Origin of the sequence: Klebsiella michiganensis (assembly GCA_000963575.1) — a bacterium.
Lineage (GTDB): Bacteria > Pseudomonadota > Gammaproteobacteria > Enterobacterales > Enterobacteriaceae > Cedecea > Cedecea michiganensis_A.
In genome coordinates this window covers 230,687-286,551 of sequence record CP011077.1, presented here as the reverse complement: position 1 = coordinate 286,551, position 55,865 = coordinate 230,687, and the positions used below count along the sequence as shown (strand labels likewise).

General features: G+C 55.7%; 59 protein-coding genes, 1 tRNA gene and 1 pseudogene (2 of these 61 running past the window's edge). 41 read left to right on the top strand and 20 right to left on the bottom strand.

Going from position 1 to position 55,865, the window contains the following annotated elements; genetic code table 11:
* Window positions 1–207 carry the 3' portion of a membrane protein gene (locus VW41_01330; GenBank protein ID AJZ87781.1) on the top strand. It extends 327 nt beyond the left edge of the window, so 207 of the gene's 534 nt are visible here — the last part of the coding sequence; its start codon lies beyond the left edge, outside the window; the stop codon is at window positions 205–207.
* Here VW41_01330 and VW41_01325 read toward each other — a convergent pair.
* Window positions 204–521, bottom strand: coding sequence for a multidrug transporter (locus VW41_01325; protein ID AJZ87780.1), 318 nt, complete (start codon window positions 519–521; stop codon window positions 204–206). The genes VW41_01330 and VW41_01325 overlap by 4 nt on opposite strands.
* A 288-nt stretch (window positions 522–809) precedes the next feature.
* Between VW41_01325 and VW41_01320 the strand changes: the two genes are divergently transcribed.
* A complete protein-coding gene (locus VW41_01320; GenBank protein ID AJZ87779.1) occupies window positions 810–1,418 on the top strand; it encodes a transcriptional regulator in 609 nt (202 codons plus the stop codon).
* A gap of 31 nt (window positions 1,419–1,449) precedes the next feature.
* Here VW41_01320 and VW41_01315 read toward each other — a convergent pair whose 3' ends face one another.
* From VW41_01315 to VW41_01305, 3 genes are all read right to left on the bottom strand, one after another.
* The gene (locus VW41_01315) at window positions 1,450–1,596 is read right to left on the bottom strand and encodes an entericidin B membrane lipoprotein (protein AJZ87778.1); all 147 of its coding nucleotides are present in this window, start codon (window positions 1,594–1,596) and stop codon (window positions 1,450–1,452) included.
* 104 nt (window positions 1,597–1,700) lie between these two features.
* Window positions 1,701–1,826, bottom strand: a complete 126-nt coding sequence (locus tag VW41_01310; protein ID AJZ91816.1) for an entericidin A — start codon at window positions 1,824–1,826, stop codon at window positions 1,701–1,703.
* A 73-nt stretch (window positions 1,827–1,899) separates the two neighbouring features.
* Entirely contained in the window at window positions 1,900–2,466 is a 567-nt protein-coding gene (locus VW41_01305) for an elongation factor P (protein ID AJZ87777.1), read from the bottom strand.
* A gap of 41 nt (window positions 2,467–2,507) precedes the next feature.
* On the opposite strand from VW41_01305, the gene VW41_01300 reads away from it, so the two are divergent.
* Window positions 2,508–3,536 (top strand): lysine 2,3-aminomutase, encoded by a 1,029-nt coding sequence (locus VW41_01300; protein AJZ87776.1) that lies wholly within the window; start codon window positions 2,508–2,510, stop codon window positions 3,534–3,536.
* A 205-nt stretch (window positions 3,537–3,741) separates the two neighbouring features.
* On the opposite strand, the gene VW41_01295 is transcribed toward VW41_01300, so the two are convergent.
* The 4 genes from VW41_01295 to fxsA form a co-directional block, all read right to left on the bottom strand.
* Window positions 3,742–4,095, bottom strand: coding sequence for a membrane protein (locus VW41_01295; protein ID AJZ87775.1), 354 nt, complete (start codon window positions 4,093–4,095; stop codon window positions 3,742–3,744).
* Between the two features lie 129 nt (window positions 4,096–4,224).
* Window positions 4,225–5,880: a molecular chaperone GroEL gene (groEL, locus tag VW41_01290; protein AJZ87774.1), complete on the bottom strand. Its 1,656-nt coding sequence runs from the start codon at window positions 5,878–5,880 to the stop codon at window positions 4,225–4,227.
* 40 nt (window positions 5,881–5,920) lie between these two features.
* Window positions 5,921–6,214: a molecular chaperone GroES gene (gene groES, locus VW41_01285; protein AJZ87773.1), complete on the bottom strand. Its 294-nt coding sequence runs from the start codon at window positions 6,212–6,214 to the stop codon at window positions 5,921–5,923.
* A gap of 134 nt (window positions 6,215–6,348) precedes the next feature.
* A complete protein-coding gene (fxsA, locus tag VW41_01280) occupies window positions 6,349–6,825 on the bottom strand; it encodes a phage T7 F exclusion suppressor FxsA (GenBank protein ID AJZ87772.1) in 477 nt (158 codons plus the stop codon).
* Window positions 6,826–7,169: 344 nt separating this feature from the next.
* On the opposite strand from fxsA, the gene aspA reads away from it, so the two are divergent.
* The 8 genes from aspA (at window position 7,170) to VW41_01240 (ending at window position 14,488) form a co-directional block, all read left to right on the top strand.
* Entirely contained in the window at window positions 7,170–8,606 is a 1,437-nt protein-coding gene (aspA, locus tag VW41_01275) for an aspartate ammonia-lyase (protein ID AJZ87771.1), read from the top strand.
* Window positions 8,607–8,721: 115 nt separating this feature from the next.
* Window positions 8,722–10,023 carry a C4-dicarboxylate transporter gene (locus VW41_01270; protein ID AJZ87770.1) on the top strand — a complete coding sequence of 434 codons (1,302 nt, stop codon included), beginning with the start codon at window positions 8,722–8,724 and terminating at the stop codon, window positions 10,021–10,023.
* Window positions 10,024–10,110: 87 nt separating this feature from the next.
* Window positions 10,111–10,434, top strand: a complete 324-nt coding sequence (locus VW41_01265) for a cation tolerance protein CutA (protein ID AJZ87769.1) — start codon at window positions 10,111–10,113, stop codon at window positions 10,432–10,434.
* Window positions 10,410–12,131 (top strand): thiol:disulfide interchange protein precursor, encoded by a 1,722-nt coding sequence (gene dipZ / locus VW41_01260; GenBank protein ID AJZ87768.1) that lies wholly within the window; start codon window positions 10,410–10,412, stop codon window positions 12,129–12,131. Before VW41_01265 ends, dipZ begins: the two co-directional genes overlap by 25 nt.
* Window positions 12,132–12,170: 39 nt before the next feature.
* Entirely contained in the window at window positions 12,171–12,746 is a 576-nt protein-coding gene (locus VW41_01255) for a transcriptional regulator (protein ID AJZ87767.1), read from the top strand.
* A gap of 114 nt (window positions 12,747–12,860) precedes the next feature.
* A tRNA-Phe gene (locus VW41_01250) sits at window positions 12,861–12,936 on the top strand.
* 654 nt (window positions 12,937–13,590) lie between these two features.
* Window positions 13,591–13,950: a hypothetical protein gene (locus tag VW41_01245; protein AJZ91815.1), complete on the top strand. Its 360-nt coding sequence runs from the start codon at window positions 13,591–13,593 to the stop codon at window positions 13,948–13,950.
* 244 nt (window positions 13,951–14,194) lie between these two features.
* The gene (locus VW41_01240; protein AJZ87766.1) at window positions 14,195–14,488 is read left to right on the top strand and encodes a hypothetical protein; all 294 of its coding nucleotides are present in this window, start codon (window positions 14,195–14,197) and stop codon (window positions 14,486–14,488) included.
* Between the two features lie 29 nt (window positions 14,489–14,517).
* Here the strand turns inward: VW41_01240 and VW41_01235 are convergent, their stop codons facing one another.
* Entirely contained in the window at window positions 14,518–16,197 is a 1,680-nt protein-coding gene (locus VW41_01235; GenBank protein AJZ87765.1) for a membrane protein, read from the bottom strand.
* A gap of 290 nt (window positions 16,198–16,487) precedes the next feature.
* On the opposite strand from VW41_01235, the gene VW41_01230 reads away from it, so the two are divergent.
* The 3 genes from VW41_01230 to VW41_01220 all read left to right on the top strand — a co-directional run bounded on the left by VW41_01230 (window position 16,488) and on the right by VW41_01220 (window position 19,610).
* Window positions 16,488–17,393, top strand: coding sequence for a transcriptional regulator (locus tag VW41_01230; GenBank protein AJZ87764.1), 906 nt, complete (start codon window positions 16,488–16,490; stop codon window positions 17,391–17,393).
* A gap of 123 nt (window positions 17,394–17,516) precedes the next feature.
* Complete coding sequence (locus VW41_01225) at window positions 17,517–18,956, top strand: aldehyde dehydrogenase (protein AJZ87763.1); 1,440 nt, start codon at window positions 17,517–17,519, stop codon at window positions 18,954–18,956.
* A gap of 51 nt (window positions 18,957–19,007) precedes the next feature.
* Window positions 19,008–19,610: a glutathione S-transferase gene (locus VW41_01220; protein ID AJZ87762.1), complete on the top strand. Its 603-nt coding sequence runs from the start codon at window positions 19,008–19,010 to the stop codon at window positions 19,608–19,610.
* Here VW41_01220 and VW41_01215 read toward each other — a convergent pair.
* Entirely contained in the window at window positions 19,605–20,192 is a 588-nt protein-coding gene (locus VW41_01215) for a TetR family transcriptional regulator (protein ID AJZ87761.1), read from the bottom strand. The two genes, VW41_01220 and VW41_01215, sit on opposite strands and share 6 nt — an antisense overlap.
* Before the next feature lie 145 nt (window positions 20,193–20,337).
* Here VW41_01215 and VW41_01210 point away from each other — a divergent pair.
* The 12 genes and pseudogenes from VW41_01210 to VW41_01155 all read left to right on the top strand — a co-directional run bounded on the left by VW41_01210 (window position 20,338) and on the right by VW41_01155 (window position 33,216).
* A pseudogene (locus VW41_01210) lies at window positions 20,338–21,572 on the top strand (epoxide hydrolase).
* A 285-nt stretch (window positions 21,573–21,857) separates the two neighbouring features.
* A complete protein-coding gene (locus VW41_01205; GenBank protein ID AJZ87760.1) occupies window positions 21,858–24,002 on the top strand; it encodes a ligand-gated channel in 2,145 nt (714 codons plus the stop codon).
* Entirely contained in the window at window positions 24,002–24,844 is an 843-nt protein-coding gene (locus VW41_01200) for an ABC transporter substrate-binding protein (GenBank protein ID AJZ87759.1), read from the top strand. The genes VW41_01205 and VW41_01200 overlap by 1 nt, the downstream gene beginning before the upstream one ends.
* Before the next feature lie 29 nt (window positions 24,845–24,873).
* Window positions 24,874–26,220 carry a coproporphyrinogen III oxidase gene (locus tag VW41_01195; GenBank protein AJZ91814.1) on the top strand — a complete coding sequence of 449 codons (1,347 nt, stop codon included), beginning with the start codon at window positions 24,874–24,876 and terminating at the stop codon, window positions 26,218–26,220.
* Window positions 26,217–26,714 carry a ShuX gene (locus VW41_01190; protein AJZ87758.1) on the top strand — a complete coding sequence of 166 codons (498 nt, stop codon included), beginning with the start codon at window positions 26,217–26,219 and terminating at the stop codon, window positions 26,712–26,714. The genes VW41_01195 and VW41_01190 overlap by 4 nt, the downstream gene beginning before the upstream one ends.
* The gene (locus VW41_01185; GenBank protein AJZ87757.1) at window positions 26,711–27,334 is read left to right on the top strand and encodes a hypothetical protein; all 624 of its coding nucleotides are present in this window, start codon (window positions 26,711–26,713) and stop codon (window positions 27,332–27,334) included. Before VW41_01190 ends, VW41_01185 begins: the two co-directional genes overlap by 4 nt.
* Window positions 27,335–27,448: 114 nt before the next feature.
* Window positions 27,449–28,294: an S-transferase gene (locus tag VW41_01180; protein AJZ87756.1), complete on the top strand. Its 846-nt coding sequence runs from the start codon at window positions 27,449–27,451 to the stop codon at window positions 28,292–28,294.
* Between the two features lie 548 nt (window positions 28,295–28,842).
* Window positions 28,843–29,757 carry an iron ABC transporter substrate-binding protein gene (locus VW41_01175; GenBank protein ID AJZ87755.1) on the top strand — a complete coding sequence of 305 codons (915 nt, stop codon included), beginning with the start codon at window positions 28,843–28,845 and terminating at the stop codon, window positions 29,755–29,757.
* Window positions 29,754–30,572 (top strand): manganese/iron transporter ATP-binding protein, encoded by an 819-nt coding sequence (locus VW41_01170; GenBank protein AJZ87754.1) that lies wholly within the window; start codon window positions 29,754–29,756, stop codon window positions 30,570–30,572. Before VW41_01175 ends, VW41_01170 begins: the two co-directional genes overlap by 4 nt.
* Window positions 30,572–31,429 (top strand): membrane protein, encoded by an 858-nt coding sequence (locus tag VW41_01165; protein ID AJZ87753.1) that lies wholly within the window; start codon window positions 30,572–30,574, stop codon window positions 31,427–31,429. The genes VW41_01170 and VW41_01165 overlap by 1 nt, the downstream gene beginning before the upstream one ends.
* On the top strand, window positions 31,426–32,274 hold the full coding sequence (locus VW41_01160; GenBank protein ID AJZ87752.1) for a membrane protein: 849 nt from the start codon (window positions 31,426–31,428) through the stop codon (window positions 32,272–32,274). The genes VW41_01165 and VW41_01160 overlap by 4 nt, the downstream gene beginning before the upstream one ends.
* A 78-nt stretch (window positions 32,275–32,352) precedes the next feature.
* Window positions 32,353–33,216 carry a transcriptional regulator gene (locus tag VW41_01155; protein AJZ87751.1) on the top strand — a complete coding sequence of 288 codons (864 nt, stop codon included), beginning with the start codon at window positions 32,353–32,355 and terminating at the stop codon, window positions 33,214–33,216.
* Here the strand turns inward: VW41_01155 and VW41_01150 are convergent.
* The 5 genes from VW41_01150 to VW41_01130 all read right to left on the bottom strand — a co-directional run bounded on the left by VW41_01150 (window position 33,213) and on the right by VW41_01130 (window position 38,228).
* The gene (locus VW41_01150; GenBank protein ID AJZ87750.1) at window positions 33,213–33,824 is read right to left on the bottom strand and encodes a 2-dehydro-3-deoxy-6-phosphogalactonate aldolase; all 612 of its coding nucleotides are present in this window, start codon (window positions 33,822–33,824) and stop codon (window positions 33,213–33,215) included. The genes VW41_01155 and VW41_01150 overlap by 4 nt on opposite strands.
* Window positions 33,811–34,677, bottom strand: a complete 867-nt coding sequence (locus tag VW41_01145) for a 2-oxo-3-deoxygalactonate kinase (protein ID AJZ87749.1) — start codon at window positions 34,675–34,677, stop codon at window positions 33,811–33,813. The genes VW41_01150 and VW41_01145 overlap by 14 nt, the downstream gene beginning before the upstream one ends.
* Entirely contained in the window at window positions 34,674–36,149 is a 1,476-nt protein-coding gene (locus VW41_01140; GenBank protein ID AJZ87748.1) for a sodium:proline symporter, read from the bottom strand. Before VW41_01140 ends, VW41_01145 begins: the two co-directional genes overlap by 4 nt.
* A 174-nt stretch (window positions 36,150–36,323) precedes the next feature.
* Window positions 36,324–36,716: an endoribonuclease L-PSP gene (locus VW41_01135; protein ID AJZ87747.1), complete on the bottom strand. Its 393-nt coding sequence runs from the start codon at window positions 36,714–36,716 to the stop codon at window positions 36,324–36,326.
* A 75-nt stretch (window positions 36,717–36,791) separates the two neighbouring features.
* Window positions 36,792–38,228: a D-aminoacylase gene (locus VW41_01130; protein AJZ91813.1), complete on the bottom strand. Its 1,437-nt coding sequence runs from the start codon at window positions 38,226–38,228 to the stop codon at window positions 36,792–36,794.
* Window positions 38,229–38,430: 202 nt separating this feature from the next.
* Between VW41_01130 and VW41_01125 the strand changes: the two genes are divergently transcribed.
* A complete protein-coding gene (locus VW41_01125; GenBank protein ID AJZ87746.1) occupies window positions 38,431–39,651 on the top strand; it encodes an aldolase in 1,221 nt (406 codons plus the stop codon).
* A 246-nt stretch (window positions 39,652–39,897) separates the two neighbouring features.
* Here VW41_01125 and VW41_01120 read toward each other — a convergent pair whose 3' ends face one another.
* The 3 genes from VW41_01120 to VW41_01110 all read right to left on the bottom strand — a co-directional run bounded on the left by VW41_01120 (window position 39,898) and on the right by VW41_01110 (window position 43,957).
* On the bottom strand, window positions 39,898–40,773 hold the full coding sequence (locus VW41_01120) for a hypothetical protein (GenBank protein AJZ87745.1): 876 nt from the start codon (window positions 40,771–40,773) through the stop codon (window positions 39,898–39,900).
* Entirely contained in the window at window positions 40,773–43,136 is a 2,364-nt protein-coding gene (locus VW41_01115) for a hypothetical protein (GenBank protein ID AJZ87744.1), read from the bottom strand. The genes VW41_01120 and VW41_01115 overlap by 1 nt, the downstream gene beginning before the upstream one ends.
* A 104-nt stretch (window positions 43,137–43,240) precedes the next feature.
* Window positions 43,241–43,957, bottom strand: coding sequence for a transcriptional regulator (locus VW41_01110; protein ID AJZ87743.1), 717 nt, complete (start codon window positions 43,955–43,957; stop codon window positions 43,241–43,243).
* 361 nt (window positions 43,958–44,318) lie between these two features.
* Here VW41_01110 and VW41_01105 point away from each other — a divergent pair, with 361 nt between their 5' ends.
* The 13 genes from VW41_01105 to phnP all read left to right on the top strand — a co-directional run bounded on the left by VW41_01105 (window position 44,319) and on the right by phnP (window position 53,824).
* Complete coding sequence (locus tag VW41_01105; GenBank protein ID AJZ87742.1) at window positions 44,319–44,654, top strand: hypothetical protein; 336 nt, start codon at window positions 44,319–44,321, stop codon at window positions 44,652–44,654.
* 98 nt (window positions 44,655–44,752) lie between these two features.
* A complete protein-coding gene (locus tag VW41_01100; GenBank protein ID AJZ87741.1) occupies window positions 44,753–45,181 on the top strand; it encodes a hypothetical protein in 429 nt (142 codons plus the stop codon).
* Between the two features lie 600 nt (window positions 45,182–45,781).
* Window positions 45,782–46,507: a phosphonate metabolism transcriptional regulator PhnF gene (locus tag VW41_01095; GenBank protein AJZ87740.1), complete on the top strand. Its 726-nt coding sequence runs from the start codon at window positions 45,782–45,784 to the stop codon at window positions 46,505–46,507.
* A complete protein-coding gene (locus VW41_01090) occupies window positions 46,508–46,969 on the top strand; it encodes a phosphonate C-P lyase (protein ID AJZ87739.1) in 462 nt (153 codons plus the stop codon).
* Window positions 46,966–47,550, top strand: coding sequence for a carbon-phosphorus lyase complex subunit (gene phnH / locus VW41_01085; GenBank protein AJZ87738.1), 585 nt, complete (start codon window positions 46,966–46,968; stop codon window positions 47,548–47,550). Before VW41_01090 ends, phnH begins: the two co-directional genes overlap by 4 nt.
* Window positions 47,550–48,614 carry a carbon-phosphorus lyase complex subunit PhnI gene (locus VW41_01080; protein ID AJZ87737.1) on the top strand — a complete coding sequence of 355 codons (1,065 nt, stop codon included), beginning with the start codon at window positions 47,550–47,552 and terminating at the stop codon, window positions 48,612–48,614. Before phnH ends, VW41_01080 begins: the two co-directional genes overlap by 1 nt.
* The gene (locus VW41_01075; protein AJZ87736.1) at window positions 48,607–49,452 is read left to right on the top strand and encodes a carbon-phosphorus lyase complex subunit PhnJ; all 846 of its coding nucleotides are present in this window, start codon (window positions 48,607–48,609) and stop codon (window positions 49,450–49,452) included. The genes VW41_01080 and VW41_01075 overlap by 8 nt, the downstream gene beginning before the upstream one ends.
* Window positions 49,449–50,207, top strand: a complete 759-nt coding sequence (phnK, locus tag VW41_01070) for a phosphonate C-P lyase system protein PhnK (protein AJZ87735.1) — start codon at window positions 49,449–49,451, stop codon at window positions 50,205–50,207. Before VW41_01075 ends, phnK begins: the two co-directional genes overlap by 4 nt.
* A 9-nt stretch (window positions 50,208–50,216) precedes the next feature.
* A complete protein-coding gene (locus tag VW41_01065; GenBank protein ID AJZ87734.1) occupies window positions 50,217–50,921 on the top strand; it encodes a phosphonate ABC transporter ATP-binding protein in 705 nt (234 codons plus the stop codon).
* Window positions 50,908–52,044: a phosphonate metabolism protein PhnM gene (locus VW41_01060; protein AJZ87733.1), complete on the top strand. Its 1,137-nt coding sequence runs from the start codon at window positions 50,908–50,910 to the stop codon at window positions 52,042–52,044. Before VW41_01065 ends, VW41_01060 begins: the two co-directional genes overlap by 14 nt.
* Window positions 52,044–52,628 carry a ribose-phosphate pyrophosphokinase gene (locus VW41_01055; protein AJZ87732.1) on the top strand — a complete coding sequence of 195 codons (585 nt, stop codon included), beginning with the start codon at window positions 52,044–52,046 and terminating at the stop codon, window positions 52,626–52,628. The genes VW41_01060 and VW41_01055 overlap by 1 nt, the downstream gene beginning before the upstream one ends.
* Window positions 52,621–53,088, top strand: a complete 468-nt coding sequence (locus VW41_01050) for an aminoalkylphosphonic acid N-acetyltransferase (protein AJZ87731.1) — start codon at window positions 52,621–52,623, stop codon at window positions 53,086–53,088. Before VW41_01055 ends, VW41_01050 begins: the two co-directional genes overlap by 8 nt.
* Window positions 53,066–53,824, top strand: coding sequence for a carbon-phosphorus lyase complex accessory protein (gene phnP, locus VW41_01045; GenBank protein AJZ87730.1), 759 nt, complete (start codon window positions 53,066–53,068; stop codon window positions 53,822–53,824). Before VW41_01050 ends, phnP begins: the two co-directional genes overlap by 23 nt.
* On the opposite strand, the gene VW41_01040 is transcribed toward phnP, so the two are convergent.
* Window positions 53,821–54,141, bottom strand: coding sequence for a membrane protein (locus VW41_01040; protein ID AJZ87729.1), 321 nt, complete (start codon window positions 54,139–54,141; stop codon window positions 53,821–53,823). The genes phnP and VW41_01040 overlap by 4 nt on opposite strands.
* Before the next feature lie 68 nt (window positions 54,142–54,209).
* Window positions 54,210–54,659: a ribose 5-phosphate isomerase gene (locus VW41_01035; protein AJZ87728.1), complete on the bottom strand. Its 450-nt coding sequence runs from the start codon at window positions 54,657–54,659 to the stop codon at window positions 54,210–54,212.
* Window positions 54,660–55,013: 354 nt separating this feature from the next.
* On the opposite strand from VW41_01035, the gene VW41_01030 reads away from it, so the two are divergent.
* On the top strand, window positions 55,014–55,865 hold the 5' portion of the coding sequence (locus VW41_01030) for a transcriptional regulator (protein ID AJZ87727.1). Its footprint extends 39 nt past the window's final position; the window shows 852 of its 891 coding nt (coding positions 1–852); it begins with the start codon at window positions 55,014–55,016; its stop codon lies off the right edge, out of view.

Sequence of the window (55,865 nt, the reverse complement as noted above, 5' to 3'; positions counted from 1 at the left end):
GGCCCGTTCTACGGTGGCTATAACGTTATTGCACTGGATAAAGACTACCGCCATGCGCTGGTGTGCGGACCAGACCTCAGCTATCTGTGGATCCTGTCCCGCACGCCAACCATCAGCCCCGATCTTAAGCAACAGTTATTAGCCACCGCCGCACGTCAGGGCTTTGCGGTGGATAAATTGATTTGGGTGAAACAACCAGGCAGTTAGTGCGTGGAAAGTTTCAGGCCAACGATCCCAACCACAATCAGAGCCAGGCTAGCCAGACGCATCGGGTTAGCCGACTCTCCCAGCAGCAGAATCCCGGTAATAGCCGCGCCAACGGCACCTATCCCGGTCCACACCGCATAGGCGGTGCCGGTGGGCAGCGTTTTCATTGCCCAGGCGAGCAAAGCCATGCTGACAACCATCGCGACGATGGTGATAACGCTAGGCCACAGACGGCTAAAGCCGTGGGTATATTTAAGCCCTACTGCCCAAACAACTTCCAGTAATCCAGCAACAAACAGAACGATCCAGGCCATAACAGCTCCAGTAGAAATGGGGCCGTCCCCGTTGTGAGATGCGCTTGCGGGTCGTCCCGTAAGGCTTAGGTGAGAAGGCGATTTTAGCACCCAAACGGCTACCTGAAAATCCGTATCCAGATGCCATTCAGTGAAATAATCGTTTCACTTACCGGGCTTTGCTAAGCCTGGAATTGACAGCGAATTCGCGCGCATTTCCGTGATTCATTTTGCCAAATTTATTCATATGATAAAACGTGGTTTGCCAGCCTGCAAACGCCGCAGTAATGATTAACGTGAAGCGTGAAAATGTATAAAATATTATTGGTTGATAGGTGTTACTTCAGCCGTCAGGGACTGACGCACTTGCTCAATCAGAAAAATAATCTGGCTACGGCAGTGAGTATTTCAGAGACCGACAGTTTGCTTCTCGCTCGGGAAAAAATTATTAAATGGCAGCCTAATATGGTGATAGCCGATTTCAACAGCTTCTCAACCGCATTGCATAATATCCAGCAGCTTTCGACTATTTATTCTGCCTGTGGCGATACAACACGCCTGTTGCTCCTGCAAAGCGGACAACACCCTACCATTGCCGAGTACTGCGCGACACAAGGCACCACCGATATTTGGGATAAGTCATTATCATTGTCGGCGCTAACAGCATTAATTCAGCAGACTATTGCGACTCGCCCACCATTCCGTGAAGTGAAGCGTCATATTACGCCGTTACTGACATTACGCGAAGAAAGAATATTAAAACTCTGGAAGGAGGAAGCGAATAATGAATATATCGCCAGAGTAATGAATATAAGCGTGAAAACAGTTTACACCTATAAGCGCAACATTAGGTTGAAATTAGGGGCTGACAATAGACTCTCGCTTTTCTTAAATATCCCTGAAGCCGTTTTAGAATAACGGTACGGCACAAGTACCGTACCGAAGAACATTATTCCTGTGCTTTTGCTGCTGCACCAGAAATAGCTTTACCGCCGCTTTGAATATCCTCGCCCACGCCGCGTGTCGTATTACAGGCGGTCAACAAGGATGAAAGAACGACGAGAGAGAAAAACGCAGCAATGGCTTTCTTAATCATGAGCTTTTCCTTATACCTATGTTGTTTGTGTATAGCTCGTTAAGCATAGCTAAAAAATTGAGCAACGAAGGAAAAGCGAGGCGATTTCGGATAACTGGAGGCTATTATTTATTGGCTGCGCGCTCGATGGCGCCGCCGAGGTGCTGCAGATCTTCGCCGAATCCACGCGTGGTATTACACCCCGACAGCGCAGCGGCCAGCAGCGAGATAATAAGAATCTGTTTCAGCAAAGGGGTCATCTTCCCTGCCCTGAGAAAGCGGCGGCGCGAGCCTCAGGCACCGCGCCGCGAACCTTCACGAGAATTACTTCACGCGAGAAACGTATTCACCAGAACGGGTGTCAACTTTGATGACTTCGCCGATCTGTACGAACAACGGAACTTTAACCACAGCGCCGGTGCTCAGGGTAGCTGGCTTGCCGCCGGTCCCTGCGGTGTCGCCTTTCAGACCTGGATCGGTTTCAACGATTTCCAGCTCAACGAAGTTTGGTGGGGTGACGGAGATTGGCTGACCGTTCCACAGGGTAACGATGCACTCAGCCTGGTCCAGCAGCCATTTAGCGTTTTCGCCAACGGCTTTTTCGTCCGCAGCCAGCTGCTCGAAGGTTTGGTTGTTCATGAAGTGGTAGAACTCACCGTCGTTGTACAGGTAAGTCAGGTTCATATCGACAACGTCAGCGCCTTCTGCAGAGTCGGTAGACTTGAAGGTTTTCTCAACGCGGGTACCGGTCAGCAGACGACGCAGCTTAACGCGCGCGAACGCCTGACCCTTGCCCGGTTTTACGAATTCGCTGGCTTCAACCGCGTACGGTTCGCCATCCATCATGATTTTAAGACCGGCACGGAAATCGTTGCTAGAATAAGTCGCCATAAGGCCCTCTGAATTTGTTAACTGGTAGCTTAGCCAAAAAAATGGCACACATTGTAACCCTAAATCCCCCTCACAGAGAAGATTGGTTAACGCAACTTGCCGATGTTATAACCGATCCTGATGAACTGCTGCACATTTTAAATGTAGCCGACGATGAAGAACTGCTCGCCGGGCGTGAAGCGAGGCGTCTTTTTGCCCTGCGAGTTCCTCGCGCTTTCGTCGCGCGTATGGAAAAAGGCAACCCTAACGACCCGCTGCTGCGCCAGGTACTGACGGCAAAACAGGAGTTCGTAGCCGCCCCAGGCTTCACGACGGACCCGCTGGAGGAACAGCACAGCGTTGTCCCAGGCTTGCTCCACAAGTACCGTAACCGCGCCTTGCTGCTGGTGAAAGGCGGCTGCGCCGTAAACTGCCGCTACTGTTTCCGTCGTCACTTCCCGTATGCCGACAACCAGGGTAACAAACGCAACTGGCAAACGGCGCTGGCGTATATCAGCGAACATCCTGAGCTGGACGAAATTATCTTCTCCGGCGGCGACCCGCTGATGGCCAAAGATCACGAACTGGACTGGCTGATGAGCGAGCTCGAAGCCATTCCTCATATCAAGCGTCTGCGCATTCATAGCCGCCTGCCGATAGTTATCCCGGCGCGTGTTACCGACGGGCTGGCGGCAAGAATCGCCCGCTCATCGCTTCAGGTGCTGCTGGTTAACCATATTAACCATGCCCAGGAAATTGGCGACGATTTCCGCCTGGCTATGGCAAAGCTACGCCAGGCGGGTGTGACGCTGCTCAACCAAAGCGTGCTGCTGCGCGGCGTGAACGACAGCGCGCCAACGCTGGCCAATCTGAGCAATGCATTATTTGATGCAGGCGTGATGCCGTATTACCTGCACGTACTCGACAGAGTGCAGGGTGCGGCACATTTTATGGTGGAAGACGAAGAAGCCCGGGCGATTATGCGAGAGCTGCTGACGCTGGTTTCTGGCTATATGGTGCCGAAGCTGGCGAGAGAAATAGGCGGGGAACCGAGCAAGACGCCGCTGGATTTGCAATTGCGGCAGAAGTGAGAGCATAGCGCCCTCACCCTAATCCTCCCCCCGGGAGAGGCAACCGTGTAGTGCTACCTTCGACTACAGAAAAAGCCCACGGCTTTATCCCTTACCAGATGAAAGGGAACCGTGTAGCTTTCCCCGATCTCTATCAGCAAGAGCACTTCCGTTTTTCTCCCTCTCCCTGAGGGAGAGGGCCGGGGTGAGGGGAATACTTACTGGATCAGTTCGGGCACTTATAAACCTGACCGGTCATTTGGCTGGCCGTTGGCGCAAAGCTCGAGAGCAGAGTCTGGGTTGGGCTGCTCACGCCGTACAGCACGTTGCCGCCCATTTCGGCCGCATTGTTACGCAGTGCATTCGCCGCGCCGCGCATAGAGCCGCCCTCATCACCGTGCTGGCCAGACAGCCAGTTGCTCTGTTCACCGGTGGCGGTGCCTAACAGACGGCATTCACTACCCGGTTTATCCTCTACAAAACGAACGCTCTGGCCGCCGGAGCTAAGCTGATTGCCCGTGCTACATCCTGCCAGCAGCAGCGCTGCCACAACCACTCCTGATGAGACTTTCATGCGCATGTTATTCCCCGTAATCAAGGTATTGAGCCGTTATCGCCCGGTAAGCACTTATACCAGACTGTGAACAAAAGAAAAAACCCCCAGACATTTCTGACTGAGGGTTTCTTTAACACAAGGTGCTAAGGCGAATTACATCATACCGCCCATGCCACCCATGCCGCCCATGCCGCCCATACCACCAGCAGCGCCTAAGTCAGGTGCATCGCCTTTAGGCAGGTCGGTTACCATGCACTCGGTAGTGATCATCAGGCCCGCAACGGAAGCCGCGTACTGCAGAGCAGAACGGGTTACTTTGGTTGGGTCCAGGATACCGAAGTCGATCATGTTGCCGTATTCTTCAGTCGCCGCGTTGTAACCGTAGTTACCTTCGCCCGCTTTCACCGCGTTGGTGACAACGGATGGCTCTTCACCGGCGTTGGAAACGATCTGACGCAGAGGAGCTTCCATCGCGCGCAGCGCAACTTTGATACCTACGTTCTGGTCTTCGTTCTGAGCGGTCAGGCCAGCCAGTTTAGCAGCAACGCGAACCAGCGCTACGCCACCACCGGCAACCACGCCTTCTTCCACCGCAGCACGGGTAGCGTGCAGGGCATCGTCGACGCGAGCTTTTTTCTCTTTCATTTCAACTTCGGTAGCTGCACCGACTTTGATTACCGCTACGCCGCCAGCCAGTTTCGCTACGCGTTCCTGCAGTTTTTCACGGTCGTAGTCAGAAGTTGCTTCTTCGATCTGCTTACGGATCTGACCAACGCGGCCCTGAATAGCGGCTTCTTCACCCACGCCATCGATGATGGTGGTGGTGTCTTTGTTGATCACAACACGTTTAGCCTGGCCGAGGTCTTCCAGGGTCGCTTTTTCCAGCTCCATACCGATCTCTTCAGAGATAACGGTACCGCCGGTCAGGGTAGCGATGTCCTGCAGCATAGCTTTACGGCGGTCGCCGAAGCCCGGTGCCTTAACCGCAGCCACTTTGACGATGCCACGCATGGTGTTAACCACCAGGGTAGCCAGCGCTTCGCCTTCAACATCTTCAGCGATGATAACCAGCGGTTTGCCTGCTTTCGCAACGGCTTCCAGCACTGGCAGCATTTCGCGGATGTTGGAGATTTTTTTGTCAGCCAGCAGGATGAACGGGCTTTCCAGCTCAACAGCGCCAGTTTCTGGCTTGTTGATGAAGTATGGGGACAGGTAGCCGCGGTCGAACTGCATGCCTTCCACCACGTCCAGTTCGTCTTCCAGACCGGTACCGTCTTCAACGGTGATAACGCCTTCTTTACCGACTTTATCCATCGCTTCCGCGATCAGTTTACCTACGGTTTCGTCGGAGTTAGCGGAGATGGTACCAACCTGAGCAATCGCTTTAGAGTCAGAGCACGGCACGGACAGCGCTTTCAGCTCTTCAACTGCGGCAACAACGGCTTTATCGATACCGCGTTTCAGGTCCATTGGGTTCATGCCAGCAGCAACGGCTTTCAGGCCTTCGGTGATGATAGCCTGAGCCAGAACGGTTGCGGTGGTGGTACCGTCGCCTGCAGCGTCGTTCGCTTTAGAGGCAACTTCTTTCACCATCTGTGCGCCCATGTTTTCGAACTTGTCTTCCAGCTCGATTTCACGCGCAACGGAAACACCATCTTTGGTGATGGTCGGTGCACCGAAAGATTTATCCAGAACCACGTTACGGCCTTTAGGACCGAGGGTAACTTTCACTGCATCTGCCAGTACGTTAACGCCGCGCAGCATTTTTACACGAGCGTCGTTACCGAATTTTACGTCTTTAGCTGCCATTTCTTCTGTTCCTCAAATTCGTTCAGGTTCGTGCGTCAAATTACGCTTCAACAATTGCCAGGATGTCGCTTTCGGACATGATCAGCACTTCTTCGTTGTCGATTTTCTCGGACTTCACGCCGTAGCCATCGTTGAAGATAACGATGTCACCCACTTTCACGTCCAGCGGCTGCACGCTACCGTTTTCCAGGATGCGGCCTTTACCGACAGCGATGATCTCGCCACGAGTTGATTTGCCCGCTGCGGAGCCAGTCAGAACGATGCCGCCCGCAGATTTGGACTCAACTTCTTTACGCTTGACGATGACACGATCATGTAATGGACGAATGCTCATTGATAGCTCTCCTTTGAGAAAGTCAGTATCAGATAGTTAGGTAACGCCGTCCCACAGGGGGAATCAGCTGGTGACCTGATTAATGGGGATGCGCTTTCCCCCCTTCAAGGGGGGAAAACAAAAAAAACTAAAATTTAACGATCGTCCCGGTGCTGGTCGTCGAGGCGCTTTGGCGCGTCGTCTTTACGCTGGAACTCACCGTCGAATGTATTGCCCCCTTCATTGCCGGCGCTAAAACCGCCGCCCGGCATGCGGGAGAAGCGCAAATGCGGCATCAGCTTCAGCGTCAGGTGCTTTTGCACCGGCGGCAACAGCAGCAGCAGGCCGAGGAAGTCGGTAAAGAACCCCGGCAGCAGCAGCAAAATACCGGCCATGATCAGCGAGACGCTTTTGATCATCTCCGCCGCAGGGCTTTCGCCCGTCGCCATCTTCTGCTGCATCAGCATCAAGTTTTTAAAGCCCTGGTTACGCACCAGAGAAAGGCCAATCACCGAAGTGAAAATGACCAGAATCAGGGTCATAAAGACCCCCAGAACGTGTGCCACCTGTATGAACAGCGAAATTTCGATGTAAACATAGAGGAAAACGGCAATAAGCGGGATCCAGCGCACTATACGCTCCTGTCATCGGGCGAGCCTGTTAATGGTCTCGCAAAAAATAGATTAGCAATTACGCGTAGGGGGGAGATGGCGACGCCGTAGACAAAGATCAATGTTTATTACGTGAATTTTTTCTGGAAATTTTCAACTATTGACCTATATCACATATTAATAATTGTTATGCATGGCGGCTTTTAATAAGTGATCCAGGTTACTGCTTTTCGCTATCATCAGCATATCATCACGATAACGCGGTCGAATATGGACATAATCGTCGGCCTATTAAGCTCACAACCACATTTCGTGTGTGTGAATAAAACAGTGCATTTATCTGCAGCTTTACTAAGAAGGTTCACATGTTAAATAACATTCGTATCGAAGAAGATTTGTTGGGTACCAGGGAAGTGCCAGCGGATGCCTACTATGGCGTTCATACTCTGAGAGCGATTGAAAACTTCTACATTAGCAACAGTAAAATCAGTGACATACCGGAATTTGTACGCGGTATGGTGATGGTGAAAAAAGCGGCGGCAATGGCGAACAAGGAACTGCAAACCATTCCTAAGAGCATCGCGAACACCATCATTCAGGCCTGTGATGAAGTCCTGAACAACGGCAAATGCATGGATCAGTTCCCGGTAGACGTCTACCAGGGTGGCGCCGGTACTTCGGTCAACATGAACACCAACGAAGTCCTCGCCAACATCGGTCTGGAACTGATGGGCCACCAGAAAGGTGAATACCAGTTCCTGAACCCGAACGACCACGTCAACAAATGCCAGTCCACCAACGATGCTTATCCGACTGGCTTCCGCATCGCGGTTTACGCCTCCATCGTGAAACTGATCGACGCTATCAACCAACTGGGCGAAGGCTTCCAGCGTAAAGCGGTTGAGTTTTCTGAGATCCTGAAAATGGGCCGTACCCAGCTTCAGGATGCGGTCCCAATGACCCTCGGCCAGGAATTCCACGCGTTCAACGTGTTGCTCACTGAAGAAACCAAAAACCTGCTGCGCACCGCTGAACTGCTGCTGGAAGTGAACCTCGGCGCAACCGCCATCGGTACCCGCCTCAACACGCCAGATGGTTACCAGCAGTTGGCCGTACAGAAACTGGCGGAAGTCAGCGGCCTGGCCTGTGTGCCGGCAGAAGACCTGATTGAAGCGACCTCTGACTGCGGCGCATACGTAATGGTGCACAGCTCCCTGAAGCGCCTGGCCGTGAAAATGTCCAAGATTTGTAACGACCTGCGCCTGCTCTCTTCCGGCCCGCGCGCTGGCCTGAACGAAATCAACCTGCCAGAGCTGCAGGCCGGTTCTTCTATCATGCCGGCCAAAGTGAACCCGGTTGTCCCGGAAGTGGTGAATCAGGTTTGCTTCAAAGTCATCGGTAACGACACCACGGTGACCATGGCATCCGAAGCGGGTCAGCTGCAGCTGAACGTGATGGAGCCGGTCATTGGCCAGGCGATGTTCGAATCAATCCATATCCTGACCAACGCCTGCTACAACCTGCTGGAAAAATGCATTAACGGCATCACCGCGAATAAAGAAGTGTGTGAAAGCTACGTGTACAACTCCATCGGCATCGTGACCTATCTGAACCCGTTCATTGGTCACCACAACGGCGACATCGTCGGCAAGATTTGTGCGGAAACCGGCAAGAGCGTGCGCGAGGTCGTGCTGGAGCGCGGCCTGCTGACCGAAGCCGAGCTGGACGATATCTTCTCCGTCCACAACCTGATGCACCCGGTCTACAAAGCTAAGCGCTATACCGATGAAAGCGAACAATAATTCATCAGCATAAACGCCAAAAGGCACGTCCAGTCGGACGTGCCTTTTTCATTTTAACGGTATACGAAAACACAACATTTCATTTTCATCTCATTAAAACATCAAGGAAGCGACCATGATAGTCATCGAGCTCATCATCGTGTTAGCAGCGATATTTCTGGGGGCAAGGCTTGGCGGGATAGGTATTGGCTACGCAGGTGGACTGGGGGTTTTGGTTCTCGCGGCGATAGGCGTCAAACCCGGCAATATTCCCTTCGACGTTATTTCCATCATTATGGCGGTCATTGCGGCTATCTCAGCGATGCAAATCGCCGGAGGCCTCGATTACCTCGTTCACCAAACCGAGAAACTGCTCCGCAAGAACCCTAAATACATCACCATTCTTGCGCCAATGGTGACCTGGTTTCTGACCATTTTCGCCGGCACCGGCAACATCTCGCTGGCAACACTGCCGGTGATTGCCGAAGTGGCCAAGGAGCAAGGTATCAAACCCTGCCGTCCACTCTCGACGGCGGTGGTTTCAGCTCAGATAGCCATTACCGCTTCGCCAATTTCCGCCGCGGTGGTTTACATGTCATCGGTGATGGAAGGCCACGGTATCAGCTACATTCAGTTGCTGTCGGTTGTGATCCCCTCCACGCTGCTGGCCGTGCTGGTGATGTCGTTCCTGGTCTCCATCCTGTTCGACTCAAAGCTGTCCAACGATCCGGTTTATCTCAAACGCCTGGAAGAAGGCCTGATTGAGCTGCGTGGCGACAAGCAAATCGAGATTAAACCTCGCGCGAAGACTTCCGTGTACCTCTTCCTGCTCGGCGTGGTTGGCGTGGTTATCTACGCCATTATCAACAGCCCAAGTCTCGGCCTTGTCGCTACGCCGCTGATGAATACCACTAATGCGATCCTGATTATTATGCTGTCGGTCGCCACCTTAACCACCGTGATTTGCGGTGTGGAAACCGAAAGTATCCTTAGCTCCAGTACCTTCAAGGCCGGAATGAGCGCCTGTATCTGTATTCTGGGCGTCGCATGGCTGGGCGATACCTTCGTTTCCGCCAATATTGACTGGATCAAAGAAACCGCAGGTAGCGTGATTCAGGGCCATCCGTGGCTGCTGGCGGTGATTTTCTTCTTTGCCTCGGCGCTGCTTTACTCTCAGGCCGCAACGGCTAAAGCGCTGATGCCGATGGCTCTGGCGCTCAACGTCTCACCGCTAACCGCCGTGGCTTCCTTCGCCGCAGTCTCTGGCCTGTTTATTCTGCCAACCTACCCGACCCTGGTCGCTGCGGTGCAGATGGACGATACCGGCACCACGCGCATCGGCAAGTTTGTCTTCAACCATCCGTTCTTCATTCCCGGCACAATGGGCGTAGTGCTGGCGGTCTGCTTCGGCTTTGTGTTCGGCAGCGTGCTGCTGTAAATCTCTTCAAAGACGGGTTGTTATTCGGCCCGTCTTCTCCTCCTCATGCTATAGTCGATGCCGTTTCCTCCCATAATGAGGTTTGCGATGTCGATGACCCAGGCTGTCGTTGTTCTCTGTACCGCCCCGGATGAAGCCAGCGCTCAGGATCTGGCCGCGAAAGCGCTGGCGGAAAAACTTGCCTCCTGCGTGACGCTGCTGCCGGGTGCGACTTCGCTCTATTACTGGGAGGGAAAACTGGAGCAGGAGTACGAAGTACAAATGCTGCTCAAGAGCGACGTGGAGCACCAGGAGGCCCTGCTTGCCTGCCTGAAGACCCATCACCCTTATCAAACGCCTGAACTGCTGGTTCTGCCAGTTGCACACGGAAACAGTGAATATCTCTCATGGCTTTACGCATCATTACGCTAGTCCTGCTGCTTTGCAGTTCGCAGGCCTTTGCCGGGCTGTTTGACGCCCAGAATAAAACGCAGTTTGTCCCGGTAGACCAGGCCTTTGCCTTTGATTTTCAGCAGGCGGAACACAAGCTGACGCTCGGCTGGCAGATAAAACCCGGCTATTACCTTTACCGCCAGCAGATAAAAGTGGTGCCCGCCAGCGCGGACATTGCCCCCCTGGCGATTCCCAGGGGCACCTGGCACGAAGATGAGTTCTACGGCAAAACCGAGATCTTCACCCAGCGGCTAAACCTGCCCATTACGGTAAACGCCGCCAGCAAAGGCGCGTCTATCAGCGTCACCTATCAGGGCTGCGCCGAGGCTGGGTTCTGCTATCCGCCGGAAACACGCGTTGTGCCGTTGAGTGCAGTAGCCCCTCAGGCGCCATCCGACTCTGCAGTTGATTCCTCACTCTCTCCTTCCGGGGAGAGGGGCACAGACCACTCCAGCCCCGCGTCGCTTCCCTTTTCCGCGCTATGGGCCTTCCTGATCGGCATTGGTATCGCCTTCACCCCCTGCGTGCTGCCGATGTATCCGCTCATCTCCGGCATCGTGCTGGGCGGTAAACAACGCCTGTCCACCGCCCGAGCGCTGCTGCTGGCCTTTATTTACGTGCAGGGCATGGCGGTGACCTACACCGCACTCGGCCTGGTGGTTGCCGCCGCCGGACTCCAGTTCCAGGCGGCGCTACAGCATCCATACGTGCTGATTGGCCTGTCGGTGCTCTTTATCTTGCTTGCCGCCTCAATGTTCGGCCTGTTCACGCTGCAGCTGCCATCATCGCTGCAAACGCGCCTGACGCTAATGAGCAACCGCCAGCAGGGCGGCTCAGCGGGCGGCGTATTTGCCATGGGCGCGCTGGCCGGGCTTATCTGCTCGCCGTGCACTACCGCGCCGCTTAGCGCCATCCTGCTGTATATCGCGCAGAGTGGAAATATGTTGCTCGGCGGCGGCACGCTTTACCTTTACGCGCTGGGCATGGGCCTGCCGCTAATCCTGATCACCGTTTTCGGCAATCGCCTGCTGCCGAAAAGCGGGCCGTGGATGGAAAGCATCAAAACGGCCTTTGGCTTTGTGATACTGGCGCTGCCGGTCTTCCTGCTCGAACGTGTGCTGGGCGACACCTGGGGGCTGAGGCTGTGGAGCCTGCTGGGCGTAGCCTTCTTCGGCTGGGCATTTATCACCAGTCTTGGGGCAAAGAAACCTTGGCTCCGCATGCTGCAAATTATCCTGCTGGGTGCCGCGCTGGTCGCCGCTCGTCCGCTGCAGGACTGGGCTTTTGGCTCTCCGACATCCGCTCAGGCACACCCTCACCTCAGCTTTAACAAAATAACCAACGTCAAGCAGCTCGATGCCGCGCTGGCCGCTGCAAAAGGCAAACCGGTGATGCTCGATTTGTATGCCGACTGGTGCGTGGCGTGTAAAGAGTTTGAGAAATACACCTTTAGCGATCCGCAGGTACAAAAAGCGCTGTCTGGCACCGTTTTACTCCAGGCCGATGTCACGGCAAACAATGCGGACGACAAGGCCCTGTTGAAGCATTTACAGGTGCTCGGTCTGCCAACCATTTTATTCTTTGATGCTAACGGCGTTGAACAACCGGCAGACCGCGTAACGGGCTTTATGGCCGCCGCCGCGTTCAGCGAGCATTTGCGCAATCGTAGCCAGTAAACAACACTTAAATCCGTTAGGAAACGTAAGGAGAAACCCATGCAACGCGAAGAAGTTCTGGAGCACGCCCTGCATGTCCTTGAACGTGAAGGCATTGCCAGCACGACGCTGGAGATGGTGGCGAAAGAAGCCGATTATCCCCTCGCTGAAGTTCGCCAGTTCTGGCCCGACAGCGAAGCCCTGCTGTACGACGCCCTGCGCTACTTAAGCTCGCAGGTGGATGTTTGGCGGCGCCAATTGATGCTGGACGAAGAGCTGACGCCGGAGCAGAAGCTGCTGAAGCGCTACCACGCCCTGACCGAATGCGAGAGCAACCAGCGCTATCCCGGCTGCCTGTTTATTGCCGCCTGCACCTTCTACCCCGATGCCGCGCACCCGATTCATCAACTGGCGGACCAGCAGAAAAAAGCGGCCTGGGAGTACACTCACGACCTGCTGACGCAAATGGAAGTGGACGACCCGACAATGGTCGCGCATCAAATGGAGCTGGTGCTGGAAGGCTGCCTGAGCAAGCTATTGGTGAAGCGCAGTCAGACTGATATCGACACGGCCAGAACCCTTGCGGAAGATATTCTGCGCTTTGCGCTGTGCCGTACCGGCGGGGCATTAACCTGAAGCACGTCTTTTTGCTGCCTTTGACTGAAAAGCAGGCAATCAGCATAGTTTTAGGTAATTTTTATGACAAAGCCGTTGACGCCTGGCGGCCTTTACGGTTTAATGCGGCCCGTTGCCCGGATAGCTCAGTCGGTAGAGCAGGGGATTGAAAATCCCCGTGTCCTTGGTTCGATTCCGAGTCCGGGCACCACTATTTAGAAGAACCAGCCTACGGGCTGGTTTTTTGCTTTTGGCGATACGGCCTCTCCATCGAACTGACGTTTTTGGCCGAGTCCGGGCACCGCTCTTTAGAAGAACCCGCCTATGGCGGTTTTTTTGCTTTTGGCGATACGGCCTCTGTAACAGACTAAAAATAACCGGTGCCGCGCGGGACAGAGGCGCCCTCTTCCAGCGCTTCTTCCACAGCCCAATAAATACACCCCTGCATATTACGCACGATGTTCAAACCGGGGCGCTGGCCTGTATTTTTGAGTAAAGCAGGGACTAGTAGCTCTTACGAACCCAGGAAGAACGCAATCTACTGAAGCCAGAAATTCAGCGTGATCAGGCCGCAGGTCAGCAGCACGGTGAGGATTAATTCGAAACTGTAGCGTCGCAACATTATCTGAACTCCAGAAAGAAACACCCGGCAAGCCGGGTGTTTGTGTTAACGCTTCAAGCTAGCGGGATTGCCCCGTTAAACTTATGCTGCTGGCTTCACGGCTGGTTTTGCAGCAGCTTTGTGATGTTTTTTCACATGTTTTTTAGCAGCCTGCGCTTTCTGGGCAACAGGTTTTACTGCTTTTTTGTGATGCTTTTTAGCAGCCTGAGCCTTCTGTGCAGCTGGTTTTACTGCTTTTTTGTGATGCTTTTTAGCAGCCTGAGCCTTCTGTGCAGCTGGTTTTACTGCTTTTTTGTGGTGCTTTTTAGCAGCCTGAGCCTTCTGCGCAGCTGGTTTTACTGCTTTTTTGTGGTGCTTTTTAGCAGCCTGAGCTTTCTGCTCGGTGGCTGGCTTAGCGGCTTTTTTGTGGTGCTTTTTAGCGGCCTGTGCTTTCTGAGCGGCAGCTTTTTTGTGTTTCTTATGGTGCGTTACTTTTGCAGCTGGAGCTTTAGCAGCAGGTGCAGCGGCGGTAGTGGCCGGCGCAGCAGCTGGTGCAGTAGCGGTAGTGTCAGCAGCGAAAGCGGCGGAAGACAGACCCATAGCAGCGGCAACAACCAGAGCTAATACTTTTTTCATTTCGACATCCTCGAATTTGTTTTCGTGTTTACCCCACTGCGGGGCCGTTGAAATGAACTATAGGCGTGTGGCACAAACTCTTCAGTGAGTGATTGGTATCGGCGTGTAATGAAATGTACAACGTCGAATTGGGTGATTGGGCCCCCGACATGCCGCCTCTTTCCGGCAACACGGCCATTCACCGCTATGTTAGATTGGCTGACAAACAGACTCATCCTTACAGGAGCAAAGCATGGCCGCATACTGGATTGCCCACGTCACCGTTCACAACCCTAAGCAGTACCAAAGCTATATCGATTTATCCCCGGCGGCATTTACGCGCTATAACGCCCGCTTCCTGGCCCGGGGTGGCAAAGCGGAAGTTGTAGAAGGCGATGCGGCTTTCACCCGGCACGTAGTGATTGAGTTTGCCGATATGGAGACGGCGCTGGCCTGCTATCACTCGCCTGAATACCAGCGCGCTCGTCAGGAAAGGGCCAGCGTTGCAGAAGCGATGATCACCATCGTTGAGGGCCTGCCTGGCTGAGTCTTGTGAACCCAGCCAGGCTGGGTTTTTTAGTCGTTATTCCCCTGGAGATCCCGATAAACCACCAGGTTGTTGCGCTTTTCACCAGGGCGGTTATCTTCCCAGAAAAAGCCCATCCCCTTCGGCGCAGGCTGCAGCTTGTCGCCGAGCACAATCAGCCAGCGGCAGCGATCAGGTTTGCTGAAAGTCTTTTGTGGCTGATGCAGGATCCCGGCAAAATAATAGAGCATCGGTGCTTCCGATTCCCCCAGCCGGTAAGAGGCCATGCAATCATTCGCCAGATACTGCCCCGCAAGATGGCTTTTGAGATCCTTAAACACCCCTTCGTAGCCTTTGCTGTAGTCGAACCAGCCCACCATCAACGTAAACGCCACGCTCCAGACAACGGTCACACCTAATCCCCAACTGAATGCCGCACGCAATGCCGGATTCAGCGCCAAACATAAACGCCCCCGACAGATCCACAGCGCGGTGACGGCCAGGGCAAACACAAATAACGGCCAGGATAAATGCAGCTCATAGCTCGTCGGCAGCCAGTGTTCAAACGGGGTCAGCCACCCTTTTTTATCGCCACTCACCTTGAGAAGGTAAATACCCCAAACCACCGCCAGCAAAACTGACCATAGCGCAACGGCAAAACAGGAGAAATAATGCAGCGCTTTTTCTTTTATTACCGGCAGAAGCTGAGAGCCTAATATGGCCATAGGGGCAACAAAGGGCATCAAATATAAAGCACGGCTGGTGGCCGACATCTGCAGAATAATCACCCCTAACAAAGGGAAAATAGTAATGGCATATTCATCCTGATTCTTAAGTCGCTTTAGAGGATGGCGCAGAAAATAAAACGTCGCCAAAATGCCGGATGGCAGAGCAAAAAGCACAACGGCCTCAGGCACTCGCATCAGGCTTGCTTTAGCACCCAGTTTAGCAACAGAAAAACCCAAAAAACGGCCAATATTATTTTCCCAAAACCACACCATAAAAAGGTCGGGATGTTTGCTATAAAGCAGAACCGGCCAGGGAAGAATAAAAATACATGAAACCGCCCCAGCACAAATAACGGGATACCAAAATACTTTGCTCCGGCATTGCGCGAAAAATAGAGGACTCAAAAATAGTGTTATCCAGAGCACCCCGGGAATAAACACGCCTTTGGATAGCAGAGTACCTGCCGTGCCCAGGCAAAGCCATACCGCTGAAGCAGCGACTTTTTCCTGACGGTTCAACCCAACAATACCGTACAGCGCCACGGTTGCGCCCGCGGTGAGGGCCGTATCGCTGAACATATCATGACTATGGCGCAAGATGCCCGGCGCGCTGACATAAACGGCGAATGCCAGCCAAATTCGATAATCCGCCAGGTTTTCACCGCGGAACACTCTTCTCGCCAGCAGAATAAAAAAGGAAAAATTAATGACAGAAAACAATAGCGTTGCGGTTCGGGCGGCGTCATGGAGCGGCATGACACCGGAAAATAAATGCGCCATCAGCGTAGCCGTCCAGTAATAAAGCGGCGGCTTTTCCATAAACGGCTCGCCGGCGTTTACAGGCACTAACCAATTGCCCGTTTCATACATGGTTTGAATCACGCCGAAGGTATAGTTTTCATCCTGTTTCCACGGCGTATGCCCATATATTCCCGGCAGCAGATAAACAATAAGGAAACCAATAAAAAAAAGCAGTATTTTCCCGTCCTTGCGCTGCAACATATAAACATGACTCCTTTACATGACTTGGCTTATTGTTTCTGGATATTTCTCATCGGAAACACGGTCGGGATATTGGTATTTCCCCGCAGCAAGACATTACAAAGAGCCAACACAACCGCAAATAAACGGCATTCGCCTTTCATCAATCCACGGCAACTATTTGTAGTGGGTTGATGAAATAGTAAGGTTCGCAGCTCGCGGACCGTCAAACCGCATTGCCTGCGGTAATCATAGCCAGCGGTTGTCTATCAAGAGTAAGCTACCGGTAGTCATTCTTCCGGGGAATAGTCATGCATCTGCTTTCAGCTATGGAAACCTACGTTCAGGTCGTTGATACCGGTTCCTTTTCTGCTGCGGCCAGGCGGCTGCGCATTGGTCAGCCTGCAATCTCAAAAACCATTGCTCAGCTAGAGCGTCAGCTTGGCGTTCGGCTTTTATTACGCTCAACGCATGGACTTACCCCTACGGAAGCGGGGAGTAACTTTTACGAACATGCCCGGCGCACGCTCAGCGCTGCGGATGAGGCCGTCACCTCCACACGCGGGTTAAGCGCAACGCTGACGGGCCGGCTGCGGGTTAGCGGACCGGTGACATTTGTGCGGCTGCATATCATGCCGCACCTTGCCGACTTCCTGGCAGAGCATCCGGCACTGGATGTCGATATGTTCCTTGAGGATCGCAACATCGATTTAGTCGAAGGGGGCATTGACGTCGCTTTACGCATGGGGGCTCAGGCCGACTCATCGCTCACCGCAAGGCGGCTGGGGCAAAACCCCCGCCTGGTGATGGGCACGCCGGCGTATTTCTCCCGCAGCGGCCTGCCGCAGATGCCGCAGGATTTACTTAACCATCAGGCCGTGATTTACGATCTACGCGGGGGTGGCTCAAGCTGGGAGTTTCGTCAGGGCAAGCAGCGCGTTCCCGTCACGGTTCAGGGGCGGTTACGCACGACCGGCATGGAAGCCGTCCGGGAAGCGGTGCTATCAGGGATCGGGCTTTCGGTCATGTCTGAATGGATGTTCCGCCGCGAACTTGCATCCGGTGAAATTCAGGCGGTCTTAACCGACTGGACGCTGCCACCGATTGATCTCTGGGCCGTCTCCCCGGCGGGCCGGGCGGCAAGCGCTAAGTCCAAAGCTTTTATCTCTTTCGTTGAGGCACGCGTTTTCGGCAAACCATCGCCAGAGAAGTCCTGACCTCTCCTATTCCCATAGGGAATAAGCGCTATTCCCTGCCCCTGTCTACCTGCGCCTTTCTTGCAGTGCTGTAATTCTCGCCATTGAGCTAGCCGTATAGCTCTTAAAAATGAGGAAAACCGCATGCAATACCCTACAACGACTCGACTGTTTATTCATGGCCAGTGGCGTGACGCCGCCGATGGCAACGCGCTGCCCGTGATTAATCCGGCAAACGGTCAGCGACTAGGCCAGGTGGCTCACGCCACCCGACAGGATCTGGATGACGCGCTGGTTTCAGCCCAGCAAGGGTTTGAGACCTGGCGCAATATTCCGGCCATCGAGCGCGGCGTGATTCTGCGTCGCGCCGCGCAGTTGATTCGTGAGCGAGCCGAATCTATTGCGTCACTCATCACCCAGGAACAGGGCAAACCACTGTCCGAATCACGCTTTGAGGCTCATGCTGCGGCAGAGATCATCGAATGGTTTGCTGATGAAGGCGTGCGTGTCTACGGGCGCATTGTTCCTTCCCGGGATGCCGCCGTTCAGCAGCTCGTCGTTAAAGATCCGGTGGGCGTAGTGGCCGCCTTTACCCCCTGGAACTTCCCGCTTAACCAGGTCGTTCTGAAGCTTGCTGCGGCCCTGGCGGCAGGCTGCTCAATTATCGTCAAAGCCCCGGAAGAAACCCCGGCAAGCCCGGCAGAGCTGTTCCGGGCACTTGCGGACGCAGGCGTGCCTGCGGGTGTTGCCAATCTGGTTTACGGCAACCCGGCAGAAATCTCGGGTTATCTAATCCCACATCCGGCTGTACGCAAAGTCACGTTTACCGGTTCAACCCCGGTAGGTAAACAGCTGGCCGGCCTGGCAGGGCAGCATATGAAACGTGTCACTATGGAACTGGGCGGCCATGCGCCAGTTATCATCGCCGAAGACGCCGACATTGAGCTGGCTATCCGGGCGTTGGGCACGGCGAAGTTCCGCAACGCCGGGCAAACCTGTATCTCTCCTACCCGCTTCCTGGTGCATGAAAACGTTCGGGCGGCTTTCACCGCCGGGCTGGTTCGCTGGGCAGAAGAATTACGGCCCGGCAGCGGCCTGGATAATGCCACTCAGATTGGCCCCCTCGCTAACGCACGCCGCGTAACGGCTATTGAAACGTTGGTTGAAGAGGCGATAGCTAAAGGCGCAAAACTGCTGACGGGCGGCAAACGAATCGGCCAGGAAGGCAACTTCTACGCGCCAACGGTGCTGGATGATGTGCCTCTCGACGCGCGTATTTTTAACGAAGAGCCTTTCGGTCCGGTCGCGTTAATTCGCGGCTTTACGGACCTGGAAGAAGCCATCAGCGAAGCTAACCGTCTGGATTACGGTCTGGCTGCCTATGCATTTTCACGCTCGGCCAAAACCATCCACCAGCTTTCGCAGCGCATTGAAACCGGCATGCTGTGGGTGAACCAGCCGATGACGCCATCAGCAGAGCTGCCGTTTGGCGGCGTAAAAGACTCGGGCTATGGCACAGAAGGCGGTCCGGAAGCCGTAGAGGCGTACCTCAATATTCGCTCGATCTCCATCACTCACGCCTAAAAGAGCGGGCGCCTGAGCGCGCCCGTTTTCTTCGCTACCGGGAAAAAAACGATGAAGCTTTACTACAGCCCGGGAGATTGCTCGCTTTCTCCCCATATTGTGGCCCTTGAGTCAGGCATTGCCTGCGAAATGATAAGGGTCGACCTCAAAAGCCATACGACGCAGAGTGGCGACGATTTCTACAGCATTAATCCGCTGGGGTACGTACCTTTGTTAGTGCTGGATAACGGGCAAACATTACGCGAAGGGGCGGCGATTATTCAGTATCTGGCCGATCTGGCACAGGAAAAAGAGCTCATTCCCCCGGCCGGCACCTTTGCGCGCTATCAGGCACAGGAGTGGCTGAATTTTATAGCCACTGAAATACATAAAAGCTTTGCTCCACTGTTTACGCCCACAACCCCAGAAGCGTATAAACCCGTCGCCCGGCAGCAATTACTGAAGCGCTATCGGTGGGTAGATCGGCAGCTTAAACATGGCTTTTATACCATGGGTGAAACATTTTCGGTCGTGGATGCCTATTTGTTTACGACGGTAGGCTGGGCGCAGCATGCCGGGCTCGATCTTAGCGAGTTTACCCATTTGCAGGCGTGGTCTCAGCGCATTGCGAGCCGCCCACAGGTTCAGGCGGCCATGAAAGCGGAAGGCCTATAAACCCAGGGCCTTCAAAAAAGTGGCGATCCGTCGCTCAAAGACGGGTCGCTGATAATCCATCAGCGCCATACGCCACAGCCCCTGCAGCCAGGTTGTGATAATCGCCGCCGTTTCCTGCGGATCCAAAGCCTCAGGCTGATTTCCCCACGCCTCGTCTTTGCTGAGACGCAGGCAAATGGCGTCCTGCACTTTGGCTAACCCATCTTTTGCACGCTCGGCCAACTCAGGTTGAGACAGCACCTCATCGCTGACCATCGCGGCAACCATACAAAGCGGCGAAGACGTTGTTGGGTCATCCAGGGTGTTTAGCACCTCAGTAAAGAACGCTCGTATTCCTTCAGCCGCCGTGGAGGCGCTGCGCAGCGCGTCCATGCGTCGCTGAACGATTCGCTCTTCATAGCGATCGACGCACAGCAAATAGAGGTTTTTTTTGCTTTTTAGCGTGTTGTAAAACGACCCTTCACCAATCTCCATCGCTTTCAGAAGATCGCGCAGGCCAGTCTCAGCGTAGCCCCGCTGCCAGAAAAGCGCCGTGGCACGATCCAGCGCCTGCTCGTAGTCAAAGTTAATTTTTCTCGTCATAGGCCGCAGTATAGCAATTGTAGCAATTGCTACAACTTTATTGACGCCCGCGTTCACGCCAGGATATTTTGTATCGGTCGCTACAAATAGTAATTTGTCGTTTACCTTCCCGCCTCACAGGGCGGGCTCACTCCTGGAGTTAAGCATGTCCCGCATTATCCATTCAGTCGAACACTTCACGTTGCCAGCGGCGACGGAAGCCGTCACTCCCTTTCACCTGCATATCCCGGAAAGCGCAATTGAAGACCTGCACCAGCGCCTCAGCGGCGTGCGCTGGCCGGAACAGGAAATCGTAGAGGACTGGTCGCAAGGCGTGCCGCTCGATGCGGCAAAATCTTTGATTCACGACTGGCTGCATCACTACGACTGGCGCAAGCTTGAAGCCCGGTTAAACAGTTACCCGCAATTCCGCACAAAAATCGACGGCGTGGGGATCTACTTCATTCATGCCCGCTCCCCACACAAAGACGCCACGCCTATCCTGCTCACGCACGGCTGGCCAGGCTCGGTCATTGAGTTTCTTGAGGTCATTGACCGTTTAACCGATCCAACCCGCTTTGGTGGTACGGCGGATGATGCTTTCCACGTTGTGATACCGGCGATTCCGGGTTACGGATTTTCAGACAAGCCAACGGAAACAGGCTGGAATCCGGGCCGCATTGCGCGTGCATGGACCACCCTGATGACTGAGCGACTGGGGTATAAGCACTGGGTCGCACAGGGTGGAGACTGGGAGCAGCAATCACTACCGCGCTGGCCGGCCAGGCACCTGCCGGGCTACTGGCGGCTCATGTAAACCTGCCGATGGTCGTACCGGCCATTCTCCCGGAGCAGCCGACGGAAGAGGAAAGCAACGCGCTGGCGGCCATTGAATTATTCGTGTCAAATAAAGCAGGCTACGCCAACCTGATGAACACTCGCCCGCAAACCATCGGCTACGCGCTAAGTGATTCACCTGTCGCGCTCGCCATCTGGATGTATGAGAAGTTCAAAGAATGGACCGATAACCGCGGCAAGCCTGAGGATGCGCTCAGCCGGGAAAAGATGTTGGATGACATCTCCCTTTACTGGTTTACCGGCACCGGCGTATCCAGCGCCCGGCTCTACTGGGAAGGCGTTGGCAGCACGATCCGCGGCGCGGATTTTTTCTCTGCCGCCCGTTCAGGCGTAGAAAGGATAAGCATACCAATGGGGGCCAGCCTTTTCCCGGCTGAAACCTTTATCCCCCCGCGAGCCTGGGCTGAAGCGGCCTGGAGCAATTTGTTCTACTGGAACAAAGTCGAAAAAGGCGGTCATTTCGCGGCGTTCGAACAACCGGAGATCTTTGCCTGTGAACTGTGGAAGGCATTTCGCCCCCTCCGTCACCAGGCTTCTTTGTAAGCTCTGACCACCCTTTGCATTATCTAAACCAGCCGCGCCAGGGGAGACAGGTCGCTATCTTCTCCTGGCACGCCCGGCGGCCTCGGGCCGGGGTCGCGCGGCCAACTACTTATTTATCCTCCGCATTTATAAGGCTTTTAACACCTAAAGACCGTGAGTCAGATGCGAATTTGACCAAAATCAAAGTTGCATCTGATTAGCAGGTTAAACGGTGGATATGCGCGATCCCCCTGGATATAAAGGCGAATGATAATAACTATCATTAATGTTCTCAGGGAGGGATTTATGCCAGGGAAACACAAAACCTACTCGACCTTTTCAGCCGTACCTCTGATTATTGCCGGCGCTCTTACCGTGCCTGATTCCGCTTTCGCACAGCCGAACGCCACGCCTGATGACACGATTATCGTCAGCGCCAGCCGCACGGAAACCAACCTCTGGAACAGTCCGGTTACCGTCCAGGTGGTGGACAGTACAACGCTGGAAAACTCAACCAGCGTGTCCATTGCAGACGACCTCAAAGATATTCCCGGTGTAGAAATCACCGATAACGCGCTGGCCGGACGCAAGCAAATACGCATCCGGGGCGAAGCCTCATCACGCGTGTTGATTCTGGTTGATGGCCAGCAGGTCACCTGGCAACGCGCCGGGCAAAACTACGGTGCTGGCCTGCTGGTCGATGAATCATCTCTGGAGCGTATCGAAGTCATTAAAGGCCCCTATTCCGTGCTCTACGGCTCGCAGGCCATCGGCGGCGTGGTGAATTTTATCACTAAAAAAGGCGGGGATAAGCCGCTGGCCGGGCTGGTTAAAGCGACCTGGAACTCCGCCACGGCGGGGTGGGAGGAATCCGCCGCCGCCTGGGGCAGCATCGGCCAGTTCGACTACCGCATCAACGGCAGTTATTCGGACCAGGGTAACAGAAAAACCCCGGACGGGCGGCTGGATAACACGCACTTCCGTAATAATGGTCAGGGGCTATGGCTGAGTTACAGCTTCGATCGCCAGAAAATTGGCCTGTCTCTGGACCGCTACAGCCTCGCCACGCAAACCTGGTACAGCGATCCTGGCCGTAGGTTCGACGCCTTCAGCGTCAGGATCCCGAAGATGACGCGGGAAAAAATCGGGCTGTTTTACGACTTTGACGTCGACGGCGATTACCTGAAAAAAATCCATCTCGATGCCTACAACCAGACCGTTGCACGCCAGTTTGAAAATGAAGTGGCGACTACGCAGCCTATTCCTTCACCAAGGATTAAGGCGCTAAGCATAAAAAATCAAACCCATACCAACGACAAGCAGTACACCCAGGGCGTAACGCTACAAACTAACTTCTCGCTCCCGGCCGGTAATGACCTGGTGCTTGGGGCACAGTATCAGCACGATAGAGTCAATCAGAACTCCAGCGGCTACACGCGCCAGACGGCGAAAACAGGGTTCTTTAACACTGAAACCCACACCCGGTCGCACGACAAATCGGAGCAAAGTAATACCTCACTGTTTGCCCAGAATGCCTGGAATCTGGCCGATGACTGGACGTGGACCCTGGGCGCCCGCCAGTACTGGTTGTCATCAAAGCTCATCAACAGCAGCGGACAAAAAACGCAGGCCAGTGTAACAACGAGCACGGTGAGTGGAGACAAGTCCACCAGCGATAACCAGTTTGTCGGTGCCACCAGCCTGAGCTATTCCGGGTTTAAAGACATCGAGCTGCGTGCAGCTTTCGCCCAGGGCTACGTCTTCCCGACGCTGGTGCAGCAGTTTATGCAAACCTCCGCCGGTGGTGGCCTGACCTATGGCAACCAGAACCTGCGCCCGGAACGTTCCAATAACTACGAAATCGGCGCCCGCTATAAGGGCAACATGTGGTTTGTAGACGGCACGGTGTACTACTCCGAGGCGAAAGATTATATCGCTTCGGTTGCCTGCGAAGGGCAAACCGTTTGTCAGGGCAACAGTAGCGGTTCACGAGCAACATATCGCTACTACAACAATATCAACCAGGCCAAAACCTACGGAATAGAGCTTGCCGCGGAATATAACGGCTGGGCAGTCTCTCCTTACCTGAGCGGCAATCTCCTGCGTCGCCAGTACGAAAGCGACTCGCTGAAAACCTGGGATACCGGCGAGCCTGCCTTAAACGGCCGCTTCGGTGTCAAACATACGCTGATACTCAACGCCATGAATATCACCTCCGACGCATTTATCCGCGCGGCCTCCAGTGCCAAAGAAAACACCGGCGACAGCGAAAAACGCTATCCCGGCTGGGCCACGTTAAACCTGGCCGTGAATGCAAAATTTGGTGACAACGACCAGTACCTGGTCAACCTGGCGCTAAACAACCTGACCAACAAACGCTACCAGACCGCCCATGAATCTATTCCGGAAGCAGGCTTTAACACGGCCATTGGCTTTGGGTGGAAGTTCTGATGAAGAAAATTTTTTTTGTCGCGCTGCTGGCGATGGCCACGGCATTTTCCAGCCAGGCCAGCGAGAGACTGGTGGTGGCGGGTGGCTCCCTGAGCGAGCTCGTTTATGCCCTCGGCGCAGGCAGCCAGGTGGTGGGCGTGGATGAAACCACCACCTGGCCGTCGGAAACGGAAACGCTGCCGCATATCGGTCCCTGGATGCAGCTCAGCAGCGAATCCATTTTGTCGCTGCGTCCCGGGCGCTTCATTACCTGGCAGGATGCCGGGCCGCAACTCGTCATAGAACAGTTGCAAAAGACAAAGGTGAATGTCCTGCAGCTCCCGCGAGTGCCCGCCACCGTCGAACAGATGTACGCCAACATTCAAACCCTGGCGATAGCCTTGCAGCGCCAGTCACAGGGCGACGCGCTAGTTGCCAGCCTTCGGCAGCGGCTGGCGGTTATTGCCAAAAGTACGGCGCCGAAACGGCATCCCGTTAAAGCGATGTTTATTCTCTCCGCGGGCGGCAGCATGCCCCAGGTTGCCGGTACGGGCAGCGTGGCCGACACCATCCTGACCATGGCCGGGGCACACAACATCGCCCGGCATCATCAGTACCAGAGCTACAGCACCGAAGCGATGATCGCCGCCAACCCGGAGGTCATCGTCGCGACAACCCAAATGACGCAGGGCAACCCCGACGCGCTGAAAGCCATTCCAGGCATCACCCACACCTCCGCCTGGAAAAACACGCGGATAGTCATTATCGATCAGGCTTTGATTCTGGGGATGGGGCCACGTATCGCAGAGGCCGTGGAGCTGCTGCATCACCAGTTTTGGCCCAATTCCGACCAGAGCAATTAAGGATTACTTTGAAATGAGCGATGTTGAACATGATACCTGAACTGGATCTCCAGCCGCACTTTGCACTCCCCGGCGGACAACCCTTTAAAGATCGGCACGCCACCATGCCGTGGCGCGGCGCAATGCCCGTCGCCAAAGAACAGCTTGAACACACCTGGCAGCAGGTGATTGCCAGCCCAACGCCTCCCGGCAAAAGGCTGGTTTATCTCCATATTCCCTTCTGCGCAACGCACTGTACCTTCTGCGGCTTCTATCAGAATCGCTATGAGGTAGACCCCTGCGAGCGCTACACCAACGCTCTACTCAGGGAGATAGAGCTGGAGGCCAACAGCCCGCTGCACCAGTCGGCTCCGATTCACGCCATCTACTTCGGTGGCGGCACGCCTTCGGCGCTTTCAGCCAAAGATTTAGCGCGGATCATTACCGCCCTGCGCCGCAGCATGCCGCTGGCACCGGACTGTGAGATAACCATTGAAGGCCGGGTGCTGAATTTTGACGATGAACGTATCGACGCCTGCCTCGACGCGGGCGCCAACCGCTTCTCCATCGGTATTCAGTCGTTTAACAGCAAAATCCGCAAGAAAATGGCACGCACCTCCGATGGCCCCACCGCCCGACGCTTTATGGAAAACCTCTGCAAACGCGATCGTGCCGCGGTGGTATGCGATCTGCTGTTTGGCCTGCCGGGACAGGACCAGCAACTTTGGGCAGAAGACCTGGCTATCGCGCGGGATATCGGCCTCGATGGGGTCGATCTCTATGCCCTGAATTTGCTGCCGCAAACGCCTCTGGGTAAAGCCGTGGAAAACGGGCGCGTCACGCTGCCTTCTCCGGCCGAACGCAGGGATCTGTACCTCCAGGGCTGCGACTTCATGGACAGCGCCGGCTGGCGCTGCATCAGCAACAGCCACTGGGCGCGCACCACGCGGGAGCGCAACCTTTACAACCTGCTGATAAAACAAGGCGCAGACTGCCTGGCCTTTGGCTCCGGTGCGGGCGGCTCGGTCAACGGTTATTCCTGGATGGTTGAACGCAACCTTGAAAGCTGGCACACCGCCGTCGCCGCCGGGAAAAAGCCGCTGATGATGATGGCCCGCACCACCGACCCGGGTTACCGCTGGCGGCATCGTCTTCAGGCAGGGATTGAAACTGCCCGCGTACCTCTCGACGAGTTAACCGCCGATGCACATTTACTCCAGCCGCTGCTCACCCAATGGCACGACGCCGGTCTGACCCGGGATGACTCTACCTGCCTGCGCCTGACCGACGAAGGCCGCTTCTGGGCCAGCAACATTTTCCAGTCTTTGCAAACGCTGGTTGCCGCTCTCAATACCCCAACAACAACGGACAAAAAACCGCAAGGAGCAACGCTATGACTTCCGTTTCCCTCATCGATTACTTAAAAACCCAGCCGGACGGCACGCTGGAATCTATTGCCGCACAATATAATGTCACCCTGCTGGATGTTGTCACCCAACTCCCCGCTCTGGCGCTGGTCAGCGGCCAGCAGTTCGACACCGTCTGGGATACCGTTGTCGAATGGGGCAGCGTCACCACGCTGGTACACACCGCTGATGTGATTATTGAATTTTCGGGTGAACTCCCTTCCGGCTTCCACCGCCACGGCTATTTCAACCTGCGCGGCAAAAAAGGCATGACGGGGCATATCAAAGCGGCCAACTGCACCCACATCGCTTTGGTGGAACGCAAGTTTATGGGGATGGACACCGCCTCGATTCTGTTCTTCAATCAGGCGGGCAGCGCGATGCTGAAAATCTTCATCGGGCGCGACGATCATCGCCAATTACTGGCAGACCAGCTTGCGGCTTTTCGGGCGCTGGCAGAGACAATTAAGGGAAACATTGCATGACGCCATGGTTAATTTTTGGAGCCGGAGGCAAAGGTGTTGGCGCACTAACCGCGAGTCTGGCACTGACGGAGAACCGCCCCGTTGTTGTGCTGGTGCGTAACGAAGAGGCTGCGGCAAAACTGCGTGAGGCGGGTGCCCAGGTAATTATCGGCGACGCCTGCGATGCAGACGCTGTCGCAGCAGCCTGCCTCCTGGCGGGCAAGGACGCAACCGTCATTTCGACCATGGGCGGTTCACATGATTACCAGGCGCACCGCACCGTCATCGACTGCGCTGAGAAAGCCGGGATCTCACGCATGGTACTGGTCACCTCTTTAGGTTGCGGAGAAAGCTGGGCCTATTTGTCCGATCGGGCAAAAGCGGCCTTTGGTCAGGCGGTGCGGGAAAAATCCCTCGCCGAAAGCTGGCTGCAAACCAGCACGCTGGACTTTGCTATTGTGCGTCCCGGCGGCCTGCTTCACGGCGAGCCAACAGGCACAGCAGCCCTAAGCCAGGCAGCAGAGATCCACGGTCTGGTCATGCGGGCCGATGTCGCCGCGCACGTCGCAGAACTGGCAAAATCCTCCCACCTTAATCACCAGGTTTACGGTCTCGTTGAACCGGGGCTGAAACCGGCCTGATGCCGAGCCGGGCTTTCGCTTTTCTGGCGGTATAGCCCGGCAGGCTCTTCCCTCTTGCTACACTTCAAGATAGTTTCATCAGATAACTAACCTGAGAAGAAGGCAGATCACGCGATGTCCGAACACAACTACCAGCCCCCAAAAGTCTGGACCTGGAACAAGACCGAAGCCGGTCAGTTCTCCAGCATCAACCGCCCGATTTCCGGCCCAACTCACGAAAAAACGCTGCCTGTTGGCAAGCATCCGCTGCAGCTTTACTCCCTCGGCACGCCGAACGGGCAGAAAGTGACTATTCTGCTGGAAGAGCTGCTGGCACTCGGCATCAGCGGAGCAGAATACGATGCGCACCTGATTCGCATCGGCGAAGGCGACCAGTTCTCCAGCGGCTTTGTGGAAGTAAACCCAAACTCCAAAATCCCGGCGCTGTTTGACCACTCCGTCACGCCGCCGCTGCGCGTGTTTGAGTCCGGCAACATCCTGCTTTACCTCGCGGAAAAATTCGGCCACTTCCTGCCGAAAGACATCGCCGGGCGCACCGAAGCGCTGAACTGGCTATTCTGGCTGCAGGGGTCCGCACCTTACCTGGGCGGCGGCTTCGGCCACTTCTACCACTATGCACCGGTGAAAATTGAGTACGCCATCAACCGCTTCGCGATGGAAGCCAAGCGTCAGTTGGATGTACTCGACAAGCAGCTGGAGAAGCACCGCTTTATCGCCGGGAATGAATACACAATCGCCGATATTGCCATCTTTACCTGGTATGGCGCGCTGGCGAAGGGTGGCCTGTACGAATCCGCCGAGTTCCTGGACGTGGCGTCTTACAAACACTTTGGCCGCTGGGCCGATGAAGTGGCTAACCGCCCGGCGGTTAAACGTGGCCGCATCGTGAACCGCACCTGGGGCGATGTGCAGTTGGCCGAGCGCCACGATGCTTCAGATTTTGATGATTTAGGGTTGTAGGACCCTCACCCTAACCCTCTCCCTAAAAGGGAGAGGGAATAAACAGTGTTTCCCATAGTTTTTGCTTTCCTCTTCATCCCCTGGGTAGAAACAATAACCAGTGTTTCCCATAGTTTTTGTTTTCTCCTTCATCCCATGGGTAGAAACAATAAACAGTGTTTTCCATAGTTGTTGTTTTCTCCTTCATCCCCTGGATAGAAACAATAAACGGTGTTTCCCGTTGCTTCTGTTTTCCTCTTCATCCCTTGGGTAGAAACAATAAACAGTGTTTTCCATAGTTGTTGTTTTCTCCTTCATCTCATGGGTAGAAACAATAAACAGTGTTTTCCATAGTTTTTGTTTTCATCTTCATCCCTTGGGTAGAAACAATAACCAGTGTTTCCCAGAGTTTTTTCTCCCTCGCCCCTCTGGGGAGAGGGCTGGGGTGAGGGGACTCCCCGCTTTTAAATCACACAAATGATAATAGTTTGCATTTAGCTATAGCAACAGCTATGTTTTATAGCACTTGCTATAAACGCTGAATCTATAATCACTCGTGAGGGAAGACGATGTCCGGGAAACTGAAGTTAACGCAAAGTATTTTCGCAGCCGCCGCCGCTCTGGCGATGCTGTTTGGTGCCGCTCAGGCGCAGGCAAAATTTAAAGCAATCACCACCTTTACTATCATCGCTGATATGGCTCAGAACGTGGCCGGTGACGCTGCCGATGTGGAGTCCATCACCAAGCCAGGCGCGGAGATTCACGAATACCAGCCCACGCCGGGGGACATTCGTCGGGCGCAGGGCGCGCAGCTTATCCTGACCAATGGACTGAACCTCGAACTCTGGTTCGCGAAGTTTTATCAGCACCTGAAAGGCGTGCCTGAAGTTGTCGTCACCACCGGCATTCAGCCGACGGGCATCACCGAAGGCCCTTATAACGGCAAACCCAACCCTCACGCATGGATGTCGCCGCAAAATGCGCTGATCTACGTCGATAACATCCGGGATGCGTTCGTTAAATACGATCCGGACAACGCCGCAACCTATACGCGCAACGCTGAAGCCTACAAACAAAAAATTCGGCAGACCATCGAGCCGCTGCGCAACGAGCTGGCAAAAATTCCGGCAGATAAGCGCTGGCTGGTCACCAGTGAGGGCGCGTTCTCCTACCTCGCCAACGACTTTGGCCTGAAAGAACTCTATCTGTGGCCGATCAATGCCGATCAGCAGGGCACCCCGCAACAGGTGCGTAAAGTGATCGACAGCATTCGCCAGTACCAAATCCCGACTATCTTCAGCGAAAGCACCATCTCCGACAAGCCTGCTCGCCAGGCGGCGCGGGAGTCCGGCGCACATTACGGCGGCGTGCTGTATGTCGACTCCTTGAGTGCCGCAAACGGCCCGGTGCCGACCTACCTTGATCTGCTGCGTGTCACCACCAGCACCATCGTTAACGGCATCAATGAAGGTCTGAAGAAATGAGTCGTCGTCCCGGCATAATCGTTCAGGACGCCAGCGTCACCTATCGCAATGGCCACACCGCGCTGCGGGCGGCCAGCTTTGAAATTCCGACCGGCACTATTGCGGCCCTGGTAGGCGTCAACGGCTCCGGGAAATCCACGCTGTTTAAAGCCATCATGGGCTTTGTGCACCTTGCCAGCGGCAGCATCTCGATTCTGGATATGCCCACGCGAAAAGCGCTGCGCAACAACCTGGTGTCTTATGTGCCGCAGTCCGAGGACGTGGACTGGACGTTTCCGGTGCTGGTGGAAGACGTGGTAATGATGGGCCGCTTTGGTCATATGGGGATGCTACGCATTCCCGGCAAGGCCGACAAACAGGCGGTTGACAACGCCCTTGCCCGCGTCGGCATGAGCGACTTCCGCCAGCGCCAAATCGGCGAACTATCCGGCGGGCAGAAAAAACGCGTGTTTCTCGCCCGGGCAATTGCCCAGGACGGTCAGGTTATTCTGCTGGACGAACCGTTCACCGGCGTGGACGTAAAAACGGAAGAGCAGATCATCAGCCTGCTGCGCGAACTGCGGGATGAGGGCCGCACGATGCTGGTCTCAACCCACAACCTGGGCGCCGTGACCGACTATTGCGACTACACCGTGCTGGTGAAAGGTACCGTGCTGGCCTGCGGCCCGACCGACGTCACCTTTACCCAGGCAAATCTTGAGCTGGCCTTCAGCGGCGTACTGCGTCACGTCACCTTAACCGGGAAAGAAACCAGCGTATTCACCGACGACGAAAGGCCGTTTATCCACGGTTCGGCGTTAAAAGAGGAGCCGTAATGTCCGTCCTGCTCGAACCGTTTAGCTATGGCTACATGTTTAACGCCATCTGGGTATCGGCGCTGGTTGGCGGCGTGTGCGCCTTCCTCTCCTGTTACCTGATGCTGAAAGGCTGGTCGCTGATTGGCGATGCCCTCTCCCACTCCATCGTGCCCGGCGTGGCCGGAGCCTATATGCTCGGCCTGCCGTTTTCCATCGGCGCATTTTTCTCAGGCGGCCTCGCGGCGGGTACCATGCTGTTTTTAAACCAGCGCACGCGCCTGCGGGAAGACACCATCATTGGCCTTATCTTTTCGTCGTTCTTTGGCCTCGGGCTATTTATGGTGTCGCTCAACCCAACCTCAGTAAACATCCAGACCATCGTGCTCGGCAATATCCTGGCCATCGCCCCGTCGGATATCGTGCAGCTGGCAATTATCGGCTTTGTCTCGCTGGCGATTCTGCTGCTGAAATGGAAAGACCTGATGGTGACCTTCTTCGACGAGAATCACGCCCGCTCCATTGGTCTTAACCCGCTCTGGCTCAAAGGATTATTTTTCACCCTGCTGTCGGCCACCACCGTGGCGGCGCTGCAAACCGTTGGCGCGTTTCTGGTGATTTGCATGGTGGTCACGCCGGGCGCAACCGCCTGGCTGCTGACCGATCGCTTCCCCAAACTGTTGATCATTGCCGTCACGTTAGGCACTTTTACCAGCGCATTCGGCACCTGGATTAGCTATTTCCTCGACGGGGCCACCGGCGGTATTATCGTGGTGCTGCAAACGCTTATTTTCCTGCTGACCTTCGTGTTTGCCCCCAAACACGGCCTGCTGGCTAACCGTCGGCGCGCGCGCCTGAGCCTGGAGCAAACGCCATGAGCCTGTTAGATACGCTGCTTTCTCCTTTCCAGTTTGGCTTTATGATCAATGCCCTGACCATGACGACGCTGGTCGCCATCCCGTGCGCGCTGCTCTCCTGCTTCCTGGTGCTAAAGGGCTGGGCGCTAATGGGCGATGCCATGAGCCACGCAGTCTTCCCCGGCGTGGTGATCGCCTGGATGGTCGGCCTGCCGCTGGGCCTCGGCGCCTTCGTGGCCGGGCTATTTTGCGCCTTTGCCACCGGCTACCTGCAGGACAACAGCCGCATCAAACGCGACACGGTTATGGGCATCGTCTTTTCCGGTATGTTTGGCGCGGGCCTAGTGCTTTACGTCTACCTGAAACCGGATATCCACCTCGACCACATTCTGTTCGGCGACATGCTGGGCGTGAGCGGCAGTGATATTCTGCAAACGGGGATCATTGCGCTGCTCACGGCGATTATTGTGGCGTTAAAATGGCGAGATTTACTGCTGCACGCGTTCGATCCTATTCAGGCGCAGGTATCCGGCCTGAACGTCAAGTTGCTGAACTATGGCCTGCTTTGCCTGGTCTCGTTGACCATCGTCGCGGCCCTGAAGGCGGTGGGGATCATTCTCGCCATCTCCCTGCTCATCGCTCCTGGGGCTATCGCCTCACTGTTGACGCGCACCTTTAAAGGCATGATGCTGGTCGCGCTTGCGCAGGCTATCGTGACGTCGTTTCTTGGCGTCTACCTTTCATTCTTTATCGACAGCGCCCCCGCGCCGACCATCGTTGTGCTTTCTGCCCTGGTCTTCATCGCCGCGTTTATTCGGGCCACAATCGGGCAGCGGCGTATGGAAGCGATAAGCGAGCCATCCTGAATTCACATGGTGCGCCCCAGGTAACGGATTTATGATACAAAGTACCTTCTCCTTTTGCACAAGTACCAGGGTCGCGCCATGAGCTACACCATCGATATTATCTCCTGCATCACCGATCGCTTTGTTGAGCTGACCGCCACCGAAAAGCGCATCGCGCAGTTTATTCTGGACGACGTGCAGTCTGCCGCGGCGCTGCCGATTTCGGAAATGGCACGCCAGACGCAAACCAGCCAGGCTTCAATTACCCGCTTTGCCCGGGCTATCGGCTGCAAGGACGTGCGAGAACTGAAGGTGAAGTTGGCCCAGTCGCTGGCCGTGGGGCAAAGATTTATTCTCGATGTGCCGGACCTGGAAGGCGTGCAGGGGATCTACGAAACCATCATCAACGTGCTGGACATCAACCGCCGTGCGCTAAACGCTGAGTCACTGAACAAGGCCGTGACCTGGCTGAATAATGCGAGGCAGATTCTGGCGCTGGGCATGGGCGGCGGGTCGACGATTTGTGCGCAGGAGTTACAGTTTCGTCTGTTTCGCCTCGGCATGCCGGTGGTGAGCCAAAGCGATGGCTTGCTGGCGAGGATGATGGCGGCGTCGGTGGCCTCCAACGATGTGGTTGTGGCGCTATCATTGGGAGGCTACACCCCGGAAGTGGTGGAGAGCGCGGCCATTGCCCGCCAGTACGGTGCAAAGATCATCGCCATTACTCCGCAGGGTACGCCGCTGGCCGAGCAGGCAGACATTGTGCTGCCGCTGATTATTCGCGAAAACGACTACATTTTTAAGCCGAGCACTTCGCGCTACGCGATGCTGGCGATGATTGATGTGCTGGCCACCGAACTGGCGATGGCCAACAAAAGCCAGGCGAAGGATCGACTGCGCCGCATCAAGCTGGCGCTGGACAGCCATCGCGGCGGGGCTGACAGGCAGCCGCTGGGGGATTAGCGGTGATACCGCCTGAGGGCGTCCATAAAGCGTCTTCCCTGCTGCCGGGTCACTTTTACATCTTGCCCTGCACGGTAGAGATCGCTGCCTAAACCTGCGCCCTGGCAGCCAGCGTCGAGATACAACGGAAGGTTATCCGGCGTAATACCTCCCACCGCCAACACCGGCGTCTCCGGCGGCAATACCGCTTTCAGCGCGGAAATGTACGCCGGACCAAATGCCGAAGATGGAAAAATTTTCAGCCACTGTGCCCCGGCTTCCAGCGCGGTAAATGCCTCCGTTGCGGTAGCGCATCCGGCACAAACCAGCATGCCGCGCTCTCTTGCCAGGGCTATCACACGCGGGTCGGTGTTAGGCGTCACTATCAGCCCGGCGCCGGCGTCAGCAAGCCAGGTAACCTGCTCCACCTTCAGTACCGTTCCGGCACCAATGCAGGCCTGCCGACCAAACTTAGCCCCCACCCCGGCAATGCTCTGCTGCCAACCCGGCGAGTTGAGCGGAATTTCCAGGTAACGGAAGCCCTCTTCAATTAATGCCTCAACGTGCGCGGCCGCCTCAAAAGGCTGAACCCCGCGCAGAATGGCGATCAGTGGATTAGCATCGTGCATCGAGAAGGCTCCTTATGCCCTGCTGAAAAGCGTCTTCACCTGCCACACATTGGGTTTCAACCCCGGCCAGGGAAAAGGCCTGCTGATAGCGGCGACAGAGAGAAGAGCTGGCCACCAGCGTGACGTTTTTAGGTTCATGGAGCGTCATCATCCCGGCAACTTCAGCGCCAATCAGCAGCCCGGACAGCAGTTCAGCGACGCAGGATGCTGGCACGCTGCCCAGCACTCTCGCCGCCCTGGCGTAAAATAACTCGCCGACAAATGCGGGCGAACACAGCCCCCGGTCAAGCCCTTGCCGGAACGCAGCATCATCATTGATTTGCGCAGGCAGCCCCTTGCCAATCAGTGAGCAAGTCATCAACAGGTGATGCAGTTCTCCGGTCATCACCGTAGAAAATGCGCTGACGCGTTCGCCCTCGGCTTGTACCCATTTGCTGTGGGTTCCGGGCATTACGTAATGCGTGGTAGGCGCCAGCCGCATGGCACCAAGCAGCTGAGTTTCCTCCCCGCGCATCACATTTTCGGCTTCCACTTTTAGCCCCGGAACAATCCACACATTTTCGGCAACTTCTTTCAGTCCGGCGGCAAGCTGGCTTAGAGCAGCGGGGCAAGCCAGATAGGGAACCTGCTGCCAGCCTGCATCGCTGCCGATCATTCCGCCCATAATGACCGGCACTGGCGCCTTTTCACGCCACGGGGCTATGTGCTGCTCAAACACAGCCTCGGGCGTACATGCCTCAAGGCGGCTAACGCCCAGCGGCAAATCCAGACTGGCTACCGGCTGACCGGCGATAAAATGCCAGGCTCTGAGCTGACTTGAACCCCAGTCCACGGCGATGTAGTTCTCGTTCATTTGCCGCTCCTTAGCGGAGCAGGCACAGACTCGGGGCGACTTTCCCTTTCGCGGGTAATCACCTCCAGCGCCTCTTCACGGCTCATCTTGCTGGCCGGAGTGACCAGCGTAACGATAACAGCAGCGGCCAGGCTCGCCAGCACGGAAGGAATGCAGGGGTTGCCCCAGTATGCCAGCCAGCGGTCATGGACCAACACCGCAGTGGATACTCCCGCGCCGCCTGCCAGCGCGGCCAGCGCCCCCTGCCAGTTAAAGCGCAGCCAGAAGCGCCCCAGAATCGAGCAGACAAACAGACCAGACATCAGGGTGGAAATCATTTTGGTGATGTAACTAATGATGTCGTTGGAGGTCAGGGCAAAGATCAGCGCCAGGCCAATCACTAGCACCAGCATCCAGCGGGACAGCATAATGGCTTTATTTTCCGGCGGCATTCTGCCCGTTATTATCGTGTAGAGATCGCGCATCACTATCGTTACGGCGGCGATGGCATCAGAGCTTGCCGAAGACATGGTGGCCGACAGCCCGGCAATCAGCACCACCAGCCCCACCAGGCTCGGCAGGAAACTTGTCGCAAACAGAAAAGCATAGTTGCTGTTTTCAAGAGACGGGTTCATGGTAAAGGCCGCCATCCCGATAATAGCCGGAAGGATAGAGAAGAATAAATACAGTATGCCGGTATACACAAACGAGCGCCTCACGGATGACACATCCTTCCCTGAGTAAATGCGCTGCCGATAGGAAGGTGTCGCCAGTACGCCAACGCTAATCACCATCGCCAGAGAGAGTGCGGGTACCACACCCAGCTTGTCGACGGCAAGGAAGCTCAACGCCTCAGGAGCCATCGCCTGTTGAATAGCCTCCCAGCCACCCACGTGAATCACGGCAAGTATCGCCATCAGAATAAAACCGAAGAACAAAATCAGTGCCTGGATAGTGTCAGTCCAGACCACAGCTGAATAACCACCGATTACGACATAAATCGCAAATGCCAGAGCAATAATAATTTTTGCCACCGTCATATCTATTCCTGTAGCCCAGGATAAATACAGGCTACCGCCAAGAATATGAGCACCTAACCAGCCAATAGAGGCGACAAATATAAGCAGGCCGACGATATTTTTAATTAAGTGGCTGGCCCCCGTATAATAAGAAAGTTCTTCGCTCATTGTCATGAAACGCAATTTTCGTACCGGGGCAAATAGCCAGGCTACCAGCAAAATACCCACCGCACCGCCAAGCCCGTAAAGCATCCCCGCCCAGCCATTGCTGTAGCCAAAACCCACCGCTCCCATACTTGACCCCGTGCCGACCATCGTCGCCACCGTGGAACCCAGCGTTAAAAACATCGGCAGAGAGCGCCCGCCCAGCAAGAAATCTTCACCGCTCTTTTGGTTACGGGAAACAAACCAGCCGAGAATAATCATCGCGCAGGCATAAAGACCAAAGCAGATAAGGAATGAAATATTATTCATGATTCACTTCCAGCAGTCATTGGTGAAAAGAACAGGCACCTGAAAAAATACAAAGGGAGCCCGTTGGCTACCGTAATAACGATGCCAGTTACGTTTTGGTTTTAATTTTTATATTTTTATCTTGCTCTCATTATTTCCCCTCTCCTGTCTGAGAGGGGAAAACAGGCTTAGAAATTAGCCCCGGTCTGAGCGATAGCAGGTGACATCCACTTCAACTTTGCAGTCCACCACCAGGTCCGCAACGCAGCACACGCGGGCCGGAGGATGGTCACCAAAGAATTCACGAAATACTTTGTTGAAAGACTGAAAATAGCGAGCATCGGTCAGGTAAACCTTTACGTGCACTACGTCAGCCAGGGTGTAGCCCGCTTCCGCCATGATGTCCACGCAGTTCTGAATCGCCAGCCGCGACTGATCGACAATTCCCCCCTCAACCACTTCCCCGTCCTTCATTGGCGTCTGGCCGGAAACATACAGCCAGCCGGCCGCTTCCACAGCTTTGGCAAAAGGCAGGTGCTGCCCGCCGGTACCGGTACTGCCGCCAACGCCATAACGTTTAATGCTCATCATTACTCCTTATTGATCGGTTTACCCTCACCCTCTCCCTGAGGAAGAGAGCCGGGGTGAGGGGCTAAGCTATATTCACTTCTGCCGACGCAGGAACCGCCCCGCACGCCCGGTGACTTTTTGCGCCAGCCCGTAGCTCATCACCCCGTTCACCATCACCGCCTCAATACCTGCGGCAGGCTGTTTCGGGTTACTGAAGCTCGCCACATCCCGCACGGTTACCGGGTTGAACAACACCAGATCGGCATAATAACCGCGCTTCACCAGGCCACGTTCGGGCAGCTGGAACCGAGCCGCCGACATGCCCGTCATCTTATGTACCGCCTGCGTCAGCGGGAAAAGCTTCTCGTCGCGGCTGTAATGTCCCAGCACGCGCGGGAAGGCGCCCCACAGCCGAGGATGCGGCATCGGATCGTTAGGCAGCCCGTCGGAGCCTATCATTGTCACTGGATAGCTCAGCACGCGCCGAACGTCCTGCTCGTCCATGTTGTAATAAATCGCGCCCGCGGGCATCAGTAATTTTCCCGCTTCGTGAAGTGACATCGACCACTCTTCGGCGATTTGCAGCAGCGTCTTCCCCGCCACTTCCGGATGCGGCTCTGACCAGGTGATGACAATGTCGAATTCATCGGTTATCTGCTTCATGTCCAGCGTTGAAGAGCTGGCGGAATACGGGTAACAGTCACAGGAGACATCCTGCTGCTCGCGTACTTTGTCGAACAACTTTAGCGTTTCAACCGTGCGCCCCCAGTTTTTCGCCCCGGCGCATTTGTGATGCGACACCACAACCGGCACATTTCCGTGGCAGCCGATGCGAAAAGCTTCATCCAGCGCCTCTAAAATAGGCTCAAACTCGGAGCGTAAATGGGTGGTGTAAATCCCCTTCTCCGCCGCCAGCTCCTCCGCCAGCGCCATCACCTCTTCGGTGGTGGAGTGGAACGCGCTGCCATAAGCCAGCCCAGAGCTTAATCCCAACGCTCCCTGCTGCAGGGCCAGCTTAAGCTGCTCGCGCATGGCGAGAATCTCTTCTTGCGTCGCCGGGCGGAACAGGTCATCCATCTGGTTATTACGCAGCGCGGTATGACCGACAAGCGTGCCGACGTTGATTGCCGGGCGAGCCTGCTCCACGGCATGCGCATACGCCTCAACCGTGGGATAGACAAACTGATGCGCCTCGCCCAACAGGTTCATCGGGTCAGGCACCTGCGCGTTAATGGTTGCGCCCGCCGCACTGATGCCGCAGTTGCCGACGATCACGGTGGTAATGCCCTGGCTAATTTTCGGCAGATATTCAGGAAAACGGATCACGTTAATGTCGTCATGCGTGTGGACATCAATAAACCCCGGCGCCAATACCCGCCCGCTGCCGTCGATCTCATGCACGGCCTCACCGGTAATACCCGGCGCGATGTCGGCAATACGCTCGCCCTGCACCGCCACATCGGCCAGATATTCCGCACCGCCCGAACCATCAATCACGGTGACATTCCTGAAGAGATAATCAAACTTCATATGCGCCTCACGCCAATAAAAATCTGAGTGCAAGTTAACCATTTACAAGCCACAAAAACAGTGAAAAACTAAGCAAAAGCCTGATAGATTAATGATACTTTTATTCACTAAATATCGAATAAAAATAAAATACCAAATAATAACAATGCATTAAAAATGATACTTAATCTGAAAGACAGAACAACCTCGGAGAAAATACGTTATGAAATACCAGGAGATTAACCTCGTACCCCATAAGTCCGCCCTCATGCATTCCCCTGCCAATGTCCTCAACGAAGACGTTTGCCTGCCCGCCGCGCTGATAAAAAAATCAGCCCTGAAAAACAACATCAGGTGGATGCAGGACTACGCCAATGCGCGCGGCGTTTCGCTGGCACCACACGGTAAAACCACCATGACGCCGTGGATCTTCCAGCAACAGCAAAAAGCGGGAGCGTGGGCCATCGGCGTAGGCAGCGCATGGCAAGCCAGCATCGCGATGTCCGCGGGCATTGAGCGGGTGCTAATGGTTAACCAGCTGGTGGGCAAAGCGAACATAACGCTGGTATCACAGCTGAAGCATAAACATACCGCCGTCGACTACATTTGCTGCGTGGACAGCGAGGCAAACGCCCGCACCCTGTCGGCCTTTTTTAGCCAGCAGGGGCAAACCCTCGACGTGCTGATTGAGCTTGGCGTGCCCGGTGGCCGCTGCGGCTGCCGCGGCACTGAACAGGCGCTGGCGCTGGCAAAACTGGTGGCAGAATTACCTGGCCTGACGTTACGCGGCCTGGAGCTGTACGAAGGCGTGCTACACGGTGAAAATCCACAGCCCAAAGTCGAAGCCCTCCTGCAGGACGCGGCAGCCCTAGCCTGCCAGATGGAACGCTACGTAGACGGTGAGTTCCTGCTCACCGGTGCAGGTTCGGTCTGGTACGACGTGGTGTGTAATATCTGGCTCGCCGCAGAAAAACCGGCCAACTGCCGCATTGCGATTCGCCCCGGCTGCTACATCACTCACGACGGCGGTATTTATCAGGCAGCCCAGGATCAGTTGATGGCGCGCGATCGGATCGCCTGCGATCTCGGCGGCGATCTGGTTTCCGCGCTGGAGCTGGTGGCTATGGTGCAGTCGGTGCCGGAGAGCGACCGGGCGATTGTGAATTTTGGCAAGCGCGACAGCGCCTTTGATGCCGGTCTGCCGCAGCCGATAGCGCATTACCGCCAGGGCAAACCGCTGGCCTCGCCGTCAGAAACCATCGAAGCAACCGGGATTATGGACCAGCATGCTATGTTGAAACTCAAGCCGGGCGCGGATGTGCAGGTTGGGGATATTCTGGTGTTCAGCACTTCGCACCCGTGCCTGACGTTTGATAAGTGGAAGGCGCTGCTGCTGGTGGACGACGAGTATAACGTGCTGGATGAGTTAGAGACGGCGTTCTAGTTTTTACCTTCACCCTCTCCCTGCCCGGGAGAGGGTTAGGCTAAAAGCCAGAAGCGACGTTGCAGTTGAAGTCAGAGCCGGACATAAAGCGAGCCGTTCACCGGGGCGGATGCTGCATATGAAGTTGTGCTTAAGGTGAGCAAAACCTTGGCCGACCCTTCATGGAAGATATTTGCGATTAAAAGACAGCATGCGGGAGAATGCCGGTGAGATGGAACTGTCTCTTCCCTGAGAACGCTAAGTCAGTTAGCCAAAAACTTCATCGACCAGCGCGCTGCCGAGGCGCATGGCCGAACAAATACGCGGCATCCCCAACGCCACGCCCTGCCAGCTCTGGGTGACCGAGTAACCTATCGGCTGGCGTTCGATGTCGCAGCCGTCACCGAGCCAGGTCAAAGCGTCTTTATGCTCCAGCAAACCCGGAGATGTTGGCGTCGCCAGCCATTCATGGAAATAGTGGCGGGTACGGGGGGAAGCATTCACTTCCTCCGCCAGGCGGCTGATGGCGAGGCCGCGTACCTGCTCAATCAACGCCTCCGCCTGCTCCGGAGTTCCCAGACGTACGGCATCGCCAAAGGTGCCCCAGCGCAGCTCCTCCAGTGCGACGTAGCAACGCGCAGCCGGAGAGAATGAAAAATAGTGCCCGCTGCGCCAGCGGGAGAAGATCTGCTCACAGTGGACCATGCCCTGGCGCACAAGATCGCTGTGCTGAAACTCTTCTTCTAGCCGGGCCAATCGCTGAGAGAACTGCTCGCGCAGGGCCTGAAGCCGCTCGCGAACCGCTGGCGAATGGTGCGCCGTGCGGGCAGAAACCGGCTCCAGCTGGGCAATTCTCTCGCTTATCTGGCTGTTGGCTAAGTAGCTTTTCGCCAGGTCTGCCGACAGCAGGCCGAGGCTTATCAGCGACGCTTCAAGCTCGTCCTGCGGTGGTATACCGGCCATCCCGGCCTGCCGCCGCGCCACGACGACGAACAACGCCAGAAGCTGCTCATAAAACGCCTTGCTTTGCGGGCTGCTCCACGGCTGGCGGGCGACATCAATCCCCATTGCAAAATCGACGACAAATTTTTCGCTAAGACAGCTGAGGGTTCTTATTGGCCCTTCCATTAATACACTGCTCATCATTGCTCCGCTGAGAAAAGCGTCTGGATATCATCGCGCAACAGGCGGGTATCCTCGTGAATGTAACGTGCCGTTCTGACACTCTGTTCCAGCTTATTCTGCAGAGAAAACAGCACGGTGTCGTTCTGCTGCTTTGCGGAAAGACTCTGCCGCAAATTGCTGTGAATAGCATCCAGTGCGCCGCTAAAATCAGCGAAAAACGTTGCCATCCCGGCCGTTACAGAAATATCAACCTGCGCAGTAATGGCCTGGTTTATCTGGCCCATGAAACTCGACACATGGTCATGCAGCTTTTGCTGAAGCTTCTCCAGGTCAATAACGTAGCGGCTATGGGTGGCCGCGTAGTCTTCCCAGCCCCAGTCCACGCCGTTTAACCAGCGCGCCAGCACGCCTCGCATCCCGTTTTGCGGCTGCATTTCCGACATCGCCACTTCCTGGCTTTCGATAACGTTGGTAAAGGTCGATTGGGTATTAAAGTTCAGCTGGCTGGCCTGGAACGCAGGCAGACTAATATGGGCGCGGAATCCGGCCACTTTCAGGCCGTCGCTCACCCGCTGTTCAATGGGTTTCAACGCCGACTGCAGCGTATAACTCAGGCTCGCTTCAAGATTACTGAGCAGCGCGCCAAGCTCCCCGCTTAGCGTCTGCTGGGCGGCAAATAAAATGCTTTCGCTGGAAGCGCGGACCTTGTGCAGCAAGGTGCGCGCCGTCGCTTCATCTTCGCCCATCAGCTTGTCGCTGCCCGGCGAAAAATCCACGCTCCGCGTCAACGTGTGCGGGTATAGCGGGTGCAGATTCTCTGCGCCCAGCCGCCCTTCCCGGAAATAGGTTTTCAGGTCACGATGAATCTGCGTTTCGAAGCGTTGCACAAAATCACCAATTCCCGCCAGGGCATCGCTGACCTGCTGCTGAATCACCGTGCTCACCGACTGCTGAGCCTGCTGCAACAGCTGAATATCCTGCTCAAGCTGCTGGATATTATCCTGCAGGCTTTCGCTGGCCACCTGCAGCCCCTGGCAGCGGAAACTCAGATAGCGTTCGGCGCCCTCGGCATAATCCAGCAGCTTGTGGCACGCCGCACGCAGCGTGTACAGAGAAGCATTGGCGTGCGCGGTATGCAGGATAGTCTCAATCGGTGACTCAAACATGGAGTCTTCCCACAGCAAGTCCGCCGCATGGCGCAGATGCTCAATATCGGCCAAATCCGTACTGCGCCAGCGCCGGCCCAGGGCCGCTTCCGCAAAGTCCTGCACCCAACGCTGCTCTTCAGGATCGGGTAAACGGCCATGCGTGGCCAGTTCGTAGCGGGCGCGGTTGGCAAGATAGCCCCACATGCTCGATACCGGGAAAACGTTGTCCGGCGCAATGCTGTCCTTCATCAGAGTCCCGGCAATCATCGCCTTCACCTGAGCTTCATCGTCACCGTTGCGATCCTTCTGATCGAACTTGTTCACCAGCGCATACAGCGGCACCGATTTGCTGACGCCAAGCACCGCCTCCCGGACTTCTTCATCGGATATGGACTTGAGCTGCGTATAATCCATCACCGCCAGCACGGCTGAAGCCTGTGCCAGCTGCTCTTTAAGCATCTTTTGCAGGTGCGGCTGCCCCGCTTCGTTTGGCCCGGGCGTGTCCAGCAGCGTCAGTTGACCGTGGCCGTTTTTGAGGCCGGCCAAATGCACAAACTCCACCTCAATGACCGGCACATGCTCAATGGCGGCGTAGGCTTTAAACGGGAAGGCGACATCCAGAACCCGGCACAGGCGCACCAGATCGTTCAGGCTTTTCAGGCAGTGGAAAATAGGCTGCGCCCCGAGATAATGGCGCTCAAAACCGGTGCCGTTGGCTATCCGGGCGATAAGCGCCTCCATATCCCGGTCCATTTCCAGCTTGCGCGCCAGCGCTTCCCGGCTGGTGATAAGCAACTTCTCCTGCAGCTCCCCCATCAGGCTCTCTATCGGCTGAACATAGGGAAAATGCAGCACCGGCTCGCGCTGGCCCGGCGTGTGGCGAATCAGCGTCGGTAGCGCCGTCATTGGCCGGTTGCGGTTAGGCAGAACCTCCGTGCCCACAATGGCATTAATGGTGGTCGACTTCCCCGCTTTCATGGTGCCGACAATCGCCAGAACCATTTCATGTTGGGTTATTTTGCGCCTTTCGTTTTGCAGCATATCCTTCTGCAATTCAATACCGCGTGGGCTAAATTTCAATGGATGTACCGAGGCCACAGGGTTCGCTAAAGCGCTATTTTGTTCATTTTGTAAAGCCAGCGGAGCGACTTTTAAAGCGCTAAGGTTTTGCAACGCTAATTGCAAAAGCCGCTCGGCTTCCTGACTCAGTTCAAAAATAGTTTGTGTGTGCATAAAAAATGTTTCCTTAACTCAAATTATCCGGTTTTATCTCCGCCACCGTTTAGTTGTAATCATGGCAATACCGGTTTTTATAATTACGTGAGGAAAATAATTTATTAATTAACATTACACCATGCCGCGATCCTGGCTTTTAAGTCACTCTGCCAGACCTGCGGGGAAATAATGGTGAGATGCGGTATCCAATACTGCACCAGCGGAAACAATTGCTCAGGCGAAGCAATATGACTCGCCAGAAGCAACTCTCCGTTATCAAGCTCTCTGATGGTTTTTTGAAAAGGCAATAACTTGCGCTGTTTAAAATGTTCGGCCGCCTGAGCCGAAACCTGTAACAGCACTTCCGTTTTTACCCTTTCCCCACCAGGATCATCCCGATCGTCAAATAATGGATAAAAAATAGCTTTACGCTGTGGGCTATTTTCATATTCATACCCTACAACCAATAAATCTGGAATAGCTCGTAGAGTAATATATTGATTATGGCTCTTTATGTCGTACCACGGATAAAACGCAGCAAGCCCTACGCGTTTAGTAATGCGTAACAGGTCGTTTACGTTAAACTGTCCTTTTAAATGCGAAGAGAGACGCTTTTTCCCTTCGCCGACGTCCTCCAGAATAGCACCAAGCCGGTTCAAATCACGATACGCAGTTCGCATATCTACATCAAAACGCTGGCGGATAATATCAGCGGAAAGGGTTTCCCCCTGATAAAGACTTAAGACGATTTCGGCCAGTCGATCTGCAACTTTTACTTTCGCGCCTTTCATTCTCATCGGTTCCTGCCTCTGTATCGGTACATCCATAGGCCCAACCATACCCCTGTCAAGTGACAGGAGGTGTCAGCGCAATACGCTTTTTTTTATTTTTTCAAACAGGTATAGCGCAGCAGCCCATGCTGGCAGACTTGCTCGAAGCGAAGTGAAACTAAGTTAAATTAGCCTTATTTAACGGCAATTAAAGCCTGAACTTTAAGTTAAATTTGGTGCTTATTTCTTTGAATGAAAGGTTTTTTGCAGTTTACAGCGGCCAGAAAGCCCGTCGGGCTTAGGTTTAAAGCAATAATCCCTGCAAATGTAGGGATTTGATGTATAATCTCAGCACTTTTTCGCGATTCAGCATATTTTTACGGCCAAATCGCTATTTTTCATTACTTTATCTCACCTTGAGGATCAGATAATGCAACTCCCTCATTGCCCGAAGTGCAATTCCGAATACACCTACGAAGACAACGGCATGCTGATTTGCCCGGAGTGCGCTCATGAATGGAACCCGGCCGCAGCGAGCGAAGAAGACGCTGAGCTGGTGGTAAAAGATGCTAACGGCAACCTGCTGGCCGACGGCGACAGTGTCACCGTCGTGAAAGATCTGAAGGTCAAAGGCAGCTCTTCGATGCTAAAGATCGGCACTAAAGTGAAGAATATTCGCCTGGTGGAAGGCGATCACAACATCGACTGTAAAATCGACGGTTTTGGCCCGATGAAGCTGAAGTCCGAGTTTGTGAAAAAGAACTAATCTCCCCCCGGCAGGTGGCTCTGCTGCCTGCCCCGCCTGGCTTACCTGTCCCGCACAACCTACACTTCTTTTGCACTCTCCTTACAGAGGATTCGGTTATGCCTTTAGGACCCTACATCTCATTAAACGGTCGCTGCGCCGAGGCCATCGCCTTTTACCAGCACGCTTTGGGCGCCGAACTGACGTTCAAAATCACTTTCGGTGAAATGCCCAAAGAGGCGACAAATGCCGAAGGCTGTAGCGGCGCCGGCACCTATGCTGACGACAGCATCATGCACGCGAATTTGCGGGTGGCCGGTAACGATTTGATGATGACCGACGCCAGCATGAGCGGAGAAAAACCGCAGCACAGCGGATTCTCACTCTGCCTGGCCAGCCATGACCCGGCAGAGGGTAAACGCTGGTTTGACGCCCTTTCTGCTGGCGGCACCGTCACCATGCCCTGGAGCGAAACTTTTTGGGCAAAAGGCTACGGCTCACTGACGGATAAGTTCGGCATTCCGTGGATGGTCAACGTCGAAAGATAAAGCGGCATATTCTATTATTCTTTTTGGGCCCGTCACTCCGGGCCCTTTATTTTCATTGCCGATTAAAAAATCAAGAAAATCAACGCAACTTATATATTCATTTTTTTGATGCTATTTTATTATTCCATTTCAGAGAATTTATTCCTGACAAAAAGAGTCAACCTGCAGGAAGCCGTCGGCACGCACGCTAAATTAATTATTTCATTGCTAAACATATTATTTCAGGAATAAGACAATATATTAAGTACGAAGCGTCATGAGAATATAGAATATATTCACAGATCGCCGGTAAGTCTCCCTCTTCCAAATCAGCCCCTGGTAATTATCCTTTCCCCACCGTTCCCACTGATTTTTCGGTGATTCAAGACAACTCCCTGATTCTTCGAAGAACAGGCCTGTGTGTCGGCCGCAAACTTCAACTCTTCATCGTACAGAAACCAATCATTAACAAAACCGTCACTTTCCCCCGGCACCATGAGGCAACTTTTGAAGGAGGCCCGTGATGCAACCGACTCTTCACCTCATCAAGCAAAACCCATGCACAGCCCTGCAGCCGCGCGTGCGCATTCGCTTTATCTGATTTGAGAGGCTTTGACTGCTATGCACTTGTCCAGACATCCGACCAGTTACCCAACCCGCTATCAGGAGATAGCCGCCCGGCTCGAGCAGGAGCTGCGCAATAACTACCGCTGCGGCGACTATCTGCCCGCCGAAACCCAACTGGCCGCTTACTACGAGGTCAACCGCCACACGCTGCGCCGCGCCATTGACGAGCTGGTCAACAAAGGCTGGGTACAGCGCCGCCAGGGCGTGGGCGTACTGGTGCTGATGCGCCCGTTTGACTACCCGCTGAATGCTCAGGCGCGCTTTAGCCAGAACTTGCTCGATCAGGGCAGCCACCCCACCAGCGAACGCCTGCTGGCGGTGATTCGTCCGGCCTCTCAGGACGTGGCAGATGCGCTGGGGCTGGCCGAGGGAGACAACGTTATCCACCTGCGCACCCTGCGCCGGGTGAACGGCATCGCGGTGTGCATCATCGACCATTACTTTGCCGAGCAGGCCTGGTGGCCCGCGCTACAAACTTTCAGCAACGGATCGCTGCACGATTTTCTCCAGGACGAGTTAGGCATAGCCCTGACCCGCGCCCAAACCCGCATCAGCGCTCGTCGTTCCCAGGCCAAAGAGAGCCGCCTGCTGGAAATCCCCAACATGGCGCCGCTGCTCTGTGTTCGCACCCTTAATCATCGTGAAGGCGAGGCTAACCCGACGGAGTACTCCGTCAGCCTGACCCGCGCCGACATGATTGAATTCACTATGGAGCACTAAATGGATACCAGCCATTTCAACACCGAACAGCGCCGCGAGTGGATGGCGGTGCTGTCACACAGCCAGCCGCAGGAGCTTCTTGAGCGCTGGAATAGCCTGAACATTCACGCGGATTACACGCTCATTCGCGCGCCGGAAATCGGCCTGGTTCAGGTGCAGGCCCGCATGGGTGGCACCGGCCAACGTTTCTTCACCGGCGATGCCACGCTGACCCGTTCAGTGGTCAAGCTGGCGAGCGGCACCTATGGCTACAGCTACCTGCTTGGCCGAGACAAACAGCACGCTGAATGCTGCGCGGTGATCGATGCTCTGATGCAGGAAACCACGCATTTTCACACGCTACAAGAAACCCTCATTGCACCGCTGGCGGCCAACCGTGAACAACGTCTTGCCGCTCGCCGTGCGGAAGTTAACAGCAGCCGCGTGGACTTCTTCACGCTGGTACGCGGAGACAACGCATGACTTTAATGACCGCTTTTACCCTTCCGGTGCAGGATGCCCAGCAGAGCTTTCGTCGCCTGCTCAAAGCGATGAGCGAGCCGGGCGTGATTGTCGCGCTGACCTCACTGCAGCAGGGCTGGCTCCCGCTGAACGTTGCCACCACCAGCGTGCTGCTAACCCTTGCCGATAACGACACGCCGGTATGGATCGACCACACGCTGGGCAACGACATTGCCGCACAGAACATTCGTTTTCATACCAATGCCCCGCTGTGTGCACAGCCCGACCACGCGCAGTTCGCCGTGGCCAGCGACGCTATCTCTTCCGAACAGCTGAACCTGCTGGCCCAGGGCTGCGACATCGCCCCCGATACCAGCGCGACGTTGATTCTGCAGGTTTCCAGCCTGAGCGGCGGGCGCATGCTTCGCCTGACCGGCGCCGGGATCAACGAAGAGCGCATGATTGCCCCACAGCTGCCGGAATGTGTGCTGCACGAACTGACCGAACGCCCACACCCGTTCCCGCTGGGCATTGACCTGATTTTGACCTGTGGCGATCGCCTGCTGGCTATCCCACGGACCACCCATGTGGAGGTGTGCTGATGTACGTTGCCGTCAAAGGGGGCGAGAAGGCAATCTCCGCCGCCCACGCCCTGCAGGAGCGCAACAGACGCGGCGATGAAACGCTGAAAGAGCTAAGCGTCGCGCAGATCGAACAACAGCTTGGCCTGGCCGTTGATCGGGTGATGACGGAAGGCGGCATCGCCGACCGTGAGCTCGCCGCGCTGGCCATCAAACAGGCCAGCGGCGACATGATTGAGGCAATTTTCCTGCTGCGTGCGTACCGCACCACGCTGCCTCGCCTTGCCGTGAGTGAGCCACTGGACACCGCAGAGATGCGCCTCGAGCGCCGTATCTCCGCCGTTTATAAAGATATCCCTGGCGGCCAGTTGCTGGGCCCAACCTACGACTACACGCACCGCCTGCTGGACTTCACGCTGCTGGCCAATGGCGAAGTGCCAGACGCCGAGCCGGCCAGCGAGCAAAGTGCTCCCGCCCCGCATGTCTTCAGCATGCTGGCGAAGCAGGGCCTGGCCAAAGTCGAAGAAGACGACGGCGCCCAGCCGGACGACATCACCCGCAACCCGCCGGTTTATCCGTGCTCACGCTCTGCTCGCTTACAGCAATTGGTGCGCGGCGATGAAGGCTACCTTTTGGCACTCGCCTACTCCACCCAGCGCGGTTACGGGCGCAACCACCCGTTTGCCGCCGAGATCCGCAGCGGCTACGTAGACATCGAAATTGTGCCAGAAGAGCTGGGATTTGCAGTGAGCATCGGCGAACTGCTGATGACCGAATGCGAAATGGTGAACGGCTTTGTCGCCCCGGAAAACGAATCGCCGCACTTCACGCGCGGCTATGGCCTGGCGTTTGGCATGAGCGAGCGTAAAACCATGGCGATGGCGCTGGTTGACCGCGCGCTTCAGGCGCCCGACTACGACGAAAACGTCGCCGGCCCGGCGCAGGACGAAGAGTTCGTGTTATCCCACGCGGATAACGTGGAAGCGGCAGGCTTTGTGTCTCACCTCAAGCTGCCTCATTACGTGGATTTCCAGGCCGAACTGGAGCTGCTTAACCGCCTGATAAAGGAGCGAGCCAATGGCTAACCTGAGCGGCTATAACTTTGCCTATCTGGACGAGCAAACCAAGCGCATGATCCGCCGCGCGATGCTGAAAGCGGTGGCCATTCCAGGTTACCAGGTGCCGTTTGGCGGCCGCGAGATGCCGATGCCTTACGGCTGGGGCACCGGCGGTATTCAGCTTACCGCCAGCCTGATTGGCGAGTCTGACGTGCTGAAGGTGATTGACCAGGGTGCGGACGACACCACCAACGCCGTCTCGATTCGCAACTTCTTCAAGCGAGTGACCGGCGTGAATACCACTGAACGCACCGAAGACGCGACGCTGGTGCAGACCCGCCACCGCATCCCGGAAACGCCGCTGGTGGAAGATCAGATCCTGATTTATCAGGTGCCGATTCCCGAGCCGCTGCGCTTTATCGAACCCCGCGAAACGGAAACCCGTACCATGCACGCGCTGGAGGAATATGGCGTAATGCAGGTGAAGCTGTATGAAGATATCGCCCGCTTCGGCCATATCTCTACCACCTATGCCTACCCGGTGAAGGTGAACAATCGCTACGTAATGGACCCGTCGCCAATCCCGAAATTCGATAACCCGAAAATGCACATGTCTCCTGCGCTGCAGCTGTTCGGCGCCGGACGCGAAAAACGCATTTATGCCGTACCGCCGTTTACCCACGTTGAGAGCCTCGACTTCGACGACCATCCCTTCCAGGTTCAGGAATGGGAAGAGCCGTGCGCCATCTGCGGGTCACGCCATAGCTACCTTGATGAAGTGGTGCTCGACGACGCGGGCAACCGCATGTTCGTCTGCTCCGATACCGACTACTGCCGCCAGAACAGTGAGGCCTCTCAGTCATGACCAGCCCGTTACTTTCGGTGAATAACCTCACCCACCTCTATGCGCCCGGCAAAGGCTTTATGGATGTGTCGTTTGACCTCTGGCCCGGGGAAGTGCTGGGCATTGTGGGCGAGTCAGGCTCAGGTAAAACGACGCTGCTGAAAGCTATTTCAGCCCGTCTTGCGCCCCAGGAAGGGGAAGTGATTTACCTCGACCGCTCGCTGTACGAAATGTCGGAAGGCGAACGCCGCCGCCTGCTGCGCACCGAATGGGGCGTGGTTCACCAGCATCCGATGGACGGCCTGCGCCGCCACGTTTCTGCCGGGGGCAACATCGGCGAACGCCTGATGGCAACCGGCGCCCGCCACTACGGCGACATTCGTGCCACCGCCCAGCGCTGGCTGGAAGAAGTTGAGATTCCGTCGGCCCGCATCGACGACCTGCCGACCACGTTTTCCGGCGGTATGCAGCAGCGCCTGCAAATCGCCCGCAACCTGGTAACCCATCCGAAGCTGGTGTTTATGGATGAGCCAACCGGCGGGCTGGATGTTTCAGTGCAGGCGCGCCTGCTCGATCTGCTGCGCGGCCTGGTGGTGGAGCTCAACCTGGCCGTGGTTATTGTTACCCACGATCTGGGCGTAGCTCGCCTGCTGGCCGACCGCCTGCTGGTGATGAAACAGGGCAAAGTGGTGGAAAGTGGGCTGACCGACCGCGTACTGGACGACCCACATCACCCGTATACCCAGCTTTTGGTGTCTTCCGTCCTTCAGAATTAGGTACTCGCTATGACCAGAATACGGGTTGAAAACCTGAGCAAAACCTTTGTCCTGCACCATCAGCACGGCATTAGCCTGCCGGTGCTGGCAAATGCCTCGCTGGAAGTCAAAGGCGGGGAATGTGTGGTGCTGCACGGCCACTCCGGGAGCGGGAAATCCACCCTGCTGCGCTCGCTCTACGCCAACTATTTGCCGGATGAAGGACACATCTGGGTTAAGCATGCCGACGAATGGATCGACATCGTGCAGGCTCCGGCGCGTGAAGTGCTGGCGGTACGTCGCCAGACCATCGGCTGGGTGAGCCAGTTCCTGCGCGTTATTCCGCGTATTTCAGCGCTCGAAGTCGTCATGCAGCCGCTGCTGGATTTGGGCGTGCCGCGGGAAGAGTGTGAGAAAAAAGCCGCCAGCCTGTTGACCCGCCTTAACGTGCCGGAGCGCCTGTGGCACCTGGCCCCGTCGACCTTCTCCGGCGGCGAGCAGCAGCGCGTAAACATCGCCCGCGGCTTTATTGTTGATTACCCCATTTTACTGCTGGACGAGCCAACCGCTTCGCTGGATGCAAAAAACAGCGCCGCCGTGGTGGCTTTGATTCAGGAAGCAAAAGCGCGTGGAGCGGCCATTGTCGGCATCTTCCACGATGAAGCAGTGCGTGAACAGGTGGCCGACCGCCTGCATACGATGTCCGCGATGGAGCCCCAACATGATTATCAATAATGTTCGCCTGGTTCTGGAAGAAGAAGTGGTCAGTGGCTCGCTGGAAGTGGCCGACGGTGTGATTCGCAACTTTGCCGAGACCCAAAGCCAGCTGCCGGGCGCACACGACGGCGGCGGCGGCTGGCTGCTGCCGGGGTTGATTGAGCTGCACACCGACAACCTTGATAAATTCTTTACCCCGCGGCCAAAGGTTGACTGGCCGGCACACTCCGCCATGAGCAGTCACGATGCGCTAATGGTGGCGAGCGGCATCACCACCGTGCTCGACGCCGTTGCCATTGGCGACGTGCGCGACGGCGGCGACCGCCTGGAAAACCTCGAAAAAATGATCAACGCCGTGGAGGATACGCAAAAGCGTGGCCTCAACCGCGCCGAACACCGCCTGCATCTGCGCTGCGAGCTGCCGCACCACACCACGCTGCCTCTGTTCGACAAGCTGGTTGACCGCGAACTGGTCTCTCTCGTTTCGCTGATGGACCACTCCCCGGGCCAGCGCCAGTACGCGGAGCTCTCTAAATACCGCGACTACTATCAGGGCAAATATCACCTCACCAACGAGCAGATGGACCGCTTTGAGGAAGAGCAGCTGACGTTGGCGGCCCGCTGGTCGCAGCCAAACCGTCAGGCCATTGCCGCCCGCTGCCGCGACCGCAATATCGCCCTCGCCAGCCATGACGATGCGACGACGGCCCACGTTGTGGAGTCCCACGAAATCGGCAGCGTGATCGCCGAATTCCCGACCACGGAAGAAGCCGCCGAAGCCTCTCGCCGCCACGGTATGAACGTGCTGATGGGCGCGCCGAATATCGTGCGCGGCGGCTCTCACTCCGGCAACGTGGCGGCCAGCCATCTTGCTCAGGCCGGGCTGCTGGATATCCTTTCCTCGGATTACTACCCGGCAAGTCTGCTGGATGCAGCTTTCCGCGTGGCGCACGATGACAGCAACAGCTTCACGCTGGCGCAGGCGGTTAACCTGGTGACCCGCAACCCGGCGCGGGCGCTAAATCTGACCGACAGGGGAACGCTGGCGGAAGGTAAACGAGCGGATCTGGTGCTGGCGCACATGCACGGCGGCCATATCCATGTCGATCACGTCTGGCGCCAGGGAATTCGGGTGTTCTGATGAGTAAACTAATCTGGCTGATGGGCCCGTCCGGCTCCGGCAAAGACAGTCTGCTGAGCGCTCTGCGCCAGCAGGAGCACGCCAGACTGCTGGTGGCGCACCGCTATATTACCCGCGCCGCCGACGCAGGCTGCGAGAACCACATTGCGCTGAGCGCAAAAGAATTCGAGCAGCGCCAGCAGCTGGGGCTGTTTGCCCTGAGCTGGCAGGCACACGAGCAGTCCTACGGCGTCGGCGTGGAAATGGATATATGGCTCGAAGCCGGATTTGACGTGGTAGTGAACGGCTCCCGACAGCACCTGAAACAGGCACGGGAACGCTATGGCGATGGGCTGGTGCCCATCTGCCTGCAGGTTTCCGCGGATGTACTGCGTCAGCGGCTGGAGCAGCGTGGGCGGGAAAACGCAGAGCAAATTGAGCAGCGGCTGCAGCGGGCCGCGCTCTATTCGCCGGAAGGGGATAATTGCCTGATACTCAACAACGACGGGAGTCTGCTACAGTCAGCCGCATTATTTATGCGGCTGTTAGCCCAGCACCGTTCAAACGTTATCTCTCTTCACCGCAAGGAACCCCGCCATGTCTGATGTTGTTAAGTTAAAAGCCGCCGCTATCGAAGACAGCGACACCGTTTACCGCATGATTTGCGAGCTAAAGCAGGCTCCGGCTGACCGCCCCGGCTTTAACGCCTGTTTTACCGAGAACCTGCGTGACCCGAATATCTTCTATCAGCTGGCGTGGCTGGGGAACAAAGCGTTAGGCATGATAAGCCTGCACCTGCAATATCACCTGCACCACGCCCGCCGCATCGGCGAGATTCAGGAACTGGTGGTGCTGGAAGAAGCCCGCGGCCACGGCGTCGGTAAACAACTGCTCGCCTGGGCCGAAGAAAAAGCGCGTAAAGCCGATGCGGAGCTAACGGAGCTGTCGACCAGCACCGGCCGCAAAGACGCTCATCGTTTTTACGAGCGTGAAGGATACCGCGCCACCCACATCCGCTTTACCAAACCGGTGGAGACACCTGATGACGCTCACGCTAACACTTAGCGGCACCGGCGGGGCGCAGCTTGTCCCGGCATGGGGCTGCCGCTGCGCCGCCTGCTCAAGGGCGCGAACCAATCCGGCCCACCGCCGCCGCCCGTGCAGCGCGGTAGTCAAATATAACGATGCAGTGACGCTGGTAGACGCAGGGCTGCCCGACCTGATGGATAGCTGGCAGCCGGGTGATTTTCAGCAGTTTTTACTCACCCACTACCATATGGATCATGTCCAGGGGCTATTTCCGCTGCGCTGGGGCGTGGGGGAGAAAATCCCGGTTTACGGCCCGCCGGATGAGCAGGGCTGCGACGATCTGTTTAAGCACCCCGGTCTGCTGGACTTTAGCCATACCGTTGAGCCGTTTGTCGCTTTCACCCTTCAGGCGCTGCGCGTAACGCCGCTGCCGCTGCTGCACTCCAAGCTGACGTTTGGCTATCTGTTTGAAACGGCTTATAGCCGGCTGGCCTGGCTGAGCGATACGGCGGGGCTGCCGGACAAAACCCTGAAGTTTCTTGCCGCCAACCGCCCGGAAGTGGTGGTGATAGATTGCAGCCGCGAACCCCGGCCAGACACACCCAAAAATCATTGTGATTTAACAACGGTTATCGCGCTGAACGAGCAGATAGGCAGCCCGCGGGTCGTGCTGACCCACATTAGCCACCAGTTTGATGAATGGCTGATGCACCACACGCTGCCTGCAGGGTTTGAGGCCGGTTTTGACGGGATGGAGATCGTGCTGGACTAGCGATCGTCGTCGTCCTGCAGCCGGCTCTCTTCGTCATCCAGCTGCTGGCGTTCGCGGTCGAGCTGGTTCTGACGTTCATCAAGGCTGCGGCGCCTGTCCTCCAGTTGGCGGTAACGGGCTTCGTCCTGACGGCTGAGCCGGCGCCGATCGGCCGGATCATCACTGTCGTCATGATAAACACGATCGCCGCCAGGCTTGTAAGCATCGCTAAATGCCTGCTGGATATTGCCAATCGCGTCATCAATCACGTCGGCCTGCGCGAACGGCGAGGCCAGGTACAGCGTGCCGAGCAGCAGCGCGGCGGCATAAGATTTCATCGGTCAGTCTCCGGGATGGACTGGCCTCAGCGTAATCAGCCGGCCTTACGCGCAGTAGCGGAGGAATCTCAAATTCTCGGCGATTCCAGCGCGCCAATAGCCTCTACTCGCGCCTGATGTCGCCCGCCTTCAAACTGCCCGTTTAACCACGCATCGACGATCATTTTGGCCAAATCCAGCCCTACCACCCGGGAGCCGAAGGCCAGCACGTTGGTATTGTTGTGCTGGCGGGAAAGCAGTGCGGAATAAGGTTCACTGCAGACCACCGCCCGGATACCAGGAAACTTATTGGCGGTGATGGAGATCCCCACGCCAGTGCCGCAAATTAAAATACCGCCCTCGGCTTCGCCGCTTACCACGGCTTCAGCGACCGCGCTGGCGTAGAGCGGGTAATCCGTGCGTTCGCCGGACCAGGTCCCCTTGTCCAGCACCTCAATCCCTTTCGCCTGAAGATGCGCCACAATCTCCGCCTTCAGCAGAAAGCCCACATGGTCACAGCCAAATGCAATTTTGTTCATTTTGTCCTCACCGTTACCGTTACTTTACGAACCCGGCAATTCTTGTGATTTAAGACCGGTTCACTGCCCAATTAATCGGCAAAATTGCCGGGTTCGTGGCCATTTCTACACCGATTGTCTTCACAACACAATGCACAAGCTTGCCATTTTTGTGTCATGAAACCTGTTCCACTAACGGGGAAAACTAAGTTAATTCTTTATATTTCATGAAAATAAATATAATTAACGGTTCTCGTTACTTCACAAAAAGTAAAACTTTATGAATTAATTATTTTTGTGAAGTGCTCAGCATATTTTCTGCTCACGCTGTGGTGTTATAGTGACGTCTTCACTCTACGGACACGAGAGAACAGGATGAGTCAGTCAGATATTGATTCACAGCCGCCGTTCGGCATCGGCCTTGCCCCCTGGCTGCGTATGAAGCAGGAGGGGATGACGGACAACGAAAGCCGTATCGTCGACTGGTTGTTGAAACCCGGCAATCTGAGCGATGCCCCGGCCATTAAAGACGTTGCCGAAGCCCTTGCGGTGTCGGAAGCAATGATCGTTAAAGTCTCGAAGCTGCTGGGGTTCAGCGGCTTCCGTAACCTGCGCAGCGCGCTGGTTACCTACTTTTCCGAGTCAGAGCAGGTGCTGCCCACCGAGCTGGCCTTTGACGAAGCGCCGCAGGATGTGGTCAACAAGGTGTTTAACATTACCCTGCGCACCATTATGGAAGGGCAATCGATCGTCAACGTGGACGAAATCCACCGCGCGGCACGCTACTTCGCGAAGGCAAAACAGCGGGATTTGTACGGCGTTGGCGGGTCAAACGCCATTTGTAACGACATCCAGCACAAGTTTTTACGCATCGGCGTGCGCTGCCAGGCTTATCAGGATGCCCACATCATGATGATGTCTGCCTCGCTGCTAAAAGAAGGCGATGTGGTACTGGTGGTGTCCCACTCGGGGCGCACGGGTGATTTAAAAGCGGCGGTGGAACTGGCAAAAAAGAATGGCGCAAAAATAATCTGTATTACTCATAGTTATCATTCTCCGATTGCACGGCTGGCTGATTTTATTATTTGCTCACCAGCACCCGAGACACCTTTATTAGGCCGCAACGCTTCAGCACGTATATTACAATTAACGTTACTCGATGCATTTTTTGTTTCAGTCGCGCAGCAAAATATTGAACAGGCAACATTAAATATGCAAAAAACCGGC

What these genes read in the sequence shown, in the direction of transcription:
- VW41_01205 (AJZ87760.1), top strand. Translation starts at nt 21,858, where the DNA reads ATGCCAGGGAAACACAAAACCTACTCGACCTTTTCAGCCGTACCTCTG.
- VW41_01140 (AJZ87748.1), bottom strand. Translation starts at nt 36,149, where the DNA reads ATGAATAATATTTCATTCCTTATCTGCTTTGGTCTTTATGCCTGCGCG.
- VW41_01235 (AJZ87765.1), bottom strand. Translation starts at nt 16,197, where the DNA reads ATGTTGCAGCGCAAGGACGGGAAAATACTGCTTTTTTTTATTGGTTTC.
- VW41_01120 (AJZ87745.1), bottom strand. Translation starts at nt 40,773, where the DNA reads ATGAGCAGTGTATTAATGGAAGGGCCAATAAGAACCCTCAGCTGTCTT.
- VW41_01105 (AJZ87742.1), top strand. Translation starts at nt 44,319, where the DNA reads ATGCAACTCCCTCATTGCCCGAAGTGCAATTCCGAATACACCTACGAA.
- VW41_01270 (AJZ87770.1), top strand. Translation starts at nt 8,722, where the DNA reads ATGATAGTCATCGAGCTCATCATCGTGTTAGCAGCGATATTTCTGGGG.
- phnK (AJZ87735.1), top strand. Translation starts at nt 49,449, where the DNA reads ATGACCAGCCCGTTACTTTCGGTGAATAACCTCACCCACCTCTATGCG.
- VW41_01080 (AJZ87737.1), top strand. Translation starts at nt 47,550, where the DNA reads ATGTACGTTGCCGTCAAAGGGGGCGAGAAGGCAATCTCCGCCGCCCAC.
- VW41_01230 (AJZ87764.1), top strand. Translation starts at nt 16,488, where the DNA reads ATGCATCTGCTTTCAGCTATGGAAACCTACGTTCAGGTCGTTGATACC.
- VW41_01175 (AJZ87755.1), top strand. Translation starts at nt 28,843, where the DNA reads ATGTCCGGGAAACTGAAGTTAACGCAAAGTATTTTCGCAGCCGCCGCC.
- VW41_01305 (AJZ87777.1), bottom strand. Translation starts at nt 2,466, where the DNA reads ATGGCGACTTATTCTAGCAACGATTTCCGTGCCGGTCTTAAAATCATG.
- VW41_01190 (AJZ87758.1), top strand. Translation starts at nt 26,217, where the DNA reads ATGACTTCCGTTTCCCTCATCGATTACTTAAAAACCCAGCCGGACGGC.
- VW41_01225 (AJZ87763.1), top strand. Translation starts at nt 17,517, where the DNA reads ATGCAATACCCTACAACGACTCGACTGTTTATTCATGGCCAGTGGCGT.
- VW41_01145 (AJZ87749.1), bottom strand. Translation starts at nt 34,677, where the DNA reads ATGAACGAGAACTACATCGCCGTGGACTGGGGTTCAAGTCAGCTCAGA.
- VW41_01150 (AJZ87750.1), bottom strand. Translation starts at nt 33,824, where the DNA reads ATGCACGATGCTAATCCACTGATCGCCATTCTGCGCGGGGTTCAGCCT.
- groES (AJZ87773.1), bottom strand. Translation starts at nt 6,214, where the DNA reads ATGAGCATTCGTCCATTACATGATCGTGTCATCGTCAAGCGTAAAGAA.
- phnP (AJZ87730.1), top strand. Translation starts at nt 53,066, where the DNA reads ATGACGCTCACGCTAACACTTAGCGGCACCGGCGGGGCGCAGCTTGTC.
- VW41_01170 (AJZ87754.1), top strand. Translation starts at nt 29,754, where the DNA reads ATGAGTCGTCGTCCCGGCATAATCGTTCAGGACGCCAGCGTCACCTAT.
- phnH (AJZ87738.1), top strand. Translation starts at nt 46,966, where the DNA reads ATGACTTTAATGACCGCTTTTACCCTTCCGGTGCAGGATGCCCAGCAG.
- VW41_01055 (AJZ87732.1), top strand. Translation starts at nt 52,044, where the DNA reads ATGAGTAAACTAATCTGGCTGATGGGCCCGTCCGGCTCCGGCAAAGAC.
- VW41_01110 (AJZ87743.1), bottom strand. Translation starts at nt 43,957, where the DNA reads ATGGTTGGGCCTATGGATGTACCGATACAGAGGCAGGAACCGATGAGA.
- VW41_01160 (AJZ87752.1), top strand. Translation starts at nt 31,426, where the DNA reads ATGAGCCTGTTAGATACGCTGCTTTCTCCTTTCCAGTTTGGCTTTATG.
- VW41_01115 (AJZ87744.1), bottom strand. Translation starts at nt 43,136, where the DNA reads ATGCACACACAAACTATTTTTGAACTGAGTCAGGAAGCCGAGCGGCTT.
- VW41_01165 (AJZ87753.1), top strand. Translation starts at nt 30,572, where the DNA reads ATGTCCGTCCTGCTCGAACCGTTTAGCTATGGCTACATGTTTAACGCC.
- VW41_01060 (AJZ87733.1), top strand. Translation starts at nt 50,908, where the DNA reads ATGATTATCAATAATGTTCGCCTGGTTCTGGAAGAAGAAGTGGTCAGT.
- aspA (AJZ87771.1), top strand. Translation starts at nt 7,170, where the DNA reads ATGTTAAATAACATTCGTATCGAAGAAGATTTGTTGGGTACCAGGGAA.
- VW41_01135 (AJZ87747.1), bottom strand. Translation starts at nt 36,716, where the DNA reads ATGAGCATTAAACGTTATGGCGTTGGCGGCAGTACCGGTACCGGCGGG.
- VW41_01050 (AJZ87731.1), top strand. Translation starts at nt 52,621, where the DNA reads ATGTCTGATGTTGTTAAGTTAAAAGCCGCCGCTATCGAAGACAGCGAC.
- VW41_01125 (AJZ87746.1), top strand. Translation starts at nt 38,431, where the DNA reads ATGAAATACCAGGAGATTAACCTCGTACCCCATAAGTCCGCCCTCATG.
- VW41_01255 (AJZ87767.1), top strand. Translation starts at nt 12,171, where the DNA reads ATGCAACGCGAAGAAGTTCTGGAGCACGCCCTGCATGTCCTTGAACGT.
- VW41_01180 (AJZ87756.1), top strand. Translation starts at nt 27,449, where the DNA reads ATGTCCGAACACAACTACCAGCCCCCAAAAGTCTGGACCTGGAACAAG.
- VW41_01325 (AJZ87780.1), bottom strand. Translation starts at nt 521, where the DNA reads ATGGCCTGGATCGTTCTGTTTGTTGCTGGATTACTGGAAGTTGTTTGG.
- VW41_01320 (AJZ87779.1), top strand. Translation starts at nt 810, where the DNA reads ATGTATAAAATATTATTGGTTGATAGGTGTTACTTCAGCCGTCAGGGA.
- VW41_01075 (AJZ87736.1), top strand. Translation starts at nt 48,607, where the DNA reads ATGGCTAACCTGAGCGGCTATAACTTTGCCTATCTGGACGAGCAAACC.
- VW41_01130 (AJZ91813.1), bottom strand. Translation starts at nt 38,228, where the DNA reads ATGAAGTTTGATTATCTCTTCAGGAATGTCACCGTGATTGATGGTTCG.
- VW41_01040 (AJZ87729.1), bottom strand. Translation starts at nt 54,141, where the DNA reads ATGAAATCTTATGCCGCCGCGCTGCTGCTCGGCACGCTGTACCTGGCC.
- VW41_01265 (AJZ87769.1), top strand. Translation starts at nt 10,111, where the DNA reads ATGTCGATGACCCAGGCTGTCGTTGTTCTCTGTACCGCCCCGGATGAA.
- VW41_01035 (AJZ87728.1), bottom strand. Translation starts at nt 54,659, where the DNA reads ATGAACAAAATTGCATTTGGCTGTGACCATGTGGGCTTTCTGCTGAAG.
- VW41_01240 (AJZ87766.1), top strand. Translation starts at nt 14,195, where the DNA reads ATGGCCGCATACTGGATTGCCCACGTCACCGTTCACAACCCTAAGCAG.
- VW41_01200 (AJZ87759.1), top strand. Translation starts at nt 24,002, where the DNA reads ATGAAGAAAATTTTTTTTGTCGCGCTGCTGGCGATGGCCACGGCATTT.
- VW41_01220 (AJZ87762.1), top strand. Translation starts at nt 19,008, where the DNA reads ATGAAGCTTTACTACAGCCCGGGAGATTGCTCGCTTTCTCCCCATATT.
- VW41_01295 (AJZ87775.1), bottom strand. Translation starts at nt 4,095, where the DNA reads ATGCGCATGAAAGTCTCATCAGGAGTGGTTGTGGCAGCGCTGCTGCTG.
- VW41_01090 (AJZ87739.1), top strand. Translation starts at nt 46,508, where the DNA reads ATGGATACCAGCCATTTCAACACCGAACAGCGCCGCGAGTGGATGGCG.
- VW41_01315 (AJZ87778.1), bottom strand. Translation starts at nt 1,596, where the DNA reads ATGATTAAGAAAGCCATTGCTGCGTTTTTCTCTCTCGTCGTTCTTTCA.
- dipZ (AJZ87768.1), top strand. Translation starts at nt 10,410, where the DNA reads ATGGCTTTACGCATCATTACGCTAGTCCTGCTGCTTTGCAGTTCGCAG.
- groEL (AJZ87774.1), bottom strand. Translation starts at nt 5,880, where the DNA reads ATGGCAGCTAAAGACGTAAAATTCGGTAACGACGCTCGTGTAAAAATG.
- VW41_01100 (AJZ87741.1), top strand. Translation starts at nt 44,753, where the DNA reads ATGCCTTTAGGACCCTACATCTCATTAAACGGTCGCTGCGCCGAGGCC.
- VW41_01185 (AJZ87757.1), top strand. Translation starts at nt 26,711, where the DNA reads ATGACGCCATGGTTAATTTTTGGAGCCGGAGGCAAAGGTGTTGGCGCA.
- VW41_01095 (AJZ87740.1), top strand. Translation starts at nt 45,782, where the DNA reads ATGCACTTGTCCAGACATCCGACCAGTTACCCAACCCGCTATCAGGAG.
- VW41_01065 (AJZ87734.1), top strand. Translation starts at nt 50,217, where the DNA reads ATGACCAGAATACGGGTTGAAAACCTGAGCAAAACCTTTGTCCTGCAC.
- VW41_01155 (AJZ87751.1), top strand. Translation starts at nt 32,353, where the DNA reads ATGAGCTACACCATCGATATTATCTCCTGCATCACCGATCGCTTTGTT.
- VW41_01195 (AJZ91814.1), top strand. Translation starts at nt 24,874, where the DNA reads ATGATACCTGAACTGGATCTCCAGCCGCACTTTGCACTCCCCGGCGGA.
- VW41_01300 (AJZ87776.1), top strand. Translation starts at nt 2,508, where the DNA reads ATGGCACACATTGTAACCCTAAATCCCCCTCACAGAGAAGATTGGTTA.
- VW41_01245 (AJZ91815.1), top strand. Translation starts at nt 13,591, where the DNA reads ATGCTTTTTAGCAGCCTGAGCCTTCTGTGCAGCTGGTTTTACTGCTTT.
- VW41_01215 (AJZ87761.1), bottom strand. Translation starts at nt 20,192, where the DNA reads ATGACGAGAAAAATTAACTTTGACTACGAGCAGGCGCTGGATCGTGCC.